The 55,096-nt window shown below is 67.9% G+C and carries 54 protein-coding genes (1 of these 54 cut by a window edge); 35 read left to right on the top strand and 19 right to left on the bottom strand.

The window, feature by feature from the left end; genetic code table 11:
• The first annotated feature begins 211 nt into the window (after nt 1-211).
• From ELI80_RS01475 to ELI80_RS16135, 7 genes are all read left to right on the top strand, one after another.
• Nucleotides 212-1,135 (top strand): branched-chain amino acid ABC transporter permease, encoded by a 924-nt coding sequence (locus ELI80_RS01475; protein WP_236641273.1) that lies wholly within the window; start codon nt 212-214, stop codon nt 1,133-1,135.
• The gene (locus ELI80_RS01480; RefSeq protein ID WP_136649223.1) at nt 1,128-1,871 is read left to right on the top strand and encodes an ABC transporter ATP-binding protein; all 744 of its coding nucleotides are present in this window, start codon (nt 1,128-1,130) and stop codon (nt 1,869-1,871) included. Before ELI80_RS01475 ends, ELI80_RS01480 begins: the two co-directional genes overlap by 8 nt.
• On the top strand, nt 1,864-2,565 hold the full coding sequence (locus tag ELI80_RS01485; RefSeq protein ID WP_136649224.1) for an ABC transporter ATP-binding protein: 702 nt from the start codon (nt 1,864-1,866) through the stop codon (nt 2,563-2,565). Before ELI80_RS01480 ends, ELI80_RS01485 begins: the two co-directional genes overlap by 8 nt.
• Before the next feature lie 551 nt (nt 2,566-3,116).
• A complete protein-coding gene (locus ELI80_RS16280) occupies nt 3,117-4,136 on the top strand; it encodes an FAD/NAD(P)-binding protein (RefSeq protein ID WP_236641274.1) in 1,020 nt (339 codons plus the stop codon).
• Nucleotides 4,136-4,489, top strand: coding sequence for a type 2 periplasmic-binding domain-containing protein (locus ELI80_RS16285; RefSeq protein ID WP_236641275.1), 354 nt, complete (start codon nt 4,136-4,138; stop codon nt 4,487-4,489). Before ELI80_RS16280 ends, ELI80_RS16285 begins: the two co-directional genes overlap by 1 nt.
• Nucleotides 4,490-4,743: 254 nt before the next feature.
• Complete coding sequence (locus tag ELI80_RS16130; protein ID WP_201740509.1) at nt 4,744-5,241, top strand: ABC transporter permease; 498 nt, start codon at nt 4,744-4,746, stop codon at nt 5,239-5,241.
• A gap of 206 nt (nt 5,242-5,447) precedes the next feature.
• Entirely contained in the window at nt 5,448-5,780 is a 333-nt protein-coding gene (locus tag ELI80_RS16135; RefSeq protein WP_201740510.1) for a hypothetical protein, read from the top strand.
• 710 nt (nt 5,781-6,490) lie between these two features.
• Here ELI80_RS16135 and ELI80_RS01505 read toward each other — a convergent pair.
• On the bottom strand, nt 6,491-7,405 hold the full coding sequence (locus ELI80_RS01505) for a formylglycine-generating enzyme family protein (RefSeq protein WP_136649225.1): 915 nt from the start codon (nt 7,403-7,405) through the stop codon (nt 6,491-6,493).
• Nucleotides 7,365-9,068: an arylsulfatase gene (locus ELI80_RS01510; RefSeq protein ID WP_136649226.1), complete on the bottom strand. Its 1,704-nt coding sequence runs from the start codon at nt 9,066-9,068 to the stop codon at nt 7,365-7,367. The genes ELI80_RS01505 and ELI80_RS01510 overlap by 41 nt, the downstream gene beginning before the upstream one ends.
• A gap of 291 nt (nt 9,069-9,359) precedes the next feature.
• Here ELI80_RS01510 and ELI80_RS01515 point away from each other — a divergent pair, with 291 nt between their 5' ends.
• Together ELI80_RS01515 and ELI80_RS01520 are read left to right on the top strand one after the other, a co-directional pair.
• Nucleotides 9,360-10,823: a styrene monooxygenase/indole monooxygenase family protein gene (locus tag ELI80_RS01515; protein WP_143803188.1), complete on the top strand. Its 1,464-nt coding sequence runs from the start codon at nt 9,360-9,362 to the stop codon at nt 10,821-10,823.
• Nucleotides 10,820-12,169, top strand: coding sequence for an MmgE/PrpD family protein (locus tag ELI80_RS01520; RefSeq protein ID WP_136649228.1), 1,350 nt, complete (start codon nt 10,820-10,822; stop codon nt 12,167-12,169). Before ELI80_RS01515 ends, ELI80_RS01520 begins: the two co-directional genes overlap by 4 nt.
• Here ELI80_RS01520 and ELI80_RS01525 read toward each other — a convergent pair.
• On the bottom strand, nt 12,166-13,542 hold the full coding sequence (locus tag ELI80_RS01525; protein WP_136649229.1) for a TIGR00366 family protein: 1,377 nt from the start codon (nt 13,540-13,542) through the stop codon (nt 12,166-12,168). The two genes, ELI80_RS01520 and ELI80_RS01525, sit on opposite strands and share 4 nt — an antisense overlap.
• Here ELI80_RS01525 and ELI80_RS01530 point away from each other — a divergent pair.
• The 16 genes from ELI80_RS01530 (at nt 13,541) to ELI80_RS01605 (ending at nt 29,617) form a co-directional block, all read left to right on the top strand.
• Nucleotides 13,541-14,683: a LysR family transcriptional regulator gene (locus ELI80_RS01530; RefSeq protein WP_236641282.1), complete on the top strand. Its 1,143-nt coding sequence runs from the start codon at nt 13,541-13,543 to the stop codon at nt 14,681-14,683. The two genes, ELI80_RS01525 and ELI80_RS01530, sit on opposite strands and share 2 nt — an antisense overlap.
• A 109-nt stretch (nt 14,684-14,792) precedes the next feature.
• Nucleotides 14,793-15,878, top strand: coding sequence for a TMAO reductase system periplasmic protein TorT (gene torT / locus ELI80_RS01535; RefSeq protein ID WP_136649231.1), 1,086 nt, complete (start codon nt 14,793-14,795; stop codon nt 15,876-15,878).
• A 26-nt stretch (nt 15,879-15,904) separates the two neighbouring features.
• Complete coding sequence (locus ELI80_RS01540) at nt 15,905-17,467, top strand: sugar ABC transporter ATP-binding protein (RefSeq protein ID WP_136649232.1); 1,563 nt, start codon at nt 15,905-15,907, stop codon at nt 17,465-17,467.
• 14 nt (nt 17,468-17,481) lie between these two features.
• Nucleotides 17,482-18,474, top strand: a complete 993-nt coding sequence (locus ELI80_RS01545; protein WP_136649233.1) for an ABC transporter permease — start codon at nt 17,482-17,484, stop codon at nt 18,472-18,474.
• 45 nt (nt 18,475-18,519) lie between these two features.
• Complete coding sequence (locus ELI80_RS01550) at nt 18,520-20,094, top strand: 4-hydroxyphenylacetate 3-hydroxylase N-terminal domain-containing protein (protein WP_201740512.1); 1,575 nt, start codon at nt 18,520-18,522, stop codon at nt 20,092-20,094.
• A gap of 40 nt (nt 20,095-20,134) precedes the next feature.
• Entirely contained in the window at nt 20,135-20,542 is a 408-nt protein-coding gene (locus ELI80_RS01555; RefSeq protein ID WP_136649234.1) for a RidA family protein, read from the top strand.
• Entirely contained in the window at nt 20,539-22,101 is a 1,563-nt protein-coding gene (locus tag ELI80_RS01560; protein ID WP_136649235.1) for a 4-hydroxyphenylacetate 3-hydroxylase N-terminal domain-containing protein, read from the top strand. Before ELI80_RS01555 ends, ELI80_RS01560 begins: the two co-directional genes overlap by 4 nt.
• Before the next feature lie 23 nt (nt 22,102-22,124).
• Nucleotides 22,125-22,691 (top strand): flavin reductase family protein, encoded by a 567-nt coding sequence (locus ELI80_RS01565; protein WP_136649236.1) that lies wholly within the window; start codon nt 22,125-22,127, stop codon nt 22,689-22,691.
• Between the two features lie 47 nt (nt 22,692-22,738).
• Complete coding sequence (locus tag ELI80_RS01570; protein WP_136649237.1) at nt 22,739-25,210, top strand: xanthine dehydrogenase family protein molybdopterin-binding subunit; 2,472 nt, start codon at nt 22,739-22,741, stop codon at nt 25,208-25,210.
• Complete coding sequence (locus tag ELI80_RS01575; protein WP_136649238.1) at nt 25,210-25,518, top strand: YciI family protein; 309 nt, start codon at nt 25,210-25,212, stop codon at nt 25,516-25,518. The genes ELI80_RS01570 and ELI80_RS01575 overlap by 1 nt, the downstream gene beginning before the upstream one ends.
• Before the next feature lie 27 nt (nt 25,519-25,545).
• A complete protein-coding gene (locus tag ELI80_RS01580) occupies nt 25,546-26,229 on the top strand; it encodes an SRPBCC family protein (protein WP_136649239.1) in 684 nt (227 codons plus the stop codon).
• Between the two features lie 10 nt (nt 26,230-26,239).
• Nucleotides 26,240-26,734 carry a (2Fe-2S)-binding protein gene (locus ELI80_RS01585; protein WP_136649240.1) on the top strand — a complete coding sequence of 165 codons (495 nt, stop codon included), beginning with the start codon at nt 26,240-26,242 and terminating at the stop codon, nt 26,732-26,734.
• Nucleotides 26,731-27,564 (top strand): FAD binding domain-containing protein, encoded by an 834-nt coding sequence (locus tag ELI80_RS01590; protein ID WP_201740513.1) that lies wholly within the window; start codon nt 26,731-26,733, stop codon nt 27,562-27,564. The genes ELI80_RS01585 and ELI80_RS01590 overlap by 4 nt, the downstream gene beginning before the upstream one ends.
• A complete protein-coding gene (locus tag ELI80_RS01595) occupies nt 27,564-28,415 on the top strand; it encodes a fumarylacetoacetate hydrolase family protein (protein ID WP_136649241.1) in 852 nt (283 codons plus the stop codon). The genes ELI80_RS01590 and ELI80_RS01595 overlap by 1 nt, the downstream gene beginning before the upstream one ends.
• Entirely contained in the window at nt 28,412-29,143 is a 732-nt protein-coding gene (locus ELI80_RS01600; RefSeq protein ID WP_136649242.1) for an RraA family protein, read from the top strand. Before ELI80_RS01595 ends, ELI80_RS01600 begins: the two co-directional genes overlap by 4 nt.
• 30 nt (nt 29,144-29,173) lie before the next feature.
• A complete protein-coding gene (locus ELI80_RS01605) occupies nt 29,174-29,617 on the top strand; it encodes a cupin domain-containing protein (protein ID WP_136649243.1) in 444 nt (147 codons plus the stop codon).
• A 315-nt stretch (nt 29,618-29,932) separates the two neighbouring features.
• On the opposite strand, the gene ELI80_RS01610 is transcribed toward ELI80_RS01605, so the two are convergent.
• The 3 genes from ELI80_RS01610 to ELI80_RS01620 all read right to left on the bottom strand — a co-directional run bounded on the left by ELI80_RS01610 (nt 29,933) and on the right by ELI80_RS01620 (nt 32,821).
• On the bottom strand, nt 29,933-30,520 hold the full coding sequence (locus tag ELI80_RS01610) for an FAD synthetase (protein WP_136649244.1): 588 nt from the start codon (nt 30,518-30,520) through the stop codon (nt 29,933-29,935).
• A gap of 131 nt (nt 30,521-30,651) precedes the next feature.
• Nucleotides 30,652-31,545, bottom strand: a complete 894-nt coding sequence (locus tag ELI80_RS01615) for a VOC family protein (protein WP_136649245.1) — start codon at nt 31,543-31,545, stop codon at nt 30,652-30,654.
• A gap of 325 nt (nt 31,546-31,870) precedes the next feature.
• Nucleotides 31,871-32,821 carry a LysR substrate-binding domain-containing protein gene (locus ELI80_RS01620; RefSeq protein ID WP_136649246.1) on the bottom strand — a complete coding sequence of 317 codons (951 nt, stop codon included), beginning with the start codon at nt 32,819-32,821 and terminating at the stop codon, nt 31,871-31,873.
• Nucleotides 32,822-33,122: 301 nt separating this feature from the next.
• Here ELI80_RS01620 and ELI80_RS01625 point away from each other — a divergent pair, with 301 nt between their 5' ends.
• The 5 genes from ELI80_RS01625 to ELI80_RS01645 all read left to right on the top strand — a co-directional run bounded on the left by ELI80_RS01625 (nt 33,123) and on the right by ELI80_RS01645 (nt 38,102).
• On the top strand, nt 33,123-34,286 hold the full coding sequence (locus ELI80_RS01625; RefSeq protein ID WP_136649247.1) for an acyl-CoA dehydrogenase family protein: 1,164 nt from the start codon (nt 33,123-33,125) through the stop codon (nt 34,284-34,286).
• The gene (locus tag ELI80_RS01630) at nt 34,286-35,392 is read left to right on the top strand and encodes a CaiB/BaiF CoA transferase family protein (protein ID WP_136649248.1); all 1,107 of its coding nucleotides are present in this window, start codon (nt 34,286-34,288) and stop codon (nt 35,390-35,392) included. The genes ELI80_RS01625 and ELI80_RS01630 overlap by 1 nt, the downstream gene beginning before the upstream one ends.
• The gene (locus ELI80_RS01635; RefSeq protein WP_136649249.1) at nt 35,389-36,228 is read left to right on the top strand and encodes an HTD2 family dehydratase; all 840 of its coding nucleotides are present in this window, start codon (nt 35,389-35,391) and stop codon (nt 36,226-36,228) included. Before ELI80_RS01630 ends, ELI80_RS01635 begins: the two co-directional genes overlap by 4 nt.
• A complete protein-coding gene (locus tag ELI80_RS01640; RefSeq protein ID WP_136649250.1) occupies nt 36,222-37,004 on the top strand; it encodes an HpcH/HpaI aldolase/citrate lyase family protein in 783 nt (260 codons plus the stop codon). The genes ELI80_RS01635 and ELI80_RS01640 overlap by 7 nt, the downstream gene beginning before the upstream one ends.
• A 444-nt stretch (nt 37,005-37,448) precedes the next feature.
• Nucleotides 37,449-38,102 carry an HWE histidine kinase domain-containing protein gene (locus tag ELI80_RS01645; RefSeq protein ID WP_136649251.1) on the top strand — a complete coding sequence of 218 codons (654 nt, stop codon included), beginning with the start codon at nt 37,449-37,451 and terminating at the stop codon, nt 38,100-38,102.
• Nucleotides 38,103-38,541: 439 nt separating this feature from the next.
• Here ELI80_RS01645 and ELI80_RS01650 read toward each other — a convergent pair whose 3' ends face one another.
• The 8 genes from ELI80_RS01650 to ELI80_RS01685 all read right to left on the bottom strand — a co-directional run bounded on the left by ELI80_RS01650 (nt 38,542) and on the right by ELI80_RS01685 (nt 46,916).
• Nucleotides 38,542-39,459, bottom strand: a complete 918-nt coding sequence (locus ELI80_RS01650; protein WP_136649252.1) for a sugar kinase — start codon at nt 39,457-39,459, stop codon at nt 38,542-38,544.
• Nucleotides 39,456-40,913, bottom strand: coding sequence for a mannitol dehydrogenase family protein (locus ELI80_RS01655; RefSeq protein ID WP_136649253.1), 1,458 nt, complete (start codon nt 40,911-40,913; stop codon nt 39,456-39,458). Before ELI80_RS01655 ends, ELI80_RS01650 begins: the two co-directional genes overlap by 4 nt.
• Nucleotides 40,910-42,118, bottom strand: a complete 1,209-nt coding sequence (uxuA, locus tag ELI80_RS01660; protein ID WP_136649254.1) for a mannonate dehydratase — start codon at nt 42,116-42,118, stop codon at nt 40,910-40,912. Before uxuA ends, ELI80_RS01655 begins: the two co-directional genes overlap by 4 nt.
• A 200-nt stretch (nt 42,119-42,318) precedes the next feature.
• Nucleotides 42,319-43,368, bottom strand: a complete 1,050-nt coding sequence (locus tag ELI80_RS01665; protein ID WP_136649255.1) for an L-idonate 5-dehydrogenase — start codon at nt 43,366-43,368, stop codon at nt 42,319-42,321.
• 1 nt (nt 43,369) lies between these two features.
• Complete coding sequence (locus tag ELI80_RS01670; protein WP_136649256.1) at nt 43,370-44,650, bottom strand: TRAP transporter large permease; 1,281 nt, start codon at nt 44,648-44,650, stop codon at nt 43,370-43,372.
• A 4-nt stretch (nt 44,651-44,654) separates the two neighbouring features.
• Nucleotides 44,655-45,161 (bottom strand): TRAP transporter small permease, encoded by a 507-nt coding sequence (locus ELI80_RS01675; RefSeq protein WP_136649257.1) that lies wholly within the window; start codon nt 45,159-45,161, stop codon nt 44,655-44,657.
• Nucleotides 45,162-45,225: 64 nt separating this feature from the next.
• Complete coding sequence (locus ELI80_RS01680; protein WP_201740514.1) at nt 45,226-46,209, bottom strand: TRAP transporter substrate-binding protein; 984 nt, start codon at nt 46,207-46,209, stop codon at nt 45,226-45,228.
• 26 nt (nt 46,210-46,235) lie between these two features.
• Nucleotides 46,236-46,916: a GntR family transcriptional regulator gene (locus ELI80_RS01685; protein ID WP_136649258.1), complete on the bottom strand. Its 681-nt coding sequence runs from the start codon at nt 46,914-46,916 to the stop codon at nt 46,236-46,238.
• Between the two features lie 363 nt (nt 46,917-47,279).
• On the opposite strand from ELI80_RS01685, the gene ELI80_RS01690 reads away from it, so the two are divergent.
• From ELI80_RS01690 to uxaC, 5 genes are read left to right on the top strand one after another with little or no spacing between them, the layout of a single operon-like run.
• On the top strand, nt 47,280-48,515 hold the full coding sequence (locus tag ELI80_RS01690) for an AGE family epimerase/isomerase (protein WP_136649259.1): 1,236 nt from the start codon (nt 47,280-47,282) through the stop codon (nt 48,513-48,515).
• A complete protein-coding gene (locus ELI80_RS01695) occupies nt 48,509-49,489 on the top strand; it encodes a C4-dicarboxylate TRAP transporter substrate-binding protein (protein WP_201740515.1) in 981 nt (326 codons plus the stop codon). The genes ELI80_RS01690 and ELI80_RS01695 overlap by 7 nt, the downstream gene beginning before the upstream one ends.
• The gene (locus tag ELI80_RS01700) at nt 49,489-50,043 is read left to right on the top strand and encodes a TRAP transporter small permease (protein WP_201740516.1); all 555 of its coding nucleotides are present in this window, start codon (nt 49,489-49,491) and stop codon (nt 50,041-50,043) included. Before ELI80_RS01695 ends, ELI80_RS01700 begins: the two co-directional genes overlap by 1 nt.
• Nucleotides 50,040-51,329, top strand: a complete 1,290-nt coding sequence (locus ELI80_RS01705; RefSeq protein WP_136649260.1) for a TRAP transporter large permease — start codon at nt 50,040-50,042, stop codon at nt 51,327-51,329. The genes ELI80_RS01700 and ELI80_RS01705 overlap by 4 nt, the downstream gene beginning before the upstream one ends.
• Nucleotides 51,330-51,333: 4 nt before the next feature.
• Nucleotides 51,334-52,722 (top strand): glucuronate isomerase, encoded by a 1,389-nt coding sequence (gene uxaC, locus ELI80_RS01710; RefSeq protein WP_136649261.1) that lies wholly within the window; start codon nt 51,334-51,336, stop codon nt 52,720-52,722.
• Nucleotides 52,723-52,775: 53 nt separating this feature from the next.
• On the opposite strand, the gene ELI80_RS01715 is transcribed toward uxaC, so the two are convergent.
• The 5 genes in view from ELI80_RS01715 to ccoO are tightly spaced (at most 4 nt apart) and all read right to left on the bottom strand, a layout consistent with a single transcriptional unit that may run on beyond the window.
• Nucleotides 52,776-53,669: a DUF2189 domain-containing protein gene (locus ELI80_RS01715; protein ID WP_136649262.1), complete on the bottom strand. Its 894-nt coding sequence runs from the start codon at nt 53,667-53,669 to the stop codon at nt 52,776-52,778.
• On the bottom strand, nt 53,663-53,860 hold the full coding sequence (locus tag ELI80_RS01720; protein WP_136649263.1) for a hypothetical protein: 198 nt from the start codon (nt 53,858-53,860) through the stop codon (nt 53,663-53,665). The genes ELI80_RS01715 and ELI80_RS01720 overlap by 7 nt, the downstream gene beginning before the upstream one ends.
• Nucleotides 53,857-54,729 (bottom strand): cytochrome-c oxidase, cbb3-type subunit III, encoded by an 873-nt coding sequence (gene ccoP, locus ELI80_RS01725; RefSeq protein ID WP_136649264.1) that lies wholly within the window; start codon nt 54,727-54,729, stop codon nt 53,857-53,859. The genes ELI80_RS01720 and ccoP overlap by 4 nt, the downstream gene beginning before the upstream one ends.
• A complete protein-coding gene (locus tag ELI80_RS01730; RefSeq protein ID WP_136649265.1) occupies nt 54,720-54,920 on the bottom strand; it encodes a cbb3-type cytochrome c oxidase subunit 3 in 201 nt (66 codons plus the stop codon). Before ELI80_RS01730 ends, ccoP begins: the two co-directional genes overlap by 10 nt.
• A 4-nt stretch (nt 54,921-54,924) precedes the next feature.
• Nucleotides 54,925-55,096, bottom strand: the final stretch of a protein-coding gene (ccoO, locus tag ELI80_RS01735) for a cytochrome-c oxidase, cbb3-type subunit II (RefSeq protein WP_136649266.1). 611 nt of this gene lie beyond the right edge of the window; 172 of the gene's 783 nt are visible here — the last part of the coding sequence; its start codon lies off the right edge, out of view; its stop codon occupies nt 54,925-54,927.

Consider the following 55,096-nt stretch of genomic DNA (forward strand, 5'->3'; position numbering starts at 1 on the left):
AAATCAGGCGCCGTCCCGGGTCAGTTCCAAGTGGAAATCAACATCTATGGGCTTCTGGCGGCAGTGCTGATCCTGCGCCCGGCGGGCCTGTTCCCGGCGAAAGGGTGATCCGATGTTCCGACACACGAGCTTGCGGTTCTGGACGCTTGGGCTGATCGCCGCGCTGGCGATCTGGCGTGCGCTGACGGCTGAATATTTCGGCGTGGAAACCGTGACCGAGATCGCGATCCTGGCCATTCTGGTCATCGCGCTCGACATGGTTGCGGGGTTCGGCGGCATGGTGTCGCTGTGCCATGGGGCGCTGATGGGCGCGGGGGCCTACGCCTATGCGATGCTGACGGTCAAGGCCGGGTTGGCACCGCCAATGGCCTTCGCGGGTGCTGTTGCCGTCACCGGCGCGGCGTCCTGGCTGATCGGCGCGGTGTGCGGGCGCAGCCACGGCATCTATTTCATCATGGCCACGCTGGCCTTCGGGCAGATGGCCTATTCCCTCGTCTTCGAACAGCCGATCTTCGGCGGCGACGATGGCATCTCGGGCGTGCCGCGGATCGATCTGACGATCATCGGGCTGGATCTGAACGACGGGCGCACTTTTGCCTTTGTCTCCCTTGCCGTGCTTGGTGCCGTCTACTGGTTCGCGACCCATGTGCTGCAGGCCGGGCTTGGTCGCAGCCTGACCGGCATCATGCACAACGAACAGCGAATGCGCGCCCTCGGGGTCAATGTCTGGCGGATCAAGGCGGACATGTTCGGCCTGTCCGGCATGATCGCCGCCGCCGCGGGCGCGCTGGCCGCCCAGCATGTCATGTTCGTCTCGCCTGGTCTGCTGAACTGGACCGTGTCGGGCGAGGCGCTGGTGGTGGTGATCCTGGGTGGACTGGGAACCATCATCGGACCGGTGATCGGCGCCATTGTCTTTGTCCTGCTGAAGCACGAGGTCAGCGCGCATACCGACTACTGGCACCTGGTGGTCGGCCTGATCCTGATCGCCGTTGTGATGAGCCGGGCGAACGGAATATTCGGCTGGCTGGAACAGCGCCTGTCCCGCCTTGCCCGTCCGGTCCCCGCCCGGGACGTGATCGCCAATCAGGTCCGCAAGGATCTGGCAGCGAAAGGATCCCTTGAAGATGCTTGAGACACGCAATCTCTCGAAAAGCTTCGGCGCCATCAACGTTACCCGGGATGTGTCGCTGAAGCTCGAGCGGGGTGAACGGCGGGTGATCTTGGGACCGAACGGCGCGGGCAAGACCACGCTGTTCAACCAGCTGGTCGGCGAGATCCGCCCCGACAAGGGTCGAGTCGTCCTTGCCGGCGAGGACGTGACCGCCTTGCCGGTGCAGGGGCGGGCGAAACTGGGCCTGTCGCGAAGCTACCAGAAGAACACGTTGTTCGACGGCCTGACGGTCGAGGAGAACCTGGGCCTCGCCGCTTCCGTGACGCATGGCCACTGGCACAATATCCGCTATGACAGCCTGACCCGGCGCGACGTGCGGGACACCGTTCGCGAGGTGGCCGAGCAGGTTCGGGTGATGCCCTATCTGCACGCCCAGGTCAGCGACGTGTCCTATGGCGTGCGCCGCCAGCTGGAGGTCGGCGTGGCCTTGGCCACACGCCCGCTTGTCTTGCTGATGGACGAGCCGACCTCGGGCGTGGGTCCCGAGATGTCCGCGGGATTTCACGACCTGCTGAACGACCTGCCGCGCGACCTGACGCTGCTGATCATCGAACACGACATGGATCTGGCCTTCGCGGTCGCCGACACCATTACCGTTCTGAACTATGGCGAGGTCGTCTTCGACGGATCGCCCGAGGACGCGCGCGACAGCAAGCTGCTTAAGGATATCTATCTGGGGGCCTGGGAAGATGCTTGATCTCAAGGCGGTCGATTCCGGCTATGGCGAGACGCAGGTGCTGCACGGCATGACCGTGACCGCGCAGGAAGGCAGGGTGCTGGCGATCCTGGGCCGCAATGGTGCGGGCAAGTCCACCACGTTGAAAACGGTCATGGGATTGCTGCCGACCAAGTCCGGGCAGATCACGTTCAATGGGCGGGTGATTGACAGGGAAAGGCCCTACGGCATCGCCCGCATGGGGATCGGCTATGTGCCCGAAACGCGCGACATCTTCCGGTCGCTGACCGTGCGGGAAAACCTCGACCTGGCTGCCAGGCGCTTCGCCCCGCCGCCGGGTGGCTGGACGATGGAGCGTGTGCTGGACCTGTTCCCGCGGCTTGGCGAAAGGATGTCGAACGGGGGGATGCAGCTTTCGGGCGGGGAACAGCAGATGCTTGCCATCGCGCGTGCGTTGCTGATGAATCCGCGCCTGCTGATCCTGGACGAGCCGACCGAGGGGCTGGCGCCGATCATCGTCAAGCTGATCCACGACCGGCTGATGGATCTCAAGCAGACCGGCCTGTCGATGATCCTCGTCGAGCAGAACTTCGGTTTCGCCACGAGCCTAGCCGATGACGTGGTCATCGTCAGCAAGGGACAGATCGTCTGGTCCGGCACCCCCGACGAGATTCGCGCCGACAAGGAACTGCAACATCGCTGGCTGGGCGTCTGAACGCCACGACTCCTGTCCCAAGAACGCCCATGCCTTTTCTGGATCTGCCGACGCAAGGCCTGTACGATCGCGGGATCAGGGAACGGCGGACAGGCCCTGGCTGACCTTCTGCGATCCGCTGCGCACGATCCTCGCGATGCAAACGCACAAGGGATGCGCCAGCGCGTTTTAACGATGTGACCGCCCGTTGGAACGCGCTGGCGATCGCCGCAGCCTTTTCGCGGCCTGTCTGTCGGCGGGCTGACCGGACGGCGGCTGGCGCTCTGCACGACGGCAGCGGAGATCGAGGCCGCGACGGATCATGTCCGCGACGATCGGATAGATGTCGTCGTGCTTGGCATCGAAGCGCAGCCGACCGGCTTCATCGCGGCCGCCGAACCGCGGTTCCCGCGTCCGGGGCATGTAGCGGTCCGGCCCGGACGACGCGCCGCGTCGCGTGGCCGGCGTCGTTGCGCTGGCAAGTCTCCTCTCTGACCTATCATCTGTTATTCTTACATCCGCTGCGCACAAGCCTAAGACGGGGGCCATGCCCCCGGCGCGAAAGACCTCTCATGAAGACCATTGCCATCGTCGGTACCGGCCCGACAGGAGTCTACGCCTTCAAGGCGCTGGCCACCTCGCCGCGCGCCGCGCCGCTTGCCGTCTGGCTGTTCGAGAAGGGCGCTGATGCGGGCGTGGGCATGCCCTATTCCGACGACACTGCCAGCCACGTCATGCTGGCCAACATCGCCAGCATCGAGATCCCGCCCGTCACGCGCAGCTACCTCGACTGGCTGCGCGCCCAGACCAGTGCGCTGCTCCGCAGCCACGGCATCGACCCGGAGCACCTGAACGAGCGCGATTTCACCCCCCGTCTGATGCTGGGCCGCTACTACCGCGATGAATTCGACGCCCTCGTCCACGCCGCCGAGGCGCTGGGGCACCGGGTCGAGCTGCGCGAGCGGACCGAGGTCACGGACCTGGTCACGGGGCTGGACGGGGGCATCCGCCTGACTACCGAGCACGGCGATGTGGGCGCGGTGTTCGACAAGGTCATCCTCGCGACCGGGCACAGTTTCCCGCAGGACGCCGAGACGCGCCGCTATTTCCCTAGCCCGTGGTCGGGGCTGGTCGACGCGGTGGTCCCGGCCTGCCGGGTGGGCGTGCTGGGCACCTCGCTCAGCGCGATCGACGCGGCGATGGCGGTGGCGACCCAGCACGGCCGCTTCGTCGGGATCTCGTGGACCGGGGCTGACGCAGCCGGTGGAATCGGAGATCAGTGGTTCGCCCTATCGATGCGCACGCGCGTGATCTATGCGGCCAACGATCTCGATTTTTTCAGCTTCACTTGCGAGCAACTGGCGGACCCGGAATGGAAAGGCCGGGTTTGCATCCGTTCCGGCCAGCATCCCTACAACACGGCGCTGTTCTCCGCTTTGGTGTCGCATCAGGACGCGGCGGCGACCGAGGGATGGCTGACCGGCCTCAAGTTCAATCTCGCCCGCAAGACGGGGGGCGGCGACCGGGACGGCGCCAAGGACATTCTGGGCGGCATCTGCGACATCGCGGTGGCGAGTTCCTATGTGGGCTGATGCGCTCGGGCAAGGGCGGGGAGGAGCAGAAGGCTTGGTGCGAGGCGATCAAGATGATCCTGCCAACCTTCGAGGATGGCGGCACCCATGTGAATATCAGCGGTGCCGCGGTCGCCAGGCACGCTCCGAACAGGGAAGAGGCTGTGAAGCTGCTGGAGTTCCTTGTCTCAAACGAGGCGCAGAAGATCTATGGTGAGGCGAACTACAAATACCCGGTGAAGCCCGGCGCCGCCATCGACCCGATCATAGCATCGTTCGGCGAGCTGAAGATCAATTCCGTGCCACTCACCGAGATCGTGCAGAACCGCAAGGAAGCCACCGAGCTGGTCGATCGCGTCGGATTAGACAACTGATCTCGAAGGCCCGGGCCGCGGTCACGTCGCGGCAGGTCAACCCGCATGGCGATCCTGGTAGCGAATGATGAACGGCCGTCCAGATCCTTCTCGTTGGGGGGAAGGGTCTGGATCCATGCCAGCCTGCTGGTCGCCGGTCTGGTCCTTGTCCCGTTGCTGGCGCTGTCTGGCAGGCGGCGTTGCGGTCACAGGACTTGTGGTCCCACCTGGCAGCGCATGTCCGGTCGCACGCGTTGGGACAGACGGCCATCCTCATGGCCGGGGTGGGCGCGCTGACCGCAGTGATCGGTACGTCGATGGCCTGGCTGGTGACGGCCTATGATTTCCGCGGGCGGCGGATGCTGGAATGGGCGCTTCTGCTGCCGCTTGCCGTGCCGACCTATATCGTCGCCTACACGTATCTGGACCTGCTGCATCCGCTGGGATCGTTCCAGTCTCTGGTCCGCACCATCCTCGGCTACGACAGCCCGAGGGCGTTCCGTCTTCCCGACATCCGCTCGATGACGGGTGCGGTCCTGCTGCTGAGCCTGGTGCTTTATCCGTATGTGTACCTGCCGACGCGGGCGATGTTCATGACCCAGGCGGCGAACCTAATCGAGGTGGCCCGCACCTTGGGCACAAGTCGGCGCCTGATCTTCCGACGCGTCGCCCTGCCTCTTGCCCGCCCGGCAATTTCGGTCGGGGTGAGCCTTCCGCTGATGGAAACGCTAAACGATATCGGCGCGTCCGGTTTCTGGGCATCCGGTCGCTGACCATCTTGGTTTACACGACCTGGGTCACGCGGTCGGACCTTCCGGGCGCCGTGCAGATCTCGCTGGCCATGCTGCTTCTGGTCGTGGTGCTGGTCTCGCTGGAGCGGTAGGCCCGTGAGCGCCAGCGCTGTTCCCTCAGCAGCCAGCGTGCGCACAGCTTCGCCCGCCAGCCCCTGAGCCGGGGAGCCGGCGCGGCGGCCTTCGGATTGGGCCTTCTGCCGGTGCTCTTGGGATTCCTTGTGCGCGCGCTCCATCTTGGGATCGAGGCTTGGAAACGGTTCCAGTTCGCTGGCCTGTCCGATCGGCTGGTGCTGGAAGCGCGCAACACCTTCGTGCTGTCCGCCGCAGCGACAGCGGCGGTGCTGATCTGTGGACTCGTGGTCGCCTATGCCGCGCGCCTGTTCCTGCAGCAGGGGATGCGAATCGTGCAGCGTACGGCATCCCTTGGCTACGCGATGCCGGGAACGAATTTGGCTCTCGGCATCCTGATCGCGACTGCCGGCGTGGACTGCTGGATCAGCCGGAGCGCGAAGCGCTGATCTTCAACAGGATCTCGTGGTACGCCAGCCCGATCCCGGCCGGCCTGGCCTACTACATCCTGATGAAGTCGATGCCCTCGGCGCGCCGGTTCCTGGCGAACTGACATTGATCCGGCCGCTCTGCCTGCCCGGTATTTGGACTTGTTCCGCAAACGGGTGCCTGCAGGCAGGTCGTGTCGATGCTTGAGCCTTGATTACGGCCGCCGGGCAGCCATCGGCGAGGTGGGCGTCCGGCGGTCATCTAAGGTGGCGGCTCGCCTTCCGCCCGTTTCTGCTCATGTGGCCGCAGTTGAACTTGGCCGGTGCGGCGGTCACCGCAGCCGCAAAACCGGCGGCGAAGTTCATTTGCGATCATGCAATCTGAACGTTCGACGCGCTTGCCGTTGCTCCCATGAAGGGATGGCAAACTGTGCATGAAACACCGGTTGCGCACGGTCCTTGACCAAGCCAAGCGCCTCAGGCCAAGAACTCACGCGCCAAGGTTCCGGGTTTATACGCACGGCGGCCATATGCACGTGGACCGGATCACGCGGCCCCGAAGGCAACGGTGTGGATGCGCGTGAGCACGACAAGCGACCTCACGGCATGACGCGGGCAGATGACATGCCGCGTCGTCGATCCCCCTGTTGCGTCGAAGACCCCGCGCGGCCTGCCGACGACACGGCCATGGCTGCAGTATCGCAAGCCGATTGCCTCATCGGCCAAGCCGATCACCCCAGCCGACGGACGCATCTGAAACCCAGATGCGAGGTCGTGGTGTCGATGCGTTGCGGATGGCGCGCGGCGGGGCGGTACCGGCGGCAGTAGTTCGGCGCACACAGGTAGGATCCGCCCTTGATGACCTTGGTCGTCCCGCCATCCTGTCGCCGACAGCAGCTGCTCGGCTGCGGCTGCCCGGGCGCGGCGTAATCGTCGGTCGTCCATTCCCAGACGTTGCCGATCATGTCGAACAGCCCGTAGCCGTTTGCCCGGAAGCTGCCGACCGGAGAGGTGCCGGCGAAGCCGTCCTCCATCAGGTTCACGAAGGGGAACTGCCCCTGCCACGTGTTCGCGAGGTGCCTCCCTTCCGGCGTGAGGCTGCTGCCCCACGCGTATTCTTCGCCCTCCAGGCCGCCTCGCGCGGCGTATTCCCATTCGGCTTCGGTCGGCAAAGATTTCCCCGCCCATTCGGCGAACGCCAGGGCGTCCTCGAACGCGACATGCACCGCAGGGTGGTCGTCCAGCCCTTCGACGCTGCTGCCGGGGCCCGCGGGGCGGCGCCAGCATGCCGCCGGCACCAGCCGCCACCAATCCGTCGGGCCCCGCAGCGGGGTATTCGGCGCAGGCGCGACGAATACCGCCGAGCAGGGCGGCACCATTCGCACGACGTGCTCAGGGTGGGGCTGCGGGCGCTCGGCCAGGGTGACGTAGCCCGTCGCCTGGACGAAGCTGGCAAAGCGGGCGTTCGTGACAGGCGTGCGGTCGATCCGGAACGCCCCGACCTCGGCCGGGCGGCGGGGCCGTTCCTCGGGGTAGAACCGGTCGGAGCCCATGAGGAAGGGCCCGCCGGACAGGGCGACCATGTCCCTCTCCGACGGGATTTCGTCAGTTGCGGACATGCGGCCTGGGGAACAGGTATTCGGCATCGTTGCCGTAGACCATCTGGGGCGCAAGGCCCGCGTTCCAGTAGATGCCGAACCGCGACTGGCAATCGGCCCAGTCCTGCTGCAACTCCGCCAGCTTCGCCGGCTCGGCCGCGGCAAGATCGTTCGCCTCGGGCAGGTCGTTCTTCAGGTTGAAGAGCTCGTAGTTGCCCGTCCCCCACGGGCTGTTTTCATGCACCAGCTTCCAGCTGTCCTTCCAGACCGAGAGACGGCCGAACAGTTCCGTGCAGACCGGCTGATCCTGGGGCCGGGGGATCTCGCCATTCCCTTGCAGCCACGGCAGGAGCGAGTAGCCGGTCGCCCCGGCCAGGGCGATGCCGCCGAACTCGCGCGGCTCTTCTGCGCCCGCGATGTCCAGCAGTGTCGGCGCGATGTCGGAGACGTGCGCGAACGCGTCCGAGCGGCCTTCGCGGCCCTGGCTGCCCGGCATGGTGATGAAGGCGGGGGCGCGGATGCCGCCTTCGTAGACGTGCCCCTTCACCATCCGGAACGGCGTCTGGCTGACGGACGCCCAGCTCGGGCCATAGCCGAAGTAGGAGCCCTGCCTGCCCATGTTCTCCAGCGAGTTGTCGAAGTTCTCCTCGATCCAGATGCGGTTCTTGCCGCCCTGGATGCTGTCGGGCAGGCTGCCTTCGGCCCCGTTGTCCGAGAAGAAGACGAACACGGTGTTCTCGTATTCGCCATCCTCCTTCAGGCTGGCGACGAGGCGGCCGACGTTCTGGTCCAGATTGTGGACCATCGCGGCATAGACCTCCATCTTGCGCGCCTCAATCGCGCGCTGCTCTTCGCTCAGTTCTTCCCAGTGCGGCCAAAGATCCGGCGCAAGGTTCTGCGTCGTTCCGGCGGGGATCAGGTCCATGTCCGCCATGCGCGCGAGCCGGGCGGCGCGGGTGGCCTCGTAGCCTTCGTCATACTTGCCCTTGAACAGCGCGATGTCGGCGTCCGGGGCCTGCAACGGCCAATGCGGCGTCGTGTAGGCGAGATAGGCGAAGAACGGCGCGTCGTCGCCCGACGCGATATAGTCGAGCATCCGGTCGGTGAAGATATCGGTCGCGTAGCCGAAGTCGGCGGGCAGGTCGACCGGCACGTCATCCTGCGTGTAGTTCGCCTTCGCGAACATTTCCAGAAGCCCGGTCTGGTCGAAGAAATGAGCCCCCGCACCGAGATTGGCGAAGGACTTCTCGAACCCGCGCGCGTTCGGGCGCTGGCCCTCCTTGCCGCCGAGGTGCCATTTCCCGGTCATGTAGGTGTGGTATCCGGCATCGCGGAGCGCCTGCGGGAAGCTCATCACCCGTTCGTTGAGGTAGCCTTCATACCCCGGATGGCCGCGCTGTTCTTCCAGGATCTCCTCGGCCATGCTGCCAAGCCCGGCGACATGGTTGTCCGTTCCCGACATCAGCATCGAGCGGGTGGGCGAGCAGGTCGGCCCCACGTGGAAATTCGTCAGCTGCACGCCGTCGGCCGCGAGGGCATCCAGATTCGGCGTCGCGATCTCGCTGCCGAAGCTGCCGAGGTCGGAATAGCCGAGGTCGTCGGCCACGATCAGCACGATGTTCGGCCGGTCATCCTGCGCCCAGGCCGGGCCCGCCAGAAGCACGGCCGTGCCGAGGGCCAGCCGTCCAAGCGCTCGAAGGTTCAGTTTCATTCGCTCCTCCTTGATCATCATTCGGGAAAGCGGCCCCTGAACGATCGCGCGGGTCAGCATTCCGCCTGAAGGGCGCGGGCATGACCTCCCCGGAAACAAGCGTTCCCGGTTGCGGGGGTTCGAAGCTGCTTCGTTCCGGCCGTCCTGGACGTCCGCTGTTTCTGTCGAGAGACGACGGCGGCGTCTTTCACCTCGCTGCGACGGACGCCGATTGTGCCTGCAAGACAATCGGTTCCGGCTCCGGTCAGTCAAATGACAATGATTGCCCGGCCTTATTCCCGGAGGTTATGGATGATCGCCAATCGCGCGGACTGCCCGGCGAATTCGGCAGCAGTTCACGCTATAACTGCGAACGCCGCCAAGGGGGCCGACAAGTCATTTGACGTCATTGTCGGCCGCACATCTGATTGCGCAACCGTCTGTGCCGACGGCCAATTCCCGGATGCATTTCACCGCTGTTCCAAAGCGGGCAGGGAACCGCAGGGGCGAAAAGGACAGGCCGGGCACCAGAGCAAGGAGGGCGATGTGCGAAAGATCACGATCATCGGCGCGGGCCATGCGGGGCTGCAGCTGGGCACCGGGCTGCTCAAGGCGGGGCACGCCGTCGTCATCGTCACCAATCGCAGCGCCGACGAGGTCCGTTCCGGGCGGATCACCTCCAGCCAGTCGATGTACAACATGGCTGTTGGCATCGAGCGCGATTTCGGCATGGCCTTCTGGGACGAGCACTGCCCCCCGATCGAGGGGATGCACATCCGCGCGGGGCTTGATGCCGACCGGATCATGGTCGATTTCCGCATGCGCATGCCCCCCGGACAGTCCGTGGACCAGCGCCTCAAGTTCCCCCGGTGGATGGAGGAGTTCGAGCGCCTGGGAGGCCGTCTCCGGATCGAGGACACCAACCTCGACCGGCTCGAGGAGATCGCGGCCAGCTCGGACCTGACCATCGTCGCCGCCGGCAAGGGCGAGATCGGCAAGCTGTTCGCGCGCGATGCCGCACGCTGCACCTTCGACGCCCCGCAACGGATCACCGCGCTGACCTATCTTCACGGGGTGAGGCCGCGCGAGGATTTCGGCGCCATCAACATCAACGTCCATCCGGGCGCGGGCGAGATGGTGCATTTTCCGGCGCTGACCCTCAGCGGCGCCTGCGACATCGTCAACTTGGAATGCGTTCCCGGTGGACCGATGGACGTCTGGTCGGGGATCGACACGCCGGCCCGGCATCTCGAGGCGACGCTCGACCTGATCCACAGCCATTTCCCCTGGGACGCGCACCGATTCGCCGACGCGCGGCTGACCGACGATCTGGGCGTGCTCGCCGGTCCCGTGACGCCCACGGTCCGAAGGCCGGTCGGGTTCCTCCCCTCGGGGCAGCCGGTTCTTGCCCTGGGCGATGTCTTCCTGTTGAACGATCCGATGACCGGCCAGGGATCGAACAACGCCAGCAAGTGCGCGGCGCTCTATCTCCAGGCGATCGAGGCGCGGGGCGATCTGCCGTTCGACACGTACTGGATAGCGCAGCTGACCGAACGGGCATGGGACGAGACGAAGTGGTCGGCACGGCTGACCAACACGATGCTGGCCCCTCCCGCACATGTGCTGGGCATCCTTGCCGCAGCCGCGGAACGGCCCGGGCTTGCCCAGCAGATTGCCGCGGGTTTCAATGACCCCAGGACCATGGGATGGTATGTCGATCCGGTGCTGGCAAACCGGGTGATCGCCGAAACCACCGTCACGGAGCAGGCGGCATGAACAAGGAAATCCGGACCGTGTCGAGCGATGGTTCCCTGATCGAGCGGATGATCGATCTGGCGCTGACCCCCGCGGGCGACCTGCCGCAGGCAGCTCGGGCCCTCGCGACGCTGTCGCTGATGGATTGGCTCGTCTGCGCGCGCGCGGGCGCGGACGAACCGGTGGGCGAGATCCTGCGCGCGATGATCGCGCACGAGGGCGGCGTGCCCGAGGCTTCGGTGACCGGCGGCGCCCCCGCCCCCGCGCGCGCGGCCGCGCTGGTCAACGGCACGATCGGCCACGCGATCGACTATGACGACACCCATTTCGCCCATATCGGCCACCCGTCCGCGGCCATCTATCCGGCCGCGCTTGCCGTGGCCGAGATGGAGGATCTTTCCGCCGAAGCGGTCTGCACCGCGTTCCTGGTCGGGGCGGAGGCATCGATCCGCATCGGCTGCGTCCTCGGCCGCGAGCACTACAACCGCGGCTTTCACCAGACGGCCACGGCGGGCGCCTTCGGTGCCACCCTTGCGGCGGCGCGCCTGCTCAGGCTGACGCGGGGCCAGGTCCGGGCGGCGATCGGGCTCTGCGCGTCGCGGGCTGCCGGCCTTCGCTGCCAGTTCGGCACCATGGGCAAGCCGTACAACGCCGGCATCGCCGCCGCGAGCGGGGTCGAATGCGCGCTGCTGGCCCGCGCGGGGCTCACCTCTGCCGATGACGGGCTGATGGGGCCGCAGGGCTTCGTGATGACCCATTCCAACCAGCCCGATCCCGACGCCGCCAATGCCGAAGGCTTCCTGTTCGAGGCGATCAGCCACAAGCTTCATGCCTGCTGCCACGGCACCCACGCGATGATCGAGGTGCTGCGGAACGTGGAGCGGGGTGACCCCGATCAGGTCGCCGCCGTCACCGTGCGGACCAGCCCGCGCTGGCTGAGCGTCTGCAACATCCCGGTGCCGCGCACGGGTCTCGAGGTCAAGTTCAGCTATCCCTGGCTTGCCGCGATGGTCCTGCACGATCGTTCGACCCAGGACGACCGGGCTTTCACCGACGCGCTGGCCCGCGACGCAGAGCTTGGAAGGACGGCGGCGCTCGTCGAGGTGCGGGGGGACGGTTCGCTGACCGAAACGCAGGCAGCGGTCGAGATCGTGACCGTGGATGGCCGCCGGATTGCGGGCGCCCACGACCTGTCGCGGCGCCCGCCGCTGCCGGACCTCCGCGCCAGCCTCGTCGCCAAGGCGCGCGCCAGCCTCGGGCAGGAAGCCGAGCGGATCATCGGTTCGATCGACATGATCGACGAACTGTCGGCGCGAGAGATCGGCGCCCTGCTCGTGCTGCAGCCGCGGGTGGCGCGGGCAGGCTAGAATGCCTGCCCCAGCGCCAGCAGCACGGCGCTGGCGACCACGCCGCTGGTGGCGAGAAGGATCAGGCAGTAGCCCATGATGTCGCGGATGCCGAGCCCGGCCAGGGCGAGCAGCGGCAGGGCCCAGAAGGGTTGCAGCAGGTTCGTCCAGTTCGCGCCGATCGTCATCGCGGTCGTCACCAGTCCCACCGGGATTTCCTTCTGGTCGGCCAGCGCCAGGAAGATCGGGCCTTGCAGGACCAGGTGGCCGCCGTCGGCCGGGATGACGATGTTGATCAGGCCCGCCGTGAGGAACGTGATCAGCGGCAGCGTCTCGGCGCTGGCTATCCGCGCAAGGCCGTTCGTCACCATCTCTCCCAGCCCCGAGGAGGTGATCATCGCCGCGATGGCGGCGTAGAAGGGATAGATGATCACGATCGGCAGCACCGAGGCGGCGGTCCGTTCCGCGGCACGGAGGTACGATACGAGCCCGCGCGACAGGATCAGCCCCAGGCTGAGGACCAGAAGATTGAGGGCGTTGAGATTGAGCGCGTTCAGTCCGCCCGTCCACAGCGCACGAACGACGAAGGCAAGGCCGATCAGCCCTGCGCCGATGCTGAGGATCCGGCTGCGGTCCAGCCGCTCGGCCGGGGTGAGGGGGGCGGACGCGGCCTGCGTGCCGGCAGACCCGGCGTCGTCCTGCGCGGGGTCGGGCGCGGCTTGTGCCGGCAGTCCGACCGCCTGGTTCCGCGGCGGCGTCATGGCCCGCGCGGTCACGACGTGCGAGATCAGGATCGATGCGGCAAGGATCAGGTTCCAGGGGGACAGGATCGTCTGCGTCAGCGGGATCAGCCCGGTTGTTGCTTCAAGCGGGTGGCCGGGGGTGTTCAGCGTCAGCGGTATGGACGAGGACATTCCCGCGGACCACAGCGTGTAGCCGGCGTAGGCGGCGGCGATCAGCAGCGGGAAATGGGCGCCCTCGATCCGCCGCGCCACCTCGCGGGCGCAGATCACCCCCACGACAAGCCCCACACCCCAGTTGACCAGCGATATCCCCGCCGTGAGCAGGGTCACGAACACCACCGCCCCGGTCGGGGTCGCGGGGATCGCGGCAAGGCGGCGCACGCCGCGCTTGATGACCGGCGTCTCGGCCAGGGTCGCGCCCGTCACGACCACCAGCGACAACTGCATCGCAAAGCCCAGAAGCGACCAGACGCCGGCGCCGAAATGCGTCATCATCTCGGCCGGGGTAGAGGGCGTCAGCGCCACGCCCGCGACGAAGACCACGGCCAGCAGCATCACCGCCAGCACGAAGGGGTCGGGCATGTAGCGCCGCACGAGGGTGTTCGTCGCAAGCGAGATGCGCTGCAGCGCACCCCCGGTCGCCTTGTTCATGATGGTTCCCCGCTGTTTCCCGGTCCGCAGACTGGATCCCGCGGCCGCAAGTCAAATGACTACGGCGGACCTGTCCATGACCGCGGGTTATGTTTCCGCCCCGCAACGTGACGCAAAGTTGACAGCCGCCCCCGGCGCTCTAACCTCGCGGCGGATCAACAGACGGGCGCGCACCACGATGGCCAGCATCAACCTGTTCATGAAGAACAGCCTGACGATCCGGCATATGCGCCTTCTGATCGCCATCGACGACCATCACAGCGTGATCCGCGCCGCGACGTATCTCAACCTCACGCAGCCGGCCGTCTCCAAGGCGTTGTCCGGCCTCGAGGCGGGCTTGGGCGCGCAGTTGTTCCGGCGCTCGAAAAGCGGGCTCGTCGCGACGCAGGTCGGGGCCTGCCTGATCCGGCATGCGCGCCGGGTGGTTCTCCGGATCGAGCTGGCGGAGCGCGAGCTGAACGAGATCATCGGCGTCGGCTTCCGCCATGTCTCCATCGGCACGCTTCCCGCCGCCGCGGTGTTCCTAGTGCCCCGGTTCATCGCCCGGCTGGAACGGGAGACGCAGAACACCACCATCTCGCTGCGCGAGGGGACCATGGACAACCTGCTGCCGGCGCTGCGGACCGGGCAGATCGATCTGGCCGTGGGGCTAATGTCCAGCCCGCAGCTCGGCTCCGACATCTCGACCGAGGTCCTGCTGGCCGATCCGGTCGTCGCGGCCGTGCGCCGGGGGCATTTGCTGCTCGGGCAAGGCCCGATCGCTTGGTCGCAGCTCGAGGGGTTTCCCCTTTTGCTGCCCCCGCCCAACACGCTTGCGCGGGGCGCGATCGAATCCCTTTTCCACAGCCACATGATCGACGTGGCCAGCCACAGGATCGATTCGGTCTCGACCATGGCGAACGTGGGCACGCTGCAGCTGACTGATTCGGTGGGGTTCCTGTCCCGGTCGCTGGTCGAACATTTCCGCAGGCTCGGCGTTCTCGACGCCCTGCCGCTGGACATTCCGGCGGAGGTCACGCTGGAAATGGGACTCGTCTGGGTCACCGAGCGTGAGCGGACCGATGCCCATCTGCTGACGCACAGGCTGCTGAGGGAAACGGCCCTGACCCTCAAGGACCAGCATGAAGACGACTTGGAATAACTTCAGGTCATCTTTTCGGCCGTCGAAGTAAATTGACTTCATAGAGCCGGAATCGAACTCTCCCCCTCAGACGAGCGCCGGATGCGCCGTTCAGGGGAGAGGGGAAATCATGTCGAAGACTACGAAACCGGTTCTCGGCGGTCTGCTCGCGGCAGTGGCGGCACTGCTGTCCTCGGCCGCCGTCGCGCAGACGACGCCGTGGTATCCGCTGCCGTTCGACGGCAAGACCGTCGCCGGCGAGGAGGGCCGCTTCGACTACACGCCCCTGAGCGCATCCGAAAAGGCCACCAAGCCCTGGAACATCTGCGTCTCGCTGCCGCACATGAAGGACCCGTTCTTCCTGGCCATGAACTACGGCATGACCGAGGAGGCGAAGCTGCTGGGCGTCAGCGTCCAGACCTTCGACGCGGGCGGCTATGCCCAACTCGCCAACCAGATCTCGCAGGTCGAGAACTGCGTGGCCGGAGGCGCCGACGCGGTCGTTCTGGTCGGCATCGCCCGCGAGGGGATGGAGAACCTGCTGTCCGAGCTGAAGGCCAAGAACGTGCCGGTGATCGACGCGGTCAACGGCGTCGCCTCGAAGGACACGGCGGCCCGCGTGCTGACCAGCCCCCGCGACGAAGGCTTCCGCGCCGCCAGGTACCTGGCCGAAAAGCATCCCGCCGGCAGCGAGCCCGTGGATATCGCCTGGCTGCCCGGCCCGGCCGGCGCCGGCTTCGTCGAGGCGTTCAACACGGGCTTCCAGGAAGGGCTTGAGGGAAGCGCCGTCAACGTGGTCGAGACGAAATACGGCGACGTCGGCAAGGAGGTCCAGGCCCGTCTGGTCGAGGACCTGCTCCAGACCCACCCGGACCTCGACTACGTCGTGGGCACCGCGGTGATGGTCGAGGGCGCGCTGCCGCTTCTGCGCGCGCGCGGTATCCAGGACCGCGTCAAGCTGGTCTCGATCTACACGACGCCCGGCGTCTACGAGATGATGAAGGCCGGCCAGATCGAGGCGGCGGGCGCCGCCCCCGTGGTCCTGACCTCGCGCGTGATCCTCGACCAGGCGGTGCGGGTGCTCGAGAACAAGCTGGAATACAGCGACGTCGGCACGCTGGGGCAGGTCTACACCAAGGACACGATCGGCACGCTCGACCCGCTGTCGGTGCTGGCGCCGAACGGCTTCCGCCCCGACTTCGCCTTCCGTCCCTGATCCGGCCCCGGCAGGAGATCCGCGCAATGATGTCCCACGCCGTGGCCCGGACGCAGCAGGCAGCACCGTCCGCTGCCGTGCCGACGCTGTCCACTGTCGGGCTGACCAAGCGGTACGGCCAGCACGCCGCGCTGGACAGCGTTTCGCTGGATTTCCTGCCCGGCGAGGTTCACGTCCTGTTCGGCGAGAACGGCGCGGGGAAATCGACCCTGATCTCCATGATCGCCGGGGCGAACACCCCGACCGAGGGGCGCGTCCTGATGGACGGGCGCGAGGTCGCGCTGGGCAGCGTCTCGGCCGCGCGGGCGCATGGCGTCCGGGCCGTGTTCCAGGAATTCTCGCTGATCCCCTGGATGACGGTGGCCGAGAACATCACCCTGGGCGAGGAGCCGCTGGCCGGTCCCGCGCCCCTGCAGCGGGTGGTGGGTTTCCTGTCCAAGTCCGGTGCCACGGCCGAGGCGCGGCGGCTGATCGACGATCTCGGCTTCGAACTGGACCCGCGCGCGACGGTCGCGTCGCTGACGCGCGGCAAGCAGCAGATGGTCGAGATCTGCAAGGCGATGCGGGTGCGTCCGCGCGTCCTGATCCTGGACGAGCCGACCGCCTCGCTGTCCGAACACGACGCCCGCGCCCTGTTCCGGCTGATCCGCCGGCTGCAGGACCAGGGCACGGCGATCATCTATGTGACCCACCGGATGCACGAGATCCCGCTGATCGGGAACCGGCTTTCGGTCCTGCGCGACGGCAGGTTCATCGCGACGGTTCCCGCCGACACGCACGAAGACCGGCTGATCGAGCTGATGACCGGCCGGAACATGGAAAAGGTCTATCCCCGGCCGCGCGCCGACCTGGGCGACGTGCGGCTAGAGCTGCGGGGGGTTTCGCTCGACCACAAGCCGGGCGTGCCGGATATCGAGGGCATCGACCTCGCCGTCCGCGCGGGCGAGATCGTCGGGATCGCGGGGCTGGTCGGCTGCGGCAAGTCGAACCTCGCGCAGGCCTGCTTCGGCTTGCGCCGGATCGTTTCGGGCGAGGTTCTGGTGGACGGGGTGCCGCTGGTGCCGCGCCATCCCGCCGACGCGATCGGGCGGGGGCTGTGGTACCTGCCCTCGGACCGCAAGAACGACGGGCTCGCGCTGGAACTCACCGCGCACGAGAACATGATCCTGTCCGGGCTGCGCTTCGGCGCGTCGCGCGGCGAGATGCTGAAGCCCCGCCGCGAGGCGCGGCAGCTGTCGCAGGTTTCCCGCATGGTCGAGTTCGACGGCCGCAGGCTCGGTGAGCCGGTCGCGAGGTTCTCGGGCGGGAACCAGCAGAAGATCCTGCTCGCCAAGAGCCTGGTGCAGGACGTGAAGGTCTATGTCTTCGACGAGCCGACGGTCGGCGTGGACATCGGCGCCTGCCTCGCGATCTATCGCTGCCTGGCCGACCTGAGCGCCCGGGGCGCCGCGATCCTGCTGGTCTCGTCGAACCTGCCAGAGCTGATGGGGCTCACGCACCGCATGCTCGTGATGAGCGGTGGCGACATCGTCGCCGAGTTCGATCGCGCCGACTACGACGAACACCGCATCCTTGAACAATTCTTCTGAGGAGCCGAACCTCGATGTCCGCAGCCCAGACCAATACCGACAGACCGCGGCCCGCGATGCTTTGGCTGAGCGAGAACCGGCAGATCCTCGCGCTTCCGGTCATGTTCGTCGTGGCGCTGCTGGTGTTCGCCGCGGCCGCCCCGAACTTCCTCAGCACCGACAACCTGACCAACGTGGCGCGCCAGTCGGTCTATCTGCTGATCGTGGCGCTGGGGCAGCTGATCGTCATGATCACCGGCGGGCTGGACCTGTCGGTCGGGTCCAACGTGTCGCTGACATCGGTGGTCAGCGCGATGGTCATGGCGACGGTCTTCGCGGGCAATCCGGATGCCCCGTGGCTCGCCCTGTGGAGCGGCCTGGTCGCGGGCATGGCGATCGGCATCGCGGTCGGGCTCGTCAACGGGCTTGGCGTCACCCTACTCCGGATCCATCCGTTCATGATGACGCTCGGCATGTCGTCGATCGTCTTCGGGCTGACGCTCTTCATCTCGGGCGGCGTGCCGATCTACGGCATCCCGCCGCTCCACGGAGAAATCTTCGGCTTCGGCCGCATCTTCGGCCTGCCCATCCCCGCCATCGTGGCGCTGTTCCTGGTCGTCCTCGCCTACGCCACCCTGCAGTGGACGCGCTTCGGCCGGCATCTCTACGCGACGGGCGGCAACAACCGCGCGGCGGCGCTGTCGGGGGTGCGGACGGACCGGGTGACGGTCGTGGCCTACATGATGTGCGGCCTGCTGGCGGCGCTTTCGGGCCTGCTGCTGACGGCGCGCCTGGGCACGGGCGAGGCCAACATCGGCGGCACGCTGCCTCTGGAATCCATCGCGGCCTGCGTGATCTCGGGCGTCAGCCTGGCGGGCGGGCGCGGGCGCACGCTGATGGTGGTGCTGGGCACGCTGCTGATCGTGCTGGTGCAGAACGGCCTGAACCTGATGCAGGTCGGCGCCTATGCCCAGTTCGTGGCGACCGGCGCCATCCTGATCTTCGCGATGGCGCTGGCCCGCAACTGAGCCGGGCCCGCCACGCGAGATGCTCTGAGGAGGAGAACGAGGATCATGAACGACGCAACCGCAACGCCCGGACAAGGCCGTCCCGGAACGGCCGATGCCCGCAAGAAGTCGGTCCCGATGACGGGCAAGGAATACCTTGCCAGCCTGGATGACGACCGCGAGGTCTGGATCTACGGCAAGCGGGTCAAGAACATCGCCGAGCACCCCGGCTTCCGCAACTCCGCCCGGATGATCGCGCGCTTCTACGACGCGATGCACGACGAGGCGAAGAAGGACATCATCACCGCGCCCACCGAGGACGGCGGCTTCACCCACCGCTATTTCCTTGCCCCCCGCACGGTCGAGGAACAGGTGAAGGCGCGCGACGCCGTGGCAGAGTCGCAGCGGGTGTCCTACGGGTGGATGGGCCGCTCGCCCGACTACAAGGGATCGTTCCTCGCGACGCTCGGGGCCAACTCGCAGTACTATCGCGGCTACGAGAAGAACGCGCTCCGCTGGTACACCCAGGCGCAGGAGCGCACGTGGTACATCAACCACGCCATCATGAATCCGCCGGTGGACCGCAACAAGCCGACCGCCGACACCTCGGACGTGTATGTCCGCGTCACGAAGGAAACCGACGCCGGGATCTACGTGTCGGGCGCCAAGGTCGTGGCCACCAACTCGGCCCTGACGAACTACACCTTCGTCGCCCACGCCGGGCAGCTTCCGATCAAGGACCCGAACTACGCGCCGGTCTTCATCGTCCCGACGGGCGCGCCGGGGCTGAAGATGATCTCGCGCGTGTCGAACGAACAGCGCGCGGCGGTGCTGGGCTCGCCCTTCGACTATCCGCTGTCGTCGCGCATGGACGAGAACGACGCGATCCTCGTTCTCGACAACGTTTTCGTCCCCTGGGAAGACGTGTTCATGCACGGGGATGTCGATCAGGCCAACGACTTCGCCCCCGGCTCGGGCTTCAACGCGCGCGCGGCCATGCACGGCTGCACCCGGCTGGCGGTCAAGCTGGACTTCATCGTGGGCGCCATGACGATGGCGCTGGACATCAACGGCACCTCATCGTTCCACGGGGTCATGTCGCGGATGGGCGAGGTCATCGCCTGGCGCAACACCATGTGGGGCCTGTCGGACGCCATGGCCAAGTCCAGCATCCGGTGGAACGGCATGGTGCAGCCCGACAGTCGCTTCGGCACCGCCTACCGCACGATCTCGCAGATCGCCTATCCGGCGATCAAGAACATCATCGAATCCAGCGTCGCATCGGGGCTGATCTATCTCAACAGCCACGCCGACGACTTCAAGGCGCCCGAGATCCGGGGCGACCTGGACCGCTACCTGCGCGGTTCGGGCGGGGTCGATGCGGAACGGCGCGCCAAGGTGATGAAGCTCCTGTGGGATTGCATCGGGACCGAGTTCGGCGGCCGTCACGAGCTGTACGAGATCAACTACCTCGGCTCGAACGACCTGACCCGCCTGCAGAACTACTGGGAGGCCCAGGCCGGCGGCGAGATGAACCGGATGAAGGGCATGGTCGAGGCCTGCATGGCCGAATACGACCTCGACGGCTGGACCGTCCCCGACCTCATCAACAACGACGACGTGAGCGTGCTGCGCCGCTGAAGGCACGGCACGACCGGATTTCGCAGAAGGAGAGACAGCGATGGCACAGAAGAAGCAGCGTTTCATTTCGGACAAGGTCGCCGAGTATCCGCCGGGCCACTGGTCCAACACGATCCGGGCGGGCGACCAGATCTGGCTGTCCGGCTTCACCTCGCGCGGGGCTGACCTGAAGACCATCCATGGCGAAGGTTCCGCCTACGAGCAGACCAAGGTGATCTTCGAGAAGGTCAAGAACTGCCTCGAAGCCGCCGGGTCCGGGCTTCAGGATGTCGTCACCATGACGATCTATGTGACCGACATGGCCGAGAACAAGGATATCTGGCGCGCCCGCCAGGAGTTCTTCACCGGCGACTTCCCGTGTTCGACGCTGGTCCAGGTGGCGGCGCTGGGCGATCCGCGCATCAAGCTCGAGATCACCTGCCAGGCGATGGCGGGCAGCGGCGAATGACCGGCGCCGCGGCACAGGGAGCTTCGGCTCCCGACCCCCGCTTCGTCCCGCTGACGGGGCAGGAGTACCTGGACAGCCTGAACGACGACCGCGAGGTCTGGATCTACGGCGAACGCGTCCGCGACATCGCCAACCATCCGGCGTTCCGGAACTCGGCCCGGATGATCGCACGGATGTACGACGCCCTGCACGACCCCAGGCGGAAGGACGTCCTAACGGTCCCGACGGAATGGGGCGGATACACGCAGCGCTTCTTCCGCGCCCCCCACACGGTCGAGGAGCAAGTCGCGCAGCGCGACGCGATTGCCGAATGGCAGAAGGTCGCATGGGGCTGGATGGGCCGGTCGCCCGACTACAAGGGCTCGTTTCTCGGGACGCTCGGGGCCAACGCCGGCTTCTACAAGGGGTTCGAGGAGAACGCCGAGCGGTGGTACCGCAAGGCGCAGGAGCGGACGTGGTACGTCAACCACGCCATCATGCATCCGCCGGTCGATCGCGACCTGCCGACCGCCGACGGCTCGGACGTGTATGTCAAGGTCGTCAAGGAAACCGACGCGGGCATCCACGTGTCCGGCGCCAAGGTCGTGGCGACCAACTCGGCGCTGACCCACTACACCTTCGTCGCGCATGTCGCACAGGTCCCGATCGCCGATCCGAAGTTCGCGCCGGTCTTCATCGTGCCGACCAGCGCGCCGGGCGTGAAGCTGATCTGCCGCGTGTCGAACGAATACCGCGCCGCGACGACGGGCAGCCCGTTCGATTATCCGCTGTCCTCGCGGCTCGATGAAAACGACGCGATCCTGGTCCTCGATGACGTATTCATCCCCTGGGAAGACGTCTTCATGCACGGGGACCTGGAACAGGCCAACAAGTTCAACGTGGGCTCGGGCTTTCTCGAACGCGCCTCGCTGCACGGCTGCACCCGGTTCGCCGTCAAGATGAACTTCATCGTCGGGCTGCTGGCCCGCGCGCTCGAGATCACCGGCGCCAAGGGCTTCCACGGCGTGCAGTCGCAGCTGGGCGAGGTCATCGCGTGGCGGAACGCCTTCTGGGCATTGTCGGACGCGATGGCGAAAAGCGGCGTGCCGTGGAACGGCATGGTCCGCCCCGACGCGCATTTCGCCGGCGCCTACCGGGTGCTGAACCAGATGGCGATGCCCAAGATCAAGAACATCATCGAGCAGATCGTCGCCTCGGGCCTGATCTATCTCAACAGCCACGCGGCCGACTTCGCCACCGAGGAGATCCGCCCCTATCTCGACAAGTATGTCCGGGGCAGCGGCGGCACGACGGCCGTCGAGCGGGTCAAGGTCATGAAGATGCTCTGGGACGCGGTCGGGACCGAGTTTGGTTCGCGCCACGAACTGTACGAGATCAACTACATCGGCTCGAACGACATCACGCGCCTGACGAACCTGTGGGCGGCCGAGGGCTCGGGGAACATGGCCAGGTTCAAGTCCTTCGCGCAGTCGGCGATGGACGAATACGACCTGAACGGCTGGACCGTCCCGGACCTCGTCAACCCTCACGACGTCAGCCTCGTGCTGAAGCGGACCTGAGCGGCAATCGGAGGACACAGCGCATGACCCTGTCTGAACCTGCTTCGGCGATGCCCTTCACCTCGCGCCAGTTCCGCGACGCGATGGGTCAGTTCGCGTCAGGCGTGGTCGTGATCACCGTCAACACGGAGGAAGGTCCCCACGCCATGACGGCCAACGCCTTCATGTCGGGATCGCTCGAGCCGCCGCTGGTGGTGATCTCGGTGGCGGATACGGCGAAGATGCACAGGTGGCTGCAGCACGCGGACGGCTTCGGGGTCTCGATCCTGACCAGCCAGCAGGAACGCGACAGCAACCACTTCGCCGGCCGCCGTTCGACCGACTACGCGCCGCAGCTGGATGTGCTGGACGGCACGCCGGTCGTCGCGGGGGCGGCGGTGCGGCTGGCCGCAGCCCGGGCCTACGCCTATCCCTGCGGCGACCACACGCTGTTTGTCGGTCATGTCCGGGCGCTGGAGGTGCAGCAGCCCGACGCGGTGCGGCCGCTGCTGTTCTACTGCGGCAAGTACGGCGCGATCTCGCCCTCGGCCTGGAGCGAAGAGGCCGCCCCCAGCCGGCTGTGGCCGGAAATGGACGGTCAGTGGTGGTGACCGCCGCCCCCGCCCGCCCGAACTGAAATCCGAACGGAACGACGACCATGGATTCTTCGCATATGCCGCGCCGCCCGCGTCCGGGGCCGTTCGACCGCCCCGCGGCGGAGCTCGGCCACGCGCCCGAGGGCGTCGGACGCATGAACAGCATGGGCATCGGCGCGCCGCTTGCCCGGATCGAGGACATCCGCCTGGTCACGGGGAACGGCCGGTTCGCCAACAACGTGACCGTGCCGGGCCAGCTGCGCGGCTACGTGCTGCGTTCGCCGCTCGGTCACGCGCGCATCCGCTCCATCGACGTGAGCGGCGCGCTCGAGGTTCCGGGCCTCGTCGCGGTCCTGACGGGCGAGGACTATGCACGCGACGGCCTGGGCGACATGCCCTGCGTCTCGATCCCGCCGACGATCAAGGGCGGCGCCTACGTGCCGACCCCGTTCCCGGCGCTCGCCGTGGACACCGTGCGCTGCGTCGGATCCGAGGTCGCGTTCGTCGTGGCCGAAACCCTGAGCGCGGCGGTCGAGGCGGCGGAACGGATCGTGGTCGACTACGAACCGCTGCCCGTCGCGCCGACGCTTGAAGCGGCGATCGCGCCAGGTGCGCCCCTGGTCTGGCCCGACGCGCCCGGCAATCGCTGCTTCTATCACGAGCTGGGCGACGCGGCGGCCTGCGACGCGGCCTTCGACGGCGCCGCGCACGTCGTCAAAGGCCGCATCCGCAACCAGCGCGTCGCGGGGAACCCGCTCGAGCCGCGGACCTGCATCGGCCGCTACGACCCCGCCGACGGGCGGTTCCACCTGACCAGCTCGACCGCGAACCCCCACCGCCTGCGGCTGCTCCTGTCCGAGCACATCTTCCGCATCCCCGCCCATCGCATCCACGTCGTCGCGGGCGACGTGGGCGGCGGCTTCGGCACCAAGGGCGGGCTCTACCCCGAGGAGATCCTCGTCCTCTGGGCCGCCTGGCGGGTCGGGCGCCCCGTAAAGTGGGTCTGCGAGCGCAGCGAGGCCTTCCTGGCCGACTTCAACGGCCGCGACCAGATCGCCGACGCCGAGATGGCGCTGGATGCGGACGGCCGCGTGCTGGGGCTGCGGGTCGAGGTGAACCACAACCTCGGCTCCGCGCTCGGCCCCTCGACCGCCCATCCGCCGCTGGTCGGCACCCGGATGCTGTCGGGCGTCTATGCCTTCCCGGCGATGCACGTGAAGATCAACGGCATCTTCACCAACAGCCGCACGCTGACGACCTATCGCGGCGCCGGACGCCCCGAGGCCACGCTGATCGTCGAGCGGATGCTGGACCTTGCCGCCGAAAAGGTCGGGCTGGACCCGGTCGAGATCCGCCGCCGCAACTTCATCCGTCCCGAGCAGATGCCCTATCGGACGGCGATCGGCGAGACCTACGACTGCGGCGAGTTCGAGGCGGTCACGGACGCCGCGCTCGCGCTCGCCGACTGGGACGGGTTCGAGGCGCGGCGCAGGACGTCCGAGGGCAGGGGCCTGCTGCGCGGCCGCGGCCTGTCCTGCTACATCGAGGTCTGCGCGACGCTGAGCGACCGCATGGAGGTCCGCTTCGATTCAAGCGGCTGTGTCTCCATCCTCGCCGGCACGTTTTCCTACGGGCAGGGGCACGAGACGACCTATGCCCAGATGGTGCACGACTGGCTGGGCGTTCCTCTGGACCAGATCCGCTTCGTGCAGGGCGACACCGACATCATCGCGACGGGCCGGGGCAGCTTCGGTTCGCGCTCGATGACGGTCGGCGGCTCGGCGCTCAGGAAGGCGTGCGAGAACCTGATCGCGATGGGCGCGCGGCTGGCGTCGCTGATGCTGGACGTGGAACCCGAGGCGCTGGATTTTGTGGACGGGTCCTATGTCTGGACCGCGGGCGACCGCCGCAGCGTGCCGCTGACCGAGGTGGCGAAGACCAGCTTCGCCTGGCGCGGGTCGGCCGCCTACAACAGCGGTCCGCCCAGGCAGATCCCCGCCGACCTGTGGTCGGGCCTGGAAGGGGTCGGGCATTTCTCGGCCAACCCGCAGAACTATCCCAACGGCTGCTATGTCGCCGAGGTCGAGGTGGACCCCGAGACCGGGCAGGTCCGGGTGGACCGGATTGCGGGCGTCGATGACGTCGGCACCGTCATCAACCCCCTGCTGCTGGAAGGGCAGGTGATCGGCGGCTGCGCGCAGGCGGTCGGGCAGGTCCTGCTGGAAGCGGTCGTCCACGATGCCGAGGGGCAGGTCCTCAGCGGCGCCTTCACCGACTACGGGATGCCGCGGGCCGAGGACTTCCCGCACATGGTCCTTTCGAACCGACCGGTGCCCACGCAGACGAATCCGCTGGGCGTCAAGGGCGGGGCCGAGACCGGCACGATCGGGCTTCCTCCGGCGATCCTTTCGGCGGTGCTCGATGCGCTGCGCCCTCTGGGCGTCCGTGACCTTTCCATGCCGCTGACCCCGATGAAGGTGTGGGCGGCCATCGACGCCGCCAGCAGCGCCCCCGTTTCGAAGGAGAATTCCTGATGGCTCATTTCATCGTCTATCGCCTCGACCGCGAGGATGGCGCGGCCGAGGGCATCCGGGCCACCACCCGCCCCGCCCACCGCGACTACATGTCCGGGTTCGGCAGCCGCGTGCTGATCGGCGGCCCGGTCCTTGACGACGACGGCAACGCGCGCGGCGGGATGATGGTCATCGACGCCGACAGCCGCGAGGAGGTCGAGCGGATCGTCGCCGCCGACCCGTTCGAGCTGGCGGGCCTTTCGGCCACCATCCACATCGCGCCGTTCCGCTGGCAGACCAGCCGCCCCGCGCATCTGCCGCCGCTGTGACGCGCCCTGACCTGAAAGGCTGACCCCATGGAAATCACCGGAGAAAGGCTGCTCGACCTGCCGCCCGAAAAGGTCTGGGATGGCCTGCTGGACACCCGCGTGCTCCAGGCCTCGATCCCCGGCTGCGAGGCGATGACCGAAACCGGGAACGGGGTCTACGAGGCCGTGGTGCTGGCGTCGGTCGGGCCGGTCCGGGCAAGGTTCAAGGGCCGCATCAGGCAGCGCGAACTGGTCAGGCCGTCCCGCTACGAGCTCGACTTCGAGGGCGAGAGCGGGATGGCGGGCCGCGCGAACGGGTCGGCGGTCGTCACCCTTGAGCCGAGGGGCGAGGGGGGCGGCCAGACGCTTCTGACCTATCGCGCCGAAAGCCAGATCGGCGGAAGGCTGGCGCAGATCGGGTCGCGGCTGATCGACGCGACCGTGGTGCGCATGTCCAACCAGTTCTTCGACCGCTTCCAGCAGGTGGTGCAGGACCCCGCGCTGCTCGACGGCCCCGGGGCCGCGGCGGGCGCGTCCGTCGCTTCGGTCGAGCCGCCGGCCACGCCCGCCCATGCCGCCGCGCCCGCCCGTGCCGCCGCGCCGTCCGGCCTTGCGGCCGCCCCGATGCTGGCGCGCGACGCGGGCGGCGTCACCATCCAGATGCCCGGCTGGGTCTTCACCGCCGCCCTGTCGCTGGGCGCGCTGCTGATCGGCTGGCTCGCCGTCAACTGAGGAGGGCGCGATGATAGAAGTGACAATCGCCGTCAACGGGATCGAGCAGCGCCACCAGGTCGAGGACCGGACGCTGCTGGTCGAGTTCCTGCGCGACCAGTGCGGCCTGACCGGCACCAACATCGGCTGCGACACCACGCAGTGCGGCTGCTGCACCGTCCACGTGGACGGGCGCGCGATCAAGTCGTGCACGCTCTTCGCGGCGCAGGTGGACGGGGCCGAGGTCGTCACCATCGAGGGGCTGGGACAGCCCGAGAACCTGCACCCGATGCAGGCCGCGTTCCGCCGCCACCATGCGCTGCAATGCGGCTACTGCACGTCGGGGATGATCATGCAGGGCGTCGACATCGTCCGCCGCGGCCGGGCGGTGGACGAGGCGACCATCCGCCACGAACTGGAAGGCAACTTCTGCCGCTGCACCGGCTACCAGGGCATCGTCGAGGCGATCGCCGAGGTGGCCCGGACCGCGCCGGAGTCGTGCAAGGCAAGCGGGGACGCGGCATGAGCGTGCCCGACTTCGCCTATCGCCGTCCGGCGACCCTCGCCGAGGCGCTGGACCTGCTGCGCTCCGATCCCGAGGCGCGGGCGCTTGCGGGCGGGCAGACGCTGATCCCGGCGCTGAAGCAGCGCATGACGCGACCCTCGATCCTGGTCGATCTGCAATCCATCCCCGAGATGCGCGGGATCGAGGTGGACGCCGACAGGGTAAGCATCGGCGCGATGACCCCCCATGCGGTGACCGCAACCGACCCCCGCATCCGGGCGGCCATCCCCGCGCTTGCGGCCATGGCGGCCCGCGTTTCGCACCCGCAGGTCCGCAACCTCGGCACCATGGGCGGGTCGATCGCCAACAACGATCCCGCCGCCGACTATCCGGCCGCGGTGCTGGGACTTGGCGCCGAGATCGAGACGACGCGCCGCCGGATCGCGGCCGACGACTTCTTTCTCGGGCTCTTCACCACCGCGCTGGAGCCGGGCGAACTGGTGCTGCGGATCCATTTTCCGCGGCCGGACAATTGCGGCTACGTCAAGTTCGCCAACCCCGCGTCCGGCTATGTCACGACCGGGGCCTTCGTCGCCCGGGGACCGGCGGGCGTCCGCGTCGCGATCAACGGGGCCGGGCCGGTCGTCTTCCGCTTCACCGACGCCGAGGCGCGGCTTGCCGGCGACTTCACCCCCGCGGCGCTGGACGGGCTGAGCCTGCCGGCCGCGGGGCTCAACAGCGACATCCATGCCAGCGCCGCCTATCGCGCCCGGCTTGCCGCGGTCGGGACACGACGCGCGCTTGCCATCGCGCTGGCCCAACCGCCCGAACAGATCAAGGAGTCCGCCTGATGCGTTTCATGACCTTCGTTTCGCCCACCGGAGAAAGTTTCGGCCTGACGGACGGGCGCAGGATCGTCGATCTGGGCATCCGCACCGGCCTTTGCCTTGCCGGCGCGATCCGGCGCGATGAACTCGCCTCGCTCGGGCAACGCTTCGGGAACGCCCCCGCCGACTATATCGTGGACGAGGTGACGTTCCTGCCGGTGATCCCGCGCCCGGGCAAGATCATCTGCGTGGGGCTGAACTACGTCGAGCACAGGCGCGAGGGCGGCCATGCCGAGACGGCGGCGGCCCCGCCGCTGTTCATCCGCTACCCGCAGTCGCAGGTCGGCCATCTGCAGCCCATGGTCATCCCGCGGGAAAGCGACGCCTTCGACTTCGAGGCCGAGATCGCGGTCGTCATCGGCACCGCCGGGCGGCGGATCGCCAGGGCGGACGCGATGTCCCACGTCGCGGGGATCAGCGCCTACAACGACGGCTCGGTCCGCGACTGGCAGCTGGCGACGAACCAGTGGACGCCGGGCAAGAACTTCCCCGCGACGGGCGGTTTCGGGCCGTGGCTGGTGACGCCTGATGAAACGTCGCTCGACCGGTCCCTGCGCCTGGTCTGCCGCCTCAACGGCGAGACGATGCAGGACGCCACGACCGACCTGATGATGTTCGACACGGCCGAGCTCATCAGCCACGTCTCGACCTTCTGCACGCTCGAACCCGGCGACGTGATCGTCACCGGCACGCCGGGCGGGGTCGGGCACCGGCGCGAGCCGAAGCTCTACATGAAGCACGGCGACATCGTCGAGATCGAGGTCGAGGGCGTCGGCACCCTGCGCAACCCGGTGGTCAAGGAAGCCGCCGAATGAGCGCCGTCGAACCGCTTGCGGACCGCACGCGCGAACTTCTCGGGCTGGCGGGGGCGGCCACGCTGGCGAACGCGCTGCTCAGACGCGGCTTCCGCAATACCTTCCTGCTGGGCCTTCGGGCCGTGGCGCCCGACCAGGCACCGCTGATCGGGCCCGCCTGGACCGTCCGCTTCATCCCCGCGCGCGAGGACAAGGACAGCATGGAGCTGTATGCGCGCGACGACAGCCTGCACCGCCGCGCGATCGAGGAATGCGACCCCGAGGCGGTGCTGGTGCTGGCCGCGGGGGGCGACGCGCGCGCCTCGTCGATGGGGGACATGATGGCCCTGCGGCTCAAGGCGCGAGGCGTCGCGGGCGCGATCACCGACGGCGGGTTCCGCGACGTGCCCGGCATCCGGGCCACGGGGCTCCCCTGCTACCAGGTGACCGAGTCCGGCCCCGCCACCCCGATCTGGCTGCATCCGGTCGAGTTCAACACGCCGGTCGGCTTCGCAGGGGTCGCGATCTATCCCGGCGACATCATCGTCGGCAACGACGAAGGGATCGTCGCCATTCCCCGGCACCTCGCGGACGAGATCGCCGAGGAATGCGCCGGGGTGGCGGACTACGAGCACTTCGTCGCCGCCCATATCCGCCGCGGCCGTTCGCTGTTCGGCCTTTTCCCCGCGACCCCGGACAGCCGGCGCGAATACGACGACTGGGTGGCCGCCGGCCGGCCCGAGATCTGAGCATTTCCCGTTTCCGCAAAGGACGAGCAGATGGACACCGACAATCCCGCCAAGGCACTGGCCGACACGCTGGAGATCCTGACCCGCCGCGAGGATCTGGACCCGAACGCCTGGATCGAGTTTCCCGAATACGGGCTGCGCCAGTATTTCCTGTGGAAGAACCCGCAGACGGGCGCCAGCATCGCGATCCTCGAATTCGACAAGGGCGGCCGCATCCCCGTCAAGCATCACCACGCCTCGAACCAGTTCATGTACTGCCTGGAAGGCGACTACGAATACACCGAAGTCGGCCTGCGCCTGACGCCCGGCACCTTCTACATGAACCCGAAGGATCATCCGCACGGGCCCACGCTCGCGCATGAGAAGTCGGTCCTGATCGAGATCTACGACGGGCCGCACTACTACGAGAAGCCGGTCTTCCACACCGACGAGACGATCGGCGGGTTCCTTGCCGGCCAGCAGAGCGGGGGATGACGCTGGACCAGCCGCGGCTGAGCGGCTTCGACAAGCCGGCCGGCCGCGGCGCTGCCTGGCGCCGATCGCGTGCTGGCGCCTGTCGGGGTCTGGCGTGCATACCGTGGCGTGCTCGGCGCGACGGCGCTGCTGTCCGAAGGGGGCTATTGGGCTGCATCGAGGCGCAGCTGGCAATTACGCCGGACACGCGCGCCGCAGGGGCACGGACTCTGCCCTGCGCAAAAGACAGGGCTGCGGTTCGCGACATTCCCCTTCCCGCCGGCGCGCGGCCCGCGTGCGCTGGCCTCCGAGATGCCGCCCGGCTGACCGGGGCGCCTACCAGGCGAGCTCGTATTCGGGATGGATGAACTGGTCCTGCCAGCCCAGCAGGGTCCTGCACAGGTCGTACTGGCCGGCGCGCCAAAGGTTGCGGATCCGGCTGGACGAGATGCGCTCGCCCTTCTCGCAGTGGACAGGATCGAGCATCCGCACAGGGAAGTGCCGGGCGAGCAGATCGACGTCGCCCGCCTGCATCGCGCCGAAGCGGAAGTCGTCGCCCACCCAGACCTCGGCCGGGTTCATGCGATCGAGGTCGGCGATGAACTCCGCAGCGGTGCGGGCGCGGAACGCTGCATCGAAATGCGACAGGACGACGTGATCCACGCCGAGCGCCCCGATCCGCGCCACCTTCTCATGCGCGGTGCAAAGAAGCGTCGCGCGGCCGAAGAAAACCTTGGGCGGCGGATCGAAGGTCCAGACGACCAGCGGCAGGCCGCGCCGGCGGGCCGAGGCCTGCGCGCCGCAGACAAGCGCCTGATGGCCAAGATGCACGCCGTCGAAGGCCCCGATCGTGATCACGGCACCGTCCAGCACCGGCGCCTCGCGGTGCACGGGGGGCGGGAAAGTCGTCCCGGAACTCTGCATGGCGGTCTCCTCCTCACGCCCTTGCCAGGATGGTGCTGGCGACCGGGGTTGCAGTCAAATGAAGAGATATCTGCATTCGCGCAACGCCCGGTTATACTCCTGTCCCCGCGCCTCCCCGACGCGCCGCAGGCTCACTCGAGCTTGCAGGTGAACTCGGCACCCCAGGCGTTGAGGTCGCCTCCGGCCCAGTCCCGGGGAACCATGGGGAAGAACTCGTGCCAGGGGCGCGGCTCGAACATGTTCAGCTCGGGAATGAACACGTCCATTTCGGTGTAGAGCTCGATCATCACGCCGTCCGGGTCGCGGTGATATCCGGCGTAATTGTGGCTCGCAGGGTGGCGGGCCGGCCCCCATTCCTGCTTGACGCCCCGCCGCCGCAGCCAGTCGGCCGCCATCGCGTGCGAGGGGCTGCCCCGCAGCTCGAAGGCGAAATGGTGATACCTGTTCTCGGGCCCCTTCACGATGTTGATGACGTGGTGGTCCTTGTTGCAGGTGTAGAAGTTGAAGAAGTCGGTGAACTTGTCCGTGAACCAGAAGCCGAGGAAGTCCTCGAAGAACTCGGTGACCTTGTCGCCCGAGGTGTTCATCATGGCGACATGCCCCAGTCTCATCGGCGCGACCCCCACGTCCCTGAAGCCCGGGGCCGGGGTGGCGATGTCGTTGTAGAACTGCAGGTTCAGATTGCCCGGCAGCTCGAGTTCCACGAGGGAGCGCACGCCCGGCTGGCTGTCGGTCTTGAGCTGTCCCCGGATCCCGAACGCCTCGGCGTCCTTCAGGAACTCTGCAAGCTCGATCTCGGGTTTCAGCTGGAACCCGATATTGGCGATCGCGCTTTCGCTGCCGGGATGAAGAGCCACGTTGTGGTGGTCGTAGCCAATGGAAAGATAGAGCTCGCCCTTGTCGCCCTTGTCGGTGAGGTTCAGCCCGATCCCTTCGACGTAATGATCCTGAACGCGCGCGAGATCCGGCGTGAAAAGGGATACATAGACAAGCTGGAACACCTTGGGGTTGAAGATCTTGCGCATCCGTTTCCTCGCTTGCAGACCGGTCGCCGGCCATTGAATGGCAGCGGATGAGGGCCCGACCCTGCTCAAGACAGCGGCGGTCCGGCGGCAGGTCGGCCGGACTTGCAAAGCGCGCTGCGATGGCCTGTGACGGTGTTCCTCCTCGCCGCGGGTAAGGTTTGAGGGAAGGCCACGGCAAGTCAAATGACGATGGACCGCGCGCAGCATAACCCGGGGTTATGCAAGGAGGGGTCGCGGCGGCAGCTCGGGCCATGGACCTGATCACGCAGCGGTCACGAAGCGAACGGCCGCCGATACTCTTTCGACGCGCGCCGCGCCGATGCCGCTACTCGCTACGGCTGATCCGTGCGCCGATCCATCGACCGCTGCGCGCCAGATCGGAAAGCATCTCGCCGGTCAGGGCCAGAACGACCGAGACGGCATTGGTCATCGGACGATTGCCGGAGTGAGCGAGGTGGATGCTCCGGGCGAGCGGGGGATCGACAATGGCCCAGCTGCGAAGCCGCCCTTCGGCGACTTCGGCCGCGACCGCGTTCTCGGGGAGGATGGAATAGCCCAACCCCTCCTCGACCAGCGCCTTGATGTTGCCGTAGGAATCGACGTCGATCACGCAATTCAGGTCATGGCCTCCCGCTTCGGCGTGCTCGTTGACGAGCTCGCGCAACCCGTGGCCCTTCCCGGGAAGGATCAGGGGCAGTTCCGCGGTGCGGCGGAACGGGACCTCGGACCCGCCCACAGGCAGGTCTTCGGCCCGCAACCCGGCGGCGGGGCCGAGCAGGTGCAGCTGCTCGACCAGCAGGCGTTCCGTTCCGATGCCGCGTTCCTCGACGCTGCCGTAGAGGATCGCGAGGTCGATCCGTTCGTCGCGGATCCAGTCGAGGATGAAGCCGCTCATCGCCTCGGCGATGCGAAGCTTGATGCGGGGATAGCGCAGGTGGACCGCCTTGATCAGCGGGACTGCGAGGATTTCGGCGATGGTGCCCGGCACGCCAAGCTGGACTTCGCCCGCCGGGTCGTTCTGGTGCCCGCGGATTTCCTCGGTGGCGACGGTGACCTGGTCCATGACGATCCGGGCGTGGCGAAGCAGGATCATGCCGGCCTCCGTCGGCTCGACCCCGCGTGGCGTGCGGAACAGCAGCGTCGTTCCGAGATCCGCCTCCATGTTCCGGACGTGCAGCGACAGCGCCGGTTGCGAGACATGCAGGAACGCGGCCGCGCGCGAGAACGAGCCCTGTTCGACGATGGCGACGAAGTAGCGAAGCTGACGAAGATCCATCGGTTGCGCCGCCCCCGTGATGCCGCCGGCGTTCAGGATTGCCGGAAAAGACGTGCGTCCGGCGCGGCGGATATCAGATCACCACAAGGACACGGATGTAGAGCAAGGCGGGCGCGCGCGAAAGAGGATCGGCGGGATCGTGTGCGTCAGACCCCGGACGGGCGACCGTCGCCTGCCGGCCGCGGGCAGGGCGCCGGGCGGCGTTATAACTTCCCGGCTTCACGCCCATCCACAACATGTATTTGCCATTTGCAGCGCGCTGTTGCCACCTCGCCCGGGACCGAGATCTTGAGAGGGCTTCATGCAGCAATCCGTCGCAGACGACTATCAGGACCTGCGCGACGCCGTGCGCGCGCTCTGCGCCGAATTTCCGGACGAATATCACCGCCGCATCGACGAGGCGCGGGCCTATCCCGAGGAATTCGTGGACGCGCTGACCCGCGCCGGGTGGATGGCCGCGCTCATCCCCGAGGAATACGGCGGATCCGGCCTTGGTCTGACCGAAGCCTCGATCATCATGGAGGAAATCAACCGGGCCGGCGGGAACTCGGGCGCCTGCCACGGGCAGATGTACAACATGAACACGCTGGTCCGGCACGGATCGGAAGAGCAGCGCCGCAAGTACCTGCCGCGGATCGCCGCGGGCGAGCTGCGCCTGCAGTCCATGGGCGTGACCGAACCCACGACGGGAACCGACACCACCAGGATCAAGACCACCGCCGTCCGGCAGGGGGACCATTATGTCATCAATGGCCAGAAGGTCTGGATCAGCCGGGTCCAGCATTCCGACCTGATGATCCTGCTCGCCCGGACCACGCCGCTTTCCGACGTGAAGAAGAAGTCCGAGGGGCTGTCCATCTTCCTCGTCGACATCAGGGAGGCCATGAAGTCCGGCATGACCGTCCGGCCGATCATGAACATGGTCAACCACGAGACGAACGAGCTGTTCTTCGACAATCTCCGCATCCCGGCCGAGAACCTGATCGGCGAGGAGGGGCAGGGCTTCAAGTACATCCTGACCGGCCTGAACGCGGAACGTACCCTGATCGCGGCGGAATGCATCGGCGACGGCTACTGGTTCATCGACCGCGTGTCGAAATACGTCAGCGAACGCGTGGTCTTCGGCCGGCCGATCGGCCAGAACCAGGGGGTCCAGTTTCCCATCGCCGAGGCGTTCATCGAGGTCGAGGCCGCGAACCTGATGCGCTTCGAGGCCTGCCGGCTCTACGACGCCCACCAGCCCTGCGGCGCGCAGGCCAACATGGCGAAATACCTCGCCGCCAAGGCCAGCTGGGAAGCCGCCAACGCCTGCCTCCAGTTCCACGGCGGCTTCGGCTTCGCGTGCGAATACGACGTCGAGCGCAAGTTCCGCGAAACGCGTCTCTACCAGGTTGCGCCGATCTCGACCAATCTGATCCTGTCCTACGTGGCCGAGCATGTCCTCGGCCTGCCGCGGAGCTTCTGATGGGAACCCTGCCGCTGGAAGGACTGACCGTGGTCGCCATCGAACAGGCGGTGGCCGCGCCCTTCGCGACCTCGCGCCTCGCCGACGCGGGCGCGCGGGTCATCAAGATCGAACGCCCGGAAGGCGATTTCGCCCGCGGCTACGACGATGTCGCGAACGGGCAGGCGAGCTACTTCGTCTGGCTGAACCGCGGCAAGGAAAGCGTCGCCCTGGACCTGACCCGGCCCGAACACCGCGAAAGCCTCGCCCGGCTGCTGGACGGCGCGGACGTGCTGGTCCAGAACCTGAAGCCCGGCGCGCTGGGCCGCCTCGGCTTCGGCTTCGACCGGCTCGCCGCCGACTATCCGCGGCTGATCGTCTGTTCCATCTCGGGCTACGGCGAGATCGGGCCGATGGCGGACCGCAAGGCCTACGACCTGCTGATCCAGGCGGAATCGGGCCTGTGTTCCATCACCGGCGGCCCGGACGAGCCGTCGCGCGTCGGCGTGTCGCTGGTCGATGTCGCCACGGGAGCCACCGCCCATGCCGCGATCCTCGAGGCGCTGATCCGGCGCGGGATCGACGGCCGGGGCGCGAACATCCAGATCTCGATGTTCGACGTGATGGCCGACTGGCTGACCGTCCCGCTGATGAACCACGAGGGCGGGAAGTCGCCGCGCCGGCTCGGGCTAGCCCATCCCTCGATCTCGCCCTACAGCGTGTTCACCTGCAAGGACGGCAACCAGATCCTGATCTCGGTCCAGAGCGATCGCGAGTTCGCGAAGTTTGCCGAGGTCTTCATGGACAGGCCGGACATGGCGCGCGACCCGCGTTTTGCCACCAACGTGGCGCGCGTCCGGAACCGGCCGCAGACGGATGCGGCCGTGGCTGCCGCCTTCGCCTCGAAGACCGCAAGCGAGGCGACCGAACGGCTGGTCGCGGCCGACGTGGCCTTCGCGTCGGTGAACGACATGGACGGCCTGTCGCGCCATCCGCAGCTGCGCCGGATCACGGTGGACACCCCGAACGGGCCAGTCAGCTATCCCGCGCCCGGCGCCGTCTTCGTGGGCGAACCGCGCAGCTACGGGGCCGTCCCGGCCCTTCCCGAGGTGGAGGCAGGCGCATGAGCGGTCTCGACCTCGAAGACCTGCGACACTGGATCGGGCAGAGCGAAAGCAGGTCCGAACTCGTCACCGGCGCGATGGTGGACCGCTTCAGGTCCACCTTCGACCAGGAAGGCGACGTCGCAGAAGGGAATGTGGCGCCGGTCATGATCCACCTGTGCGTCGCACCCCCCGCCGCCCCGACCGGCGGGCTGGGCCCCGACGGCCATCCGGCCCGCGGCGGTTTCCTGCCGCCCGTCCCGCTGCCCCGCCGCATGTGGGCAGGGGGCGCCTTCACCTTCCATGACGACATTCGCGTGGGTGAGCGCGTCGCCCGGACCTCGACCATCCGCGACGTCACCCTGAAGGAAGGCCGGACCGGCAGCCTGTGCTTTGTCACCGTCGATCATCGGATCGAAAGCGCGGGGCGGCTGGTGATCGAGGAACGGCAGGACATCGTCTATCGCGGTGCCGATGCGCCCCGCGCGCCGGGCGAGCGCCCGGAACCTGCCGCGCCCGGAACCCATCGCGTCGTGGTCGTGCCGTCGGCCGCGCTGCTGTTCCGCTATTCCGCACTGACCTTCAACGGCCACCGCATCCATTACGACGCACCCTATGCGACCGGCGTCGAAGGCTATCCGGGCCTGGTGGTCCACGGGCCCCTGCAGGCCACGATGCTGGTGCAGCTGGCCGAACGGCTGCACGGCAGGCGCCCGGCGCGGTTCGACTTCCGCTCCCTGTCGCCGCTCTTCGACGACGCGGACTTCACCCTCAACGCCGACGAGGATGGCGGGGACCTGCGCCTGTGGACCGCCGGCGTGGGCGGCCCCGTCGCGATGGAGGCCCGCGCATCATGGTAGCCCTTGTCCGCGCCCCCCTGTTCGTCCCCGCCGACCGGCCCGAGCGGTTCGCCAAGGCCGCCGCATCGGGTGCCGACGCGGTCATCCTGGACCTGGAGGATGCCGTGGCCCCGGCCGGCAAGGACGCCGCCCGCAAGGCCCTGGACGCGTCGTTCACCGACCTGCCGGTGCTCGTCCGCATCAATGCGCATGGCACGCCGTGGCACGACCGCGACGTTGCGGCCGTGGCGGCCTTGCCCGTCGCCGCCGTGGTGCTGCCCAAGGCCGAGGACGCGGAAACATGCGGCATCGTCGCCGGGGCGACGGGCAGGCCCGTGATCGCGCTTGTCGAGTCTGCCGCAGGCCTCGCCCGGGCGCGCGCAATCGCCGCGGCAGACGGCGTGGCGCGGCTTGCCTTCGGCTCCATCGACTTCTGCGCCGATCTCGGCTGCGAGCACCTGCGCGAGGTGCTGCTGCCGGCGCGATCCGAACTGGTGCTGGCCTCGCGGCTGGCGGGCCTTCCCGGTCCCCTCGACGGGGTGACGGTCCAGCTTGACGATCCGTCGTTCACCCGTGACGACGCGCGTCATGCCTGCGCGATGGGCATGACCGGCAAGCTGTGCATCCACCCGGCGCAGGTCGCCGAGGTCAGGGCCGCCTTCGCGCCGACGCCCGCGCAGGTCGACTGGGCGCGCCGGGTGCTGGCCTCGGGCGAGGGCGCGGCGTCGGTCGACGGCGCAATGGTCGACGAACCGGTCCGCATCCGCGCCCGCGCCATCCTGGCGCAGGCCGATTGAAACCGCGAGGGCCGATCGTGGTCGGAAAGCGGTTCGGAGGGTTGCCGGTGCCTGTGGAGGTGCCTGTCTGGGCTTTGTGAGTCATCGCCGATCCAGGGACCTCGTCGGCGCCTGCACCGAACGGGTTCACCGATGCGCTGCTGGCGTCGGCGGGCTTCCTTCTCAACTTCGCGGCCGTCCAGTCGGTGCCGTTCGTTACTGACCTCTACCACCCTGACGGGCTGATGCTGCAAGGAAGCAAGAGGGAGTGTGCCTGTTGCCTGTCCATCGCCGGGCCGTGGTGCCGCAGCGGCGAGGATTGCCCATGTGGCGGCGGCGTCCCGCCGCGCGTTCAGTAAAAAATATCATGGTCCGGTCTTCCATCAATGGTTGAATGTCGCCCGGCTCTGGTTGACGCTGCCCGGCAAGGCTGCGGCAGCCACGTGGCGGGATGAAAGCAGGAACATGGCCGGACCCGAGCCGCAGATGCAGACCGACGCGCCGGCCAACCTGCCGGAGCTGAGCCGCCAGGTCGGGAACAGCTACGCCCTGCTGCGGTCGATCATCCGCCGCTCGGCCGAAACCGCGACCGGCGTGGACAGCCTTGCGTGGCACATGGAGGGTCGGCTCGACGCGATCGGCCGGATCATGCTGGCCCTGATCCGCGAGCCCGGCACCTCCTTCGACCTGTGCCACCTGATCGAGGACGAGCTGACCGAGCAGCAGGCGATCGACAGCGCCAGCAGCTGGTCGCTGAACGGCCCGCCGGTGACGATGAATGCGGCGGCGGCACAGGTTCTGGGACTGCTGTTCCATGAACTCGTCACCAACTCGATCGAGCATGGCATGCTCGGCGGGGAAGACGGCGGTGAGCTGCAGGTGAACTGGCGGATCGAGCCGGGCGCAGGAGACGGGATGCTGCGGCTGGACTGGATCGAGCGCGGCGCGCCGGCAAGGATGGACCGCGAAGGGTTCGGCAGCCTCGTTCTGGACGGAATGCTGCGCTACCAGCTCGACGGTACTGCCGAGCGTGAGATGGGCCCCGGGGGCGTGCGGATCTCCATCGCCGTGCCGATGCGCAGGCTCGTGGAGGACGATGCCGCGCCAGGCTTCGCCTGAGCGTTGCGGGCCTGCGGGCCCAGGGCGGCAGGGGTTGTCCCGCGATGTTGCCGCACCCGTGGCGCTTTCCCAGCTGGACAACAGGTCACGGCAGGGCTGACACCCGCACCGGCCGGCCCGGCCCGCCATTTTCACGCCTTGCCGGTGGATGCGATGGGAAGGTTCGCGAAGAAGCCTCTCGTCAGCCGACTCACCCGCGTCCGGATGAAACTTCGCAGCGTCGGATGCCCTGAAGTTTAACCGCTCGTGGCAAAAACCCGCGGCCAGATCAGTGATGCCCGCGCGATTGAGCGCTCTCAGCCGGGGTGCAGGCGCGTCGCACGAACCCGGGCCTGACCGGAGCCAGCTCAAGTAAGGATCGGCAAAGGTTGCGTCGTCGCGCCGATGCCCAACCCGGAGCAAACTCCCGGCCGACAGTCACGGCGCCGACCGCCCCGGATCAGTCCCGCGCCAGTGCCTCGCGCACCAGCGCGCCGCGATGGCGGATGACGCGGCGGCTCAGCTCGTGCGCCTCCCGGATGGCCGCCCCGATGTCCTTCTCCGCGAGCCGCGCCGCGAGATAGCCCGCGTTGAAGCTGTCGCCGGCGGCGGTGGTGTCCACGGGCCGCTCGCGGGTGAGCCCGTCGACCAGCCCCCAGCCCTCGCGCCCGCCATGCCGGATCGCGTCGCCGCCGGCCTTGACCACCACCTGACCCGCGCCGCGGGCGAGGTAGCGTTCCACCGTCGCTTGCGGATCGGCGTCACCGAAATGCTCGCGCTCGTCGTCGAAGCTGGGCAGCACGAGGTCGGCGATGCCGGCCGCCGCCTCGATGTCGCGGCGCATGGTGCGGCCGTCGGACCAGAGTTTTGGCCTGAGGTTGGGGTCGAACACGACCTGCGTGCCGGCGGCGCGCGCGGCCGCCAGCGCCTCGATCAGCAGCGCGCGGCCCGGCTCGGGCAGGATGGCGAGCGTGATGCCGGAGAAATAGGCGATGCGCACGCCGTCCAGCGCCGCCGCCAGCGCCCGCGGATCGTCCGCCAGCCCCTTGGCCGCCGACGTGTCGCGCCAGTAGCTGAAGCTGCGCTCGCCGTCCTTAAGCGAGATCGCGTAAAGCGCGATCTCGCGCCGGGGATCGCGGGTCACGTGGTCCGCCCCGATCCCCTCGGCGGCCAGGAAGTCGAGCATCTTCTGCGAGAACTCGCCTTGGCCCACCCGGCTGCAGTAGGACACGCGCCAGTCGGCGGTCAGCAGGCGGCGCAGGTACCAGGCCGTGTTCAGCGTGTCGCCGGCGATGCCCAGCCGCCAGTGGCCGGGCTGCCCGGCCTCGGACAGTTCAACCATCGCCTCGCCGATGGAAAGGATCAGCTGGCCGGTCATGGCGCCGGCGACGCCTTCATCACGGCGCGCAGGCCGTCGTGGCGGATGCGGGTCAGCATTGTCTGCACCGTCTCGGCGAAGGCAGGATTGCCGGTCACGGCGTAGGACGCCAGCCCCGGCAGCGCAAGCACGGACCGGGCCAGCACCGCGTCATCGCCGCCTGCCCGGCGGGCGAGGTCCAGGAGCGCCGGCCCCCGCGGATCATCGGGCGCCCGACCGTCCGCGGCAAGCTGCGCGATCCATGCCAGCCAGATCGCCGTGGCGAAGGCGAAGGGCCGCGCGTCACCGCCCGCCGCCAGCACCTCGGCGGCGGGCGCGAACCAGCGCTGCGGCAGCTTCTCGGTCCCGTCCGTGGCAATCTGGCGGGTCTGATGGGCAATGGCAGGGTTGGCGAAGCGGACCATCAGCGCCTCGGCGTAGCTGCCGGGGTCCAGGCCCGCGCCCTGCGGCAGGGTTGCGGCGGCCGCGCGCATGTGGCGGCGGACCAGCGGCGCAAGATCGGGGTCGGCCACCGCATCGCGCACAAAGGGCAGTCCGAGCATCTGCCCGGCATAGGCGATCAGCGAGTGGCTGCCGTTCAGCATCCTGAGCTTCATCGCCTCGTTCGCGCGCACGTCGGAAACGAACTGCGCGCCGCCCGCCTCCCATGCCGGGCGGCCCTGCGGGAAATGATCCTCTATCACCCACTGAGTGAAGGGCTCGGTCTCGATGCAAGCGAGGTCGCGGTGGCCGGTCAGCGCCTCGACATCGGCCAGCGTCTTGTCGGTCACGGCGGGGGTGATGCGGTCCACCATCGTCGCCGGGAAGGCGACTTCCCCCTCGATCCAGCGGGCAAGGTCGGCATCGGTGCGGCGGGCGAAGCCCAGCACGCCCGCGCGCAGAAGCGCGCCATTGTCGGGCAGGTTGTCGCAGCAGAGCACGGTTAACGGTGCTGCCCCCGCCTGCCGCCGGGCCGAAAGCGCCGCGGTGACGATCCCCAGCACGCCTTGCGGTCGCCGCGGGTCGTAAAGATCGTGCGCGACTGCGGCGTGGCCTTCGTCGGCGTCCATCGCCGCCCGGTCGATGCCGTAGGCCTTTTCCGAGACCGTCAGCGACAGGATCTTGATGGCCGGGTCGCAGGCCGCGCGCAGGATCGCGTCCGCGTCGCCGCCGATGGCGCTGGCGTGGGCGGCGATGACGCGGGCGCGGTCCTGTTCCGACCGCTCCAGCACGGTGTAAAGCCCGTCCTGCGCGTTCAGCGCATCCGGGATGTCGCGGCTGCGCAGGTTGGCGCCGATGATGCGCCAGTCGCCGCCCTCGGCCGCCAGCGCATCGTCCGTGAAGACGGCCTGGTGGGCGCGATGGAAGGCGCCGAGTCCCAGGTGCACGATGCCCGCGCCGTGCGCCGCCGGCTCATAGCCGGGCCGCGCGACACCGGGCGGCAGGTCGGAAAGGCCGGTCAGGCGCGGGTTCATGCCATGGCCCCGTGGCTCAGCGCCATCTCGACCCCGCGCAATTCGGCCAAACCCTTGAGCCGACCGATCGCCGGGTAGCCCGGCTGGCCGCCGCGACCGATGTCGTCGAGGATGTCCTGCCCGTGGTCGGGGCGCATGGGGATGACCGCATCGGCACGTCCGGCATCGCGGCGCCGGCCCTCCTCGCGCAGGATCGCCGCCACCAGCGCCACCATGTCCGTCTGGCCGCCCAGGTGCTCGTCCTCGAAGAACGAGCCCCGGATGGCGTTGCTGTCGCGGCGGACGTTGCGCAGGTGCAGGAAATGCACGCGCCTGCCCAGCCGGTCCATCATGCCCGGCAGGTCGTTGTCCGGCCGCGCCCCCAGCGAGCCGGAACACAGCGTGATGCCGTTCGCGGGCAGGTCCACCGCGGCCATGCGCTCGACGTAGTCGGATTCGGTGGACATGACGCGGGGCAGGCCCAGCAGGCCGAAGGGCGGGTCGTCCGGGTGGCAGCAGAGCCGCATCCCGATGTCCTGCGCGACCGGGGCCACCTGTTCGAGGAAGTCGTTGAAGTTCCGTCGCAGCACCTGGTCGGTCACCGGCGCGTAGCTTTCCAGCAGGTTGCGCACGTCCTGAAGGCTGAAGCTCTCGGCCGCGCCGGGCAGGCCGAAGACCACGTTCCCGGCCAGCTGCTCGCGGCGGGCGTCATCCATGTCGGCGAAGCGGCGGGCAGCTTCCTCGCGGACCGCCTCGGGAAAGTCCTCGGCCGCGCCCTTGCGCTGCAGGATGTGGACGTCGAAGGCCGCGAAGTCGATGAAGTCGAAGCGCATGCAGCGCGCGCCGTTCGGGCGGCGCCAGGCCAGGTCGGTGCGGGTCCAGTCGAGGACCGGCATGAAGTTGTAGCACAGCACCTCGATCCCGGCTTTGCGCAGGTTCCGCATCGAGGTAATCCAGTTTGCAATGTGCGCGCGCCAGTCGCCGGTCTGGGTCTTGATCGCCTCGCTGACCGGAAGGCTTTCGATCACCTCCCACCCGAGGCCAGAGGGGCTGCCGTCGCGCATCACCGCAAGTTCACCCTGCCGCTTCTCGATCTCCTCGGGCGTCCAGACCGTGCCGGTCGGGACATGGTGCAGGGCGGTGACCACGCCCTGGACGCCCGCCTGCAGCATGTCGTCGATCGACACCCGATCCTTCGGACCAAACCAGCGCCACGTGTGTCGCATTGAGCTTTCCTTATCCTTCAAGCTGCATTGCCATGGTCCCTCGACCACAGGCAGTCGGGACAGAGGTCCCCGATGTCGTTGATGCGGCGGCGGGTGCCGCCCGCCCGGCCGCCAGTGGCGGCGTTCTGGCAGGACATCCGCGGGGCGCGTTGCCTGTGCTGGCGACGCGGGTCCCCGATCTCTCTGGCCACGGCCATGGCTCAGGCGCGGAAATCGAGTTGCACCTTGACCGACCTTGCCCGGTCGCCCGCGAGGTCGAAGGCGCGCTGCGCCTCGGCCGCCGGCAGGACCTGCGTCACCATGGGGGACAGGTCGATCTCGCCCGCGCCGATCATGCGGACGGCTTCGCCGAATTCCGCGTCGAAGCGGTGGGTTCCGACGAGATGCAGTTCCTTGCCGACGATCAGGTTCAGCGGCAAGGGGAGGATGCCGCCCACGCCGATCTGGACGATGGTCCCCTGCGGCCGGGTGACGGTGATCGCCTGGGCGATGGCGTGCGGATTGGCCGAGCATTCCAGCACCACGTCGATGCGCCCCTTGCCGCCCGTGTAGTCCGCGAGCCCGTCGGGCTCTGCGGCCACGTTCACGCTGCGGTCGGCGCCCATGCGGCGGGCGATGTCCAGCGTGAAGTCCTGCACGTCCGTCACCACGATCTCGGTCGCGCCGCGCAGCCGTGCGAGCGCGGTGCAGATGGCGCCAATCGGCCCGGCCCCAGTCACCAGCACCCGCCGGCCCGCGAGGTCCGGCGCCCTTCCCAGCGCATGCAGGCAGACCGCGAGCGGCTCGGCCCCCGCCGCATCGGACGCGCCGGCACCTGCAGCAACGGGGATGCACTGCGCGACGGGGTGATACAGGCGGCTGCGGAAGAACCCGTCCTCGTGCGGCAGCCGCATGGCTGACCCGTTGAAGCGCATGGACAGGCAGTGCCGTTCCAGCCCCGCGCGGCAGTATTCGCAAGTCCCGCACGGACGCGAGGGCGACAGCGCCACCAGCTGCCCCGGCGCGAGGCCCGAGCCCTCGGGCGCCGCCTCGACGATTCCCGCCGCCTCGTGGCCGAGGATGATCGGCTCGCGCACCCGGACCGGGCCGAAGCCGCCGTCCTGGTAGTAGTGCAGGTCCGACCCGCAGATCCCGCCCCGCGCGATGCGGATCAGTGCCGCGCCCGCGGCGGAATCGGCATCGGGGTCGGCCAGCGGCTCGACGCGCAGGTCGCGGGCGGCGTGCAGGCGGCAGGCGATATCGTAACTCATCTCAGTTTCCCATCAGCGTGTTCGGCAGCCAGGTCGCGAAGGGCGGGTAGTAGGACACCAGCAGCAGCACGATCAGGTTTGAGATCAGGAACGGGATGACCGCGACCACCACCTTTGCCAGGGGCTCGCGGGCGATGTTGCAGGCCACGAACAGGCAGACCCCGATGGGCGGCGTGGTCAGGCCAATCATCAGGTTCAGCACCGCGAAGGTCGCGAAGTGTAGCGGGTCGATGCCCACGCTGGTGGCCAGGCCCAGCAGCGGCACGAACAGGATGATGAGGGCGGCGATGGTTTCCATGAACATGCCAACGACCAGCAGCAGCAGGTTGATCAGCAGGATCACGACGATTGGGTTGTCGCTGAGCGACAGGACGCCGCTGACCAGCATCTGGGGGATCCGCTCCGAGGCGAGGATCGACCCGAAGACGTTGGCAAAGCCGACCAGCGCGAGGATGCCGGCCGAGCTGACGGCGCTGTTCACGATGATGCGCGGGACGGCCCGGACGGGCAGCTCCCGATAGATGAAGGCGCCGACGATGAAGGCGTAGAGGCAGGCGACGATCGCGGTCTCGGTCGGGGTGGCGATGCCGGTCAGCAGCCCGCCGATGATGAGTCCGGTCATGGCCAGCGCCCAGAAGGCCGACAGGAAGGCTGCGATCAACTCGCCGATGCCCTTCCATTCCTGCCGCGGATAGTTCCGGCGCAGGGCGATGATGTAGCAGGTGATCGCCATGGCAAGTCCCATCAGGACGCCCGGCACCGCGCCCGCAAGGAAAAGCTTGCCGACCGAGATGCCCGACAGCGCGCCCACGATGATCATCGGCACGCTGGGCGGAATCATCGGCCCCACGGTTGACGAGGCGGCGGTGATCGCCGCGGCGAAGTCGCCGGGATAGCCCGACCGCTTCATGCCGGGGATCATCACGCTGCCGGTCGCCGCGACGTCGGCCACGGCCGTTCCTGACACGCCGCCGAACATCATCGAATCCGCAACGTTCGCCATGGCAAGGCCGCCACGCATCCAGCCCACAAGCGCGTTGGCCAGGCGGATGATGCGCTCGGTGATGCCGCCGAAGTTCATCAGGTTGCCGGCGAGGATGAAGCCGGGGATGCACAGCAGCACGAAGACGTCCATTCCCGCGAACATCCGCTGCGGGATGATGACGACCGGCAGGCCGGCGGACAGGATGTAGGCCAGCGACGACAGGCCTAGGCAGACGGCGACCGGGACGCCGAGCGCCAGCGTCACGACGAACGTGGCGAGAAGAAAAATGAGATCCATGCGATCAGGCTTCCTCGGCCGGGGCAGGGCGCCCGTCATCGGTGCCGGCGATCATCCCGATGACGCGCAGCAGGGCGAACAGGAAAAGAAGGACCGACAGCACCAGGATCGAGGCGTGGACAATGTTCATCGGCCAGCGCAGGCCGGGCGAGCGCTGCATTGCGCCGATCACGGTGAACTTCCATGCGGGCAGGATCATCACCGCCCCCATCGCGGCTGTGCAGACCGCCGCAACCAGGCGCATCCACCACGCCCGGCTGTCAGACAGGGATTCCTGTAACAGGTCCACGTTGACCAGTTCGCCCGTCGTCAGCGACAGGCCGGCGCCGAAGGCCACCATGTAAAGCAACAGGTAGCGCGACAGTTCCTCGGTCCAGACGGGCGACGGCAGGACGAAGGTTCGGGTGAAAATCTGCAGGCTGACCACTACGATCAGGGCGAAGAACGCGCTTCCGATCGCGACGCGGCAGATCGCGGCAAGGCCCCGCTGCAACGATGCCAGGCTTGTCATGCGTTTCGTTCCCTCCCCAGGTCGGCGGCCGCAGCGCGCACCGAGCGCGCCGCGGTGCGTTCGGTCAGTTGCTGAACAGGCCTTCGACGATCGGTCGCAGCTCCGGATCGACACTGTCGATCACCGCCTCTCGCGAGCCGTCGGCGAAGGCCTGCTGGTCCACATCGACGAAGGTCATGCCCTTGGTTTCCAGGTCGACGCGGATGGCATCCTCGTCCTGCAGGAACTGCTGGCGCTCGATTTCCTGCGCGCGCCGGGCAGCCTCCTGGACATGGCCGCGATCCTCTTCGGAAAGGCGCTGCCAAACCTGCTCGGCGATGGTCAGGTAGATCCAGGACCGCACATGCTCGGTCCGGTTCACATGGCTCTGCACCTCGTTCAGCGAGGCGGACTGGATCAGCGCCAGCGGGTTTTCCTGCCCTTCGATGGTGCCGTTCTGCAGCGAGGTGAACACCTCGGAGAAGGCCATCGGCGTCGGCTGCGCGCCAAGGGCCGTCCAGGTGTCCACGAACAGCGGCACGTTGGGCACCCGCAGCCGCAGCCGGTTCAGTTCGGCCGGGGTGGTGATCGCCCGGTTGGCCGTCAGGTTGCGCGGGCCGCGCGCGAAGTAGGCGAGCGGGCGGATCTGGGCACGCTCGAGAATCTGCGCCTCGATCTGCTTGCCGATGTCGCCGCTCGCGACCGCGTCCATCTGCTCGAGCGACTTGTAGGCGTAGGGCAGCGCCAGCAACGCGGCCATCGGTGCCCAGTTTTGCAGGCTCTCGCCGGTGATCGTCATCTCGACAGTGCCGAGCTGCATTCCGTTGATCAGGTCCATCTCGCGTCCCAGCGAGTCGTTCGGGAAGACCTGGACCTCGACACGTCCCTGGGTCAGGGCCGCGACGTCTTCGGCGAACTTCAGCGAGGCCTTGTGCCAACTGTTCTGTTCGTTCGCGAGATGCCCGAGCTTCAGCGTCACCTCGGCAGCATGGGCCTTGTTGATGGAAGGCGCGGTCAGCACGGCGGCCCCTGCAAGCACGGCAAATTGGCGGCGGTTCATCTTGAGCATCGGTTTCCTCCTCCGATTGATGGGGACTAGGGCAGGAAAATTTCGGGTCGGCTGCGCTCGATCTCGGGCAGGTCGTTGAGCAGTTCGCGCAGGTGCAGGCGCATCGCCTGTTCGGCCTGCGCGGGATCGTGCGCGCGAAGACCGGCGATGATCGCCTCGTGCTGCCCGATCAGTCTGCTGATGTCGAACGTGCGGGCAGTGATGTGGCGCACGCGGTTCATCTGCGACTTGAGGCCGTCGAGCACCAGCCAGACCGCCTCGTGCCCGGCCAATTCGGCGAGCAGGCGGTGGAAACGGTCGTCGAGCGTCACGAAGGTCGGAACGTCGTGCCGGTCGATAGCTGTCCGCTGTTGGTCGATCTCGGCGTCGAGCCTTTGCAGCAGGGCGTCGTCGGCAAGCGGGGCGAGCATGCGGACTAGGTCGCTTTCGACCGCCTCGCGAATCAGCCGCGCCGATAGAACGGCCGAAGTCGAGATGCCACTGACATAGGTGCCGCGCTGCGGCCTGACCTCTGCCAGCCCTTCGCTTGCCAGCCGAATGAAAGCTTCGCGCACGGGTTGGCGGCTAACGCCTATGCGGTTGCCGATCTCGGTTTCACTAAGCCTCGCACCGGGCGGCAGCTCGCAGCTCAGGATCGCGGCCCGCAGCCAGTCATAAACCTGCGGTGCGGTCGCCTGCGCGAAGTCGATGCTGATCGAAGCCGTCATGATGCCCTCTCCCCGCGTCGGTTCAACCACATACTTGTATGGGAGTAAAGGCTGAGATGGTGTCCGGGGAGCGGATGTTAAGCATGGTGCTTTATGTGCGCCATCATGCGGGCTGATCAAAACAATACGTCTTCCCAGATAATTATTGACTAGTATGGAAGAAGACACGTAGCCATATTCCGGAGGGAGATTCACGTCATGGCGCAGTCGATGCAGATTTTCGAGCGGGGTGCGGGCCATGGCTTGCAGCTGTCTTGGCCGGGCCGACGTCGGATCGTTCCAGGCATGGTGCCGGGGGTTCGCTTGTCCCGTGGCGGGACCGCGCGGACGCTCGACGACCGCGACAGGGCCGAGGGCTGAGAGGTGGACGTGCGGGCGCAGGACATGGGGGTTGCCGCGTCGGCATGGCCAGCCGCCTTCGTCCACGACCTGATGCCCCGCTGGATCGGGCGCGCGGCGGATGCGCGGCAGGGCGGCTTCTTCGATGCGCTCGACAGCGAGGGCATTCCCCTGGCTGAGGCGCCCAAGACCACGCTGGCACAGGCCCGGGCATTGTTCACGCTTGCGCATCTGGCATTGGTCACGCACCGCTCGGAGTTCGTGGATGCCGCGGAGCACGCGCACGACTTCATGGCAGCCGCCCTGCATGATCCCGTGAACGGCGGGTATGTCCGTGCAGTCACGCGCGAGGGACGTCCCACCGGCAATCCTGAAGATCGGGTCACGCGCAGCTATGACATGTCGTTCGTGGTGCTGGCGCTCGCCACGTATGCCCGGCTGACCGGGCGGGCGGATGTCCACGCCCGGCTCGATGCCGCGTGGGGGACCGTTCAGTTTCGGCTGACCGACCCGGTGACCGGGCTGCTGCTGGAAGATGACGCGGTGCGCGATCCCGCGGCAGCCGATGCGCCGATGCGCGCGCAGAACCCGCACATGCACATGTTCGAAGCCGCGCTGCAGGCTCACGAGATGACCGGCGACCCGCGCTGGCTGCTCCGCGCGGCTGAACTGGCCGACCTGGGGCTGCGGCATTTCCTGGACGCCCCGACCGGGACCGTCGCGGAGTTCCGCGCGCCCGACCTCTCGCCTGTCGCTGGCCCCGCAGGCAGCCTGCGCGAGATCGGGCACCAGTGCGAGTGGGCCTGGCTGCTTTATCGCCACGCACGGCTGTCGGGCGACAGCAGCCGGCTGGTGTCCGCCGACAGGATGATGGACTTCGCCCTGCGGCACGGGTTCTGCCACGAGGGGCCGATGCGCGGCGCCGCGTTCGACGCGTTCGATCTGGCGGACCGGCGCGCCGTCCCGACTTTCCTGCTGTGGCCGCAGACCGAGGCGGGCAAGGCCTTCGCCGTGCTTCACGAGGCGCGAGACGCCTATGCCGCCGAACGGGCGCATGACCTCATGTCGCTGATCGCAAGCAGGTACTTCACCGCGGATTCGCTCGCCTGCAACCAGCTCGACCTGTCCGGCCGGGTGCTGCAGCCCATGGCGCTGACGCGGCTGCTTTATCATGTCGTGCTCTTCGTGACCGAAGGCGCACGCACCGGCCTGTGGGAGATGGCCGGTCCACAACAAAACGAAGGAGGAGATCCATGCTGAACGTCAAGACACTGAGCCTCGCCGCGGCGTTGCTTGCCACGGCTTCGACCGGCGCCATCGCGCAGGTCAAGCTTGCGCTGTCATCGTCGCAGGTGGCGCAGGACCCGCTGGTCATCGCGATGGAGGCCGCCGCGACCCGGATCGAGGAACGCACCGGCGGCGAGATCGACGTGACCGTCTATCCGTCCTCCCAGCTGGGTTCGGACAACGACGTTCTGGAACAGATCCGCAACGGCGCAGCCATCGCGGTTCTGGTGGACGCCGGCCGCCTCGCCAGCTTCAAGAAGGAACTGGGGATCCTCTCGGCGCCCTACCTGGTGGACGATTACCGGCAGTACGCGGCCATCGCGGAATCCGAGCCTTACAAGCAGTGGGTCGAGGATTTGGCGCAATCGTCGGGCATCCGCCTTCTGAACTACAACTGGTTCCAGGGCACCCGGCAGATGTTCACCACCGGACCCGTGACCGGGCCGGAGAACCTGGCAAATGTCCGCGTACGCACGATCGACGCCCCCGGCTGGATCGCCACGGTGAACGCGATGGGCGCGACCGCGGTGCCGATGCCGTGGTCCGAAGTCTATTCGGCTTTGCAGCTGGGCGCGATCGACGGGGCAGAGGCGCAGCTGACCGGCGCCTACGGGATCAAGCTGCACGAGGTGACCAAGAACCTCGCTCTGACGGGGCATGTCGAGCTGGTAACCGGGCTTGCGACGTCGGAAAGTTGGTTCAAGTCGCTGCCCGAGGACCAGCGGGCGATCGTTGTCGAGGAACTGGCGCGGGCCGGGGACGAGGCGTCGACCGCGACCGTGGCGCGCGGGGCCGAGGTGCTGGAGGAGATGAAGGCCGCGGGCGTCACCGTAACCGAGATCGACCGCGAGGCGTTCAAGGCCCTGACCGAGCCCGTCTACGCGGAACTGGGCCTCGCCGAGGCGCGCGAGGCGCTTCGCCCAGCGATCGAGGCGTCCAGGCCCTGATGACCCCCCCCCGGGCGGTGCGCGGCTGCCGCGCACCGCCCGTCTTCAAGAACGAGGCGGTGATGTGGAAGATCTATGACCGGATCCTCGAGATCCTGGCAATCCTGTTCTTGGCAGGCACCGTGCTGGCCGTTTTCGTCGGGGCTCTCATGCGCGCGATCGGGCATCCGGTCGCCGAGGCCCCCGAGATTGCACAACTCCTGCTGATCTGGACCGTGGTCCTGGGCGCCGCGCTGGTGATGCAGCGGGGCGATCACATCCGCATCACGGCGCTGCCTGACGCGCTCTCGCCGGCGGCGCGGCGGGTGCTGCATCTGGTACTGGTGTCCATGATGCTGGCGTTCCTCGCGTATCTGGGCTGGATCGGCGGGGTTCTGGCCGGCTCGAACTGGGCGCGCGAGATGGGGGTGTCGGGCCTGTCCTACGGCTGGGTCACGCTGGCGCTGCCAGTGGGTTGCGTCCTGATGATCGTGTCCCTGCTGCGGCGGCTCTTCGGGCTAGGCCTGCTCTTCTCCATCGCACCAGAAGTCGCCGATCAGGAGTATCCGCTGTGATTTCCGCAATCATCCTCGTGCTCGGTCTCGGGCTGATGGCGGTGGGCATGCCCGTCGCCTTCGCCATCGGGATCTCGAGCGTTGTCTATTTCCTGCTGCCGGGCACGATCGTCCCCGACGTGACCGCCGCGCAGCGGATTGTCGCGTCGAGCCAGTCGTTCCCGCTGCTGGCGGTTCCGCTGTTCATCCTGGTGGGGCATCTGATGAACGGATCGGGGATCACGCCGCGGATGCTGAGCCTTGCCGCGACGCTCGCGGGCTGGATGCGCGGCGGCATCGCCCAGACCAGCATCCTGCTATCGGCGCTGATGGGCGGGATATCGGGCTCGGCGGTGGCCGACGCCGCGATGCAGTCTCGCATCCTCGGCCAACCGATGATCAGGCAGGGTTATTCCCCCGGCTTCACCGGCGCGGTGCTGTCGATCGGCGGCCTCATAACCGCGACTATCCCGCCCAGCCTGGGGCTGATCCTCTACGGCTTCCTGGGCGAGGTCTCGATCGGCAGGCTGTTCATCGCCGGCATCGTCCCCGGCATCCTGCTGACCATCGCCCTGATGATCGCCACTGCTTGGGTGTCGCGCCGGCGCGACTACCAGGCGATCAACGACCGCCTGCCCACGCTGGCCGAGGTCTGGACCTCCTTTAAGGCGAGCTTCTGGGCTATCCTGTTTCCCATCTGGCTGATCGTGGGCATCCGCTTCGGCATCTTCACCCCGTCCGAGGCCGGCGCCTTCGCCGTCGCCTACGCGCTTTTCGTCGGGATGCTCATCTACCGGGAACTGAAGTGGGTGGACCTCGTCGATGCGCTGCGGATGTCCGTGCGCGACATCGGCATGATCATGCTGATCATCCTGCTGTCTGGCGCCTTCGGCTACGTCATCACTTTCGAGCGCGTGCCCCAGACCATTGCCGAACTGACGCTGGGCCTGTTCAGCAGCAAGGCCGCGCTTCTGTTCGCGATCTCGGGCTTTCTGCTGGTCTTCGGGATGCTGGTCGAGGCGACGGTGATCGTCATGCTCCTGACGCCGATCCTCGTGCCGGTCATCACGGCGGCCGGAGTCGATCCGGTCCATTTCGGGCTGGTGATGATGACGCTGGTCACCTTCGGGGGCATGACGCCGCCGGTCGGCGTCTCGATGTTCACCGTCTGCGGCATCCTGAAATGTAGCTACAAGGACTACACGATCGAAAGCATCCCGCTGTTCATCGCCGTCCTCGCGGTCGTCGTCATCATGATCCTGTTCCCCGAGATCGTGATGTTCCTGCCCGATGCGATGATGGGGTAAGCCGATGCTGCATCCCGACCGCCTGTTCCCGGCCGATCCGGCCACGCGCGCCGTGGCCCGGTCGCTTCACGACGCCATCGCCCGGCTGCCCATCGTGTCGCCGCACGGGCACACCGACCCGCAGTGGTGGGGCGATAACACACCCTTTGCCAACGCGGCCGAACTGCTGGTGATTCCCGACCACTACGTCACGCGCATGCTGGTCAGCCAGGGCGTGCCGTTCGAGGCGCTGGGGATCGGCGCGAACGCCGAGACCGATCCGCGCGCGATCTGGCGGCGCTTCGCGGCGCACTACCACCTGTTCCGCGGCACGCCATCGCGGCTGTGGGTCGACCATGCGCTGTCCGAGGTGTTCGGGCTGCGCGAACGGCTGACCGCGGCGAACGCCGACGCGCAATACGACGCGATCGCCGAGAAGTTGGCTGATCCGGGCTACCGTCCGCGGGCGCTGTATGAACGCTTCGGGATCGAGGTGATCGCGACCACGGACGGCGCGCTGGACGATCTGCGTTGGCACGCGATGGCTCGGGATTCGGGTTGGACAGGCAGGGTGGTTCCCACCTATCGGCCAGACTCCATCGTCGACCCGGATTTCCTGGGGTTCCGCGACAATCTTGACCGACTGGGCGAGATGACCGGCTGCGACACGGGCGGCTGGCACGGCTATCTCGAGGCGCATCAGAAGCGGCGCGCCTTCTTCCGCTCGATGGGCGCGACCGCGACCGACCACGGGCATCCGACCCCGCGCACTGCGGATCTGGGCGAGGCAGAGGCGACGGCGCTCTACGGCCGCGTGCGCGCCGGCCGAGCGGGGGCGGGCGACGCCGAGTTGTTCCGCGCGCAGATGCTGACAGAACTCGCCCGCATGTCGGCCGAGGACGGGATGGTGATGCAGCTTCACGCCGGGTCGTCGCGCAGTCACAATGACGCCGTGTTCCGCGCCTACGGCCGCGACCGCGGCTTCGACATCCCCCTTCCGGTCAGCTTCACCGAGGCGCTGCGGCCGCTCCTGAACGCGGTCGGCATGGACCCGCGGCTGACGCTGATCCTGTTCACCCTCGACGAAAGCACCTACGCCCGCGAGTTGGCGCCGCTGGCAGGGGTCTATCCCAGCCTGCGTCTCGGCCCGCCCTGGTGGTTCCACGACAGTTTCGAGGGCATCCGACGTTACCGCCAGGCGGTCACCGAAACGGCCGGGTTCATGAACACGGCGGGCTTCAACGACGATACCCGCGCGCTGTGTTCGATCCCCGCCCGCCATGACGTCAGCCGCCGGGTCGATTGCGGCTTCCTTGCGGAGCTGGTGACGAGCCACCGCCTGGACGAGGACGAGGCGCATGAGGTGGCGCCGCTTCTGGCTGCTGATCTCGCCCGGGACGCCTATCGGCTGTGATGGCGTGGGGTCCGGCCGGCCGGGCCCCCGCGTTGTCAGCTGGCCCCGCATTGTCAGGCCGGGCGGATGAACATCCGCTCGGCCTCGCCGCCCTGCTGGTCCTCGCCGCGGATCGCGCGATAGGCGTGCCATGTCGCGTGGCCGAGCACCGGGAACACGATGACGAAGCCCAGGAACCCGGTCGCGATCGAGATCAGGAACAGCGCCAGCACGATCGCGCCCCAGGCCAGCATGACGGTCAGGTTGTTCCACACCATCGCCATGCTGATGCCCAGGGCCGACAGCGCGTCAGTCCGTTCCGTCAGCAGCATCGGCACGGCGAACACGCTGATCGCGAAGGAAAACGCCGCGAACAGCGCGCCGACCGACCCGCCCACCAGCAGCAGCGCCCAGCCCGTGGGCGTGAACAGCAGCATCGGCACGATCTCGTCGGCGCCGGGGAACGGCACGATCCCGAAGAACAGCGCCCAGATCAGCACGGCCGAGCGCATCCACAGGAGGAACAGCCCCAGCAGCAGCACGCCCATGAAGAGCGCCTGGTAGCCCGACCGCGGCATGAGGAAGATCATCCGCGTGAAGGTCGTGCGCTGGCCGAGTTCCAGCCTGCGGCTTTTCTCGTAAAGGCCGTTGGCGACCAGCGGGCCGATCACCATGAACCCGGCCAGGGCGGGGAACAGGGTGTAGTCGTAGCCGTACCTGAGAAGCGCCCAGACCACCCCGATCGAGATCAGCGACACCGCCAGGCCGTAGGCCAGGCTGGGGACCGGGTTCGTCCAGGTGTCGGACCAGCCGGCGCGCAGCCAGTGGAAGGCAGTGCGCCAGGGAAGGGCGCGGGCGCGCGGGTTCTCGCGCGGCAGCGCCGGGACGACCTTCGGGATCGCGCCGGCCGCGTAAGGGTTGTCGGGCGGCGGCGGGGCGTCGGGTTCGTACGTGCGGTCGCTCAGCATGACGGGCTCGCCGCGCGATGGGCCGCGGCGCCTTTCGTGGCAGGTTGCAGGACGCAGTCGGGTCTGGATGCGAAGGACACGGCGATCAGGTGCGCGTTCGCGCCGGCGAAGATCGCGAGGACCAGGGCCGTCGCTGCGGCGGCGAACAGGCGCGGGCCGGTCCAGAAGCGCGGGCGGGGCAGGGCGGTCATTGCGTCGCCTTTCGCTGGATGTCCTGAAGATAGACGGTCAGGATCTTGCGCTCGGTCTCGGTCAGGCGCCCTTCCCAGGTGGGCATCCACCCCTGCCGGCCGTCGTGAACGGTGGTGAAGAGCGACGCCGCGTCGCCGCCGTAGATCCAGATGTCGTCGGTCAGGTTCGGCGCGCCGAGCTCGGTGCTGCCGCGCCCGTCCTCGCCGTGGCAGCTCGCGCAGTTCGCCGCGTAGATCTCGGCCCCGGCGGCGGCCCGTTCCGCGGGGATCGCGGCGCCCGAGAGCGAACGGACATAGTCCACGACCGTGCGGATCTCCTCGCGCCCCAGGATGCCGTCGCGGCCGAAGGCCAGCATCTGCGACACGCGCGTGTCGGGATGGCCCGCGTTCACGCCCACGCGCAGCGTTTCCATCATCGTGTCGGGATCGCCGCCCCAGAGCCAGTCGTCGTCGGCGAGGCTCGGGAAGCCCGGGCCGCCGGTCGCCGCGGTGCCGTGGCACCCGGCGCAGTTGTCGCCGAACAGCTGGTGGGCGGTGTTGGTCACGCGCGCCATCAGTTCGCCGTCCCCGAGGATGTCCGCGACCGGCAGGGCATCGACGCGGTCGGTCCAGTCGGCGCGGGCGGCGTTCGCCACGACGATGCTTTCCTGCACCTCGTCGCGCTGGTCGATGCCCAGGATGCCCTTGGTGTAGGTCGTGATCAGCGGCCAGGTCGGCAGCAGGAACCACAGGATCAGCGCCCACAGGTGGGTGACGAACACGAAGAACCAGATCGAGCGCGGCACCCGCGTGTTCAGCTCGGTGATGCCGTCCCATTCGTGGCCGGTCGTCTCGTGCCCCGTCAGCGGGTCGCGCTTTCTCACCGCCATGACGCGTCCTCCGCCTTGCGTGCCGGCGCCGGGCCGTCCTCGTCGTCGAGGATGCTGTCGGCGGCCTTCCTGAACCGTCCGCCGAGCGACGGCCAGAAGGCGTAGAGCGTGATCCCGATCGACAACCCGATCAGCCAGAAAAGCCCGAAGGACTTCGCCAGCGCCACGAACCATTCGTGCGACAGCTCCATTTCGCTACTCCTCGGCCACGGGTTGAATCTGCGCGGGCAGGTCGGTGAGCTTGCCCAGGATCTGAAGATACGCGACCAGCGCGTCCATTTCGGTGACGCGGTCGGGCCGCCCGTCGAAGGTCCGCACGGCGGTCGCGTCGCCATACCGCTCGGTCACGCCGTCGGCGGCCGAGGTC

The sequence above is a fragment of the Paracoccus aeridis genome (assembly GCF_004923205.2).
Classification (GTDB): Bacteria; Pseudomonadota; Alphaproteobacteria; order Rhodobacterales; family Rhodobacteraceae; genus Paracoccus; species Paracoccus aeridis.

What these genes read in the sequence shown, in the direction of transcription:
- torT (WP_136649231.1), top strand. Translation starts at nt 14,793, where the DNA reads ATGTCGAAGACTACGAAACCGGTTCTCGGCGGTCTGCTCGCGGCAGTG.
- ELI80_RS01525 (WP_136649229.1), bottom strand. Translation starts at nt 13,542, where the DNA reads ATGAACAAGGCGACCGGGGGTGCGCTGCAGCGCATCTCGCTTGCGACG.
- ELI80_RS01575 (WP_136649238.1), top strand. Translation starts at nt 25,210, where the DNA reads ATGGCTCATTTCATCGTCTATCGCCTCGACCGCGAGGATGGCGCGGCC.
- ELI80_RS01625 (WP_136649247.1), top strand. Translation starts at nt 33,123, where the DNA reads ATGCAGCAATCCGTCGCAGACGACTATCAGGACCTGCGCGACGCCGTG.
- ELI80_RS01605 (WP_136649243.1), top strand. Translation starts at nt 29,174, where the DNA reads ATGGACACCGACAATCCCGCCAAGGCACTGGCCGACACGCTGGAGATC.
- uxaC (WP_136649261.1), top strand. Translation starts at nt 51,334, where the DNA reads ATGCTGCATCCCGACCGCCTGTTCCCGGCCGATCCGGCCACGCGCGCC.
- ELI80_RS01610 (WP_136649244.1), bottom strand. Translation starts at nt 30,520, where the DNA reads ATGCAGAGTTCCGGGACGACTTTCCCGCCCCCCGTGCACCGCGAGGCG.
- ELI80_RS01550 (WP_201740512.1), top strand. Translation starts at nt 18,520, where the DNA reads ATGAACGACGCAACCGCAACGCCCGGACAAGGCCGTCCCGGAACGGCC.
- ELI80_RS16280 (WP_236641274.1), top strand. Translation starts at nt 3,117, where the DNA reads ATGAAGACCATTGCCATCGTCGGTACCGGCCCGACAGGAGTCTACGCC.
- ELI80_RS01645 (WP_136649251.1), top strand. Translation starts at nt 37,449, where the DNA reads ATGGCCGGACCCGAGCCGCAGATGCAGACCGACGCGCCGGCCAACCTG.
- ELI80_RS01540 (WP_136649232.1), top strand. Translation starts at nt 15,905, where the DNA reads ATGATGTCCCACGCCGTGGCCCGGACGCAGCAGGCAGCACCGTCCGCT.
- ccoP (WP_136649264.1), bottom strand. Translation starts at nt 54,729, where the DNA reads ATGGCGGTGAGAAAGCGCGACCCGCTGACGGGGCACGAGACGACCGGC.
- ELI80_RS01650 (WP_136649252.1), bottom strand. Translation starts at nt 39,459, where the DNA reads ATGACCGGCCAGCTGATCCTTTCCATCGGCGAGGCGATGGTTGAACTG.
- ELI80_RS01655 (WP_136649253.1), bottom strand. Translation starts at nt 40,913, where the DNA reads ATGAACCCGCGCCTGACCGGCCTTTCCGACCTGCCGCCCGGTGTCGCG.
- ELI80_RS01620 (WP_136649246.1), bottom strand. Translation starts at nt 32,821, where the DNA reads ATGGATCTTCGTCAGCTTCGCTACTTCGTCGCCATCGTCGAACAGGGC.
- ELI80_RS01640 (WP_136649250.1), top strand. Translation starts at nt 36,222, where the DNA reads ATGGTAGCCCTTGTCCGCGCCCCCCTGTTCGTCCCCGCCGACCGGCCC.
- ELI80_RS01505 (WP_136649225.1), bottom strand. Translation starts at nt 7,405, where the DNA reads ATGCCGAATACCTGTTCCCCAGGCCGCATGTCCGCAACTGACGAAATC.
- ELI80_RS01675 (WP_136649257.1), bottom strand. Translation starts at nt 45,161, where the DNA reads ATGACAAGCCTGGCATCGTTGCAGCGGGGCCTTGCCGCGATCTGCCGC.
- ELI80_RS01670 (WP_136649256.1), bottom strand. Translation starts at nt 44,650, where the DNA reads ATGGATCTCATTTTTCTTCTCGCCACGTTCGTCGTGACGCTGGCGCTC.
- ELI80_RS01515 (WP_143803188.1), top strand. Translation starts at nt 9,360, where the DNA reads ATGATCGCCAATCGCGCGGACTGCCCGGCGAATTCGGCAGCAGTTCAC.
- ELI80_RS01615 (WP_136649245.1), bottom strand. Translation starts at nt 31,545, where the DNA reads ATGCGCAAGATCTTCAACCCCAAGGTGTTCCAGCTTGTCTATGTATCC.
- ELI80_RS01730 (WP_136649265.1), bottom strand. Translation starts at nt 54,920, where the DNA reads ATGGAGCTGTCGCACGAATGGTTCGTGGCGCTGGCGAAGTCCTTCGGG.
- ELI80_RS01600 (WP_136649242.1), top strand. Translation starts at nt 28,412, where the DNA reads ATGAGCGCCGTCGAACCGCTTGCGGACCGCACGCGCGAACTTCTCGGG.
- ELI80_RS01720 (WP_136649263.1), bottom strand. Translation starts at nt 53,860, where the DNA reads ATGACCGCCCTGCCCCGCCCGCGCTTCTGGACCGGCCCGCGCCTGTTC.
- ELI80_RS01630 (WP_136649248.1), top strand. Translation starts at nt 34,286, where the DNA reads ATGGGAACCCTGCCGCTGGAAGGACTGACCGTGGTCGCCATCGAACAG.
- ELI80_RS01590 (WP_201740513.1), top strand. Translation starts at nt 26,731, where the DNA reads ATGAGCGTGCCCGACTTCGCCTATCGCCGTCCGGCGACCCTCGCCGAG.
- ELI80_RS01570 (WP_136649237.1), top strand. Translation starts at nt 22,739, where the DNA reads ATGGATTCTTCGCATATGCCGCGCCGCCCGCGTCCGGGGCCGTTCGAC.
- ELI80_RS01545 (WP_136649233.1), top strand. Translation starts at nt 17,482, where the DNA reads ATGTCCGCAGCCCAGACCAATACCGACAGACCGCGGCCCGCGATGCTT.
- ELI80_RS01555 (WP_136649234.1), top strand. Translation starts at nt 20,135, where the DNA reads ATGGCACAGAAGAAGCAGCGTTTCATTTCGGACAAGGTCGCCGAGTAT.
- ELI80_RS01595 (WP_136649241.1), top strand. Translation starts at nt 27,564, where the DNA reads ATGCGTTTCATGACCTTCGTTTCGCCCACCGGAGAAAGTTTCGGCCTG.
- ELI80_RS01510 (WP_136649226.1), bottom strand. Translation starts at nt 9,068, where the DNA reads ATGAAACTGAACCTTCGAGCGCTTGGACGGCTGGCCCTCGGCACGGCC.
- ELI80_RS16130 (WP_201740509.1), top strand. Translation starts at nt 4,744, where the DNA reads ATGGCCGGGGTGGGCGCGCTGACCGCAGTGATCGGTACGTCGATGGCC.
- uxuA (WP_136649254.1), bottom strand. Translation starts at nt 42,118, where the DNA reads ATGCGACACACGTGGCGCTGGTTTGGTCCGAAGGATCGGGTGTCGATC.
- ELI80_RS01700 (WP_201740516.1), top strand. Translation starts at nt 49,489, where the DNA reads ATGACCCCCCCCCGGGCGGTGCGCGGCTGCCGCGCACCGCCCGTCTTC.
- ELI80_RS01715 (WP_136649262.1), bottom strand. Translation starts at nt 53,669, where the DNA reads ATGCTGAGCGACCGCACGTACGAACCCGACGCCCCGCCGCCGCCCGAC.
- ELI80_RS16285 (WP_236641275.1), top strand. Translation starts at nt 4,136, where the DNA reads ATGCGCTCGGGCAAGGGCGGGGAGGAGCAGAAGGCTTGGTGCGAGGCG.
- ELI80_RS01580 (WP_136649239.1), top strand. Translation starts at nt 25,546, where the DNA reads ATGGAAATCACCGGAGAAAGGCTGCTCGACCTGCCGCCCGAAAAGGTC.
- ELI80_RS01480 (WP_136649223.1), top strand. Translation starts at nt 1,128, where the DNA reads ATGCTTGAGACACGCAATCTCTCGAAAAGCTTCGGCGCCATCAACGTT.
- ELI80_RS01635 (WP_136649249.1), top strand. Translation starts at nt 35,389, where the DNA reads ATGAGCGGTCTCGACCTCGAAGACCTGCGACACTGGATCGGGCAGAGC.
- ELI80_RS01695 (WP_201740515.1), top strand. Translation starts at nt 48,509, where the DNA reads ATGCTGAACGTCAAGACACTGAGCCTCGCCGCGGCGTTGCTTGCCACG.
- ELI80_RS01585 (WP_136649240.1), top strand. Translation starts at nt 26,240, where the DNA reads ATGATAGAAGTGACAATCGCCGTCAACGGGATCGAGCAGCGCCACCAG.
- ELI80_RS01560 (WP_136649235.1), top strand. Translation starts at nt 20,539, where the DNA reads ATGACCGGCGCCGCGGCACAGGGAGCTTCGGCTCCCGACCCCCGCTTC.
- ELI80_RS01565 (WP_136649236.1), top strand. Translation starts at nt 22,125, where the DNA reads ATGACCCTGTCTGAACCTGCTTCGGCGATGCCCTTCACCTCGCGCCAG.
- ELI80_RS01530 (WP_236641282.1), top strand. Translation starts at nt 13,541, where the DNA reads ATGATGGTTCCCCGCTGTTTCCCGGTCCGCAGACTGGATCCCGCGGCC.
- ELI80_RS01685 (WP_136649258.1), bottom strand. Translation starts at nt 46,916, where the DNA reads ATGACGGCTTCGATCAGCATCGACTTCGCGCAGGCGACCGCACCGCAG.
- ELI80_RS01485 (WP_136649224.1), top strand. Translation starts at nt 1,864, where the DNA reads ATGCTTGATCTCAAGGCGGTCGATTCCGGCTATGGCGAGACGCAGGTG.
- ELI80_RS01520 (WP_136649228.1), top strand. Translation starts at nt 10,820, where the DNA reads ATGAACAAGGAAATCCGGACCGTGTCGAGCGATGGTTCCCTGATCGAG.
- ELI80_RS01680 (WP_201740514.1), bottom strand. Translation starts at nt 46,209, where the DNA reads ATGCTCAAGATGAACCGCCGCCAATTTGCCGTGCTTGCAGGGGCCGCC.
- ELI80_RS01665 (WP_136649255.1), bottom strand. Translation starts at nt 43,368, where the DNA reads ATGAGTTACGATATCGCCTGCCGCCTGCACGCCGCCCGCGACCTGCGC.